Consider the following 53466-nt stretch of genomic DNA (forward strand, 5'->3'; position numbering starts at 1 on the left):
ATATCCATAAGTTGCTGTTTTTAAATATTTTTCGGGTGTTAGTGGGTGTGTGTGTTGGGGGGGGGGGGGGGCGCGGGGGCGCCGTGGCCCCGGCCCAACGCCGTTCTACCGGATGAACTGTGCTCGTGACGCTTTGAAAACAGCTTCCAACGGACATGGTTGCCTTGAAAAGGCGGAGTGATTCTACGGCAAAAATTAGCCGAAAGTAAGGCGGCGAAGAAGACTTTAACGGGTGACCCTGGTTAGACAAAGGGCTAACATGGGGCCGTGTTCCACCGCCAAGCCGTTGTTTTTTCATGTCCAACCAATCCATCAAGACGCCTTGCGTCGGCCTCTGCTCCACCGTGTATGGAGACCTGGTGTGCCGCGGCTGCAAGCGCTTCCACCACGAAGTGATCCACTGGAACGGCTACGACGACGAGCAGAAGCGCGCCGTGTGGCTGCGCCTGGAGCAACTGCTGGTGCAGGTGATGATGGCCAAGCTGGAAGTGTTCGACAAAGCGCGCTTGCGTGAGCAGCTCGAACAGCGTTCGATCCGCTATGTGGCACAGCAGTCGGAATATTGCTGGGCCTACCAGCTGATCGCCCGCGGGGCGCGGATGATTCGTGACCTGGAGGCCTACGGGATGGCCTTGCTGCCGGAGTTCCGCGACTGGGAGCTGCCACAGCTGCGCGACGCCATCGACCGGGAATTCTTTTTGCTTTCCGAGGCGCATTACCAGCGCTATATCGCCCCGAGCTTCTTGCGTGATGCTTTGGCGGCAGATCAGAAATAAGCGTTGCCCTCATCGCTGGCAAGCCAGCTCCCACAGGTTCCGCGCTGTCTTAAGAACGTGCGCAAGACCTGTGGGAGCTGGCTTGCCAGCGATAGGGCCCATGCAGATGCTCGATCAGTCGCCGGTGTACTCGCACCCGCTGGTGCAGGTCTCGTGGATGCGCACCTTCGACAGTTCCGGCAGCAGCGGCTTGACCTGATCCCAGATCCACTTGGCGATCACTTCGCTGGTGGGGTTTTCCAGCCCGGGAATATCGTTCAGGTAGTTATGGTCCAGTTGCTCGTAGATCGGCTTGAAGATCGCCTTGATCTCGGAGAAGTCGCGGATCCAGCCGGTGTGCGGATCGAGCGGGCCGGTCAGGTGCAGGGCGACCTTGAACGAATGGCCATGCAGGCGGCCGCACTTGTGCCCGGCCGGGACGTTGGGCAGGCGGTGAGCCGATTCGAAGGTAAATTCCTTAAAGATTTCCACGCTGGCATAACTCTGTGTGAATCAACGATGCGCGCAGTCTACCAGCATGCCCGCTACAAGGCTTGCAACTGATCCTGCAACCGCCCGGTGGCGATCAGCTCCAGCAGTTCGTCGCCCAGGCGCCGGCTTTCGGCGATGGCCTTGTACCAGTAGCGCTTGCGGCTCGGCGCATCGCCCATGAAACGCTTGAAGTCGTTGCGATCCGGCAGCTTGCCGTAGGGCAGGGCGGCGAGGTACTGCGGCGACGGGGTCATCAGCAACACATTCTGCAGGCGTGTGGCATTGCCCTTGCGCCAGGGCAGGGCCTTGTCGAACCAGCCGGGCACCACCTTGTCGGTGAAGTGCGGGTAGAGCACCAGGTCGTCGCCCCGGTAGGGCAGGTCCAGATGGTAGTCGAGCAAGCCGCCGTCGCGGTAGGTGCCGGCACCCGCGCCGGGGATGTCGCGCACACCCTCCATGACCATCGGGATCGAACCCGAGGCGAGCAGGGCGTGGCGCAGGTTGGCCAGGTCCAGCGGCAGGCTGCGCGAGGGGAAGTCGGTGAGCGCCTCCAGCGGCGGCGCGGCACGTTCATCGTGCAGGATCACCCGCTCGAAGTGCCGCGCCAGGCGCGAGCGGCCCAGCAGGTTGCTGGCGATCACCGAGCCCAGCCCCACCCCCAGGCGTGCGCGGTGGTCGTGGGCGAGTTGGCCGTGGCTCTTCACCACCAGGATGTTCAGGCGATAGTGCGGGTTGGCGAGGATCTGCCCATCGCGGCCCTGCAGCAGGTCGTCGAGCATGCGTTGGCAGCTCTGGCTGATTTCCCTGGGGGTCACGCCCTTGGCGAAATCCTGCTCGGTATACAGCTCGCCCAGGCGGCGGATGCCGGCCACCGGGTCGTCGAGGCAGGCACTGGCGAAACGCCAGGAGCCGATCGAGGCGCCGATCAATGCCCGTTGCCGTGGTGCCGTCGGCAGCCATTCACCGAACAGCGCCAGGTCCAGGCCCTGGATTCCCAAGGGCTTGGGGCCACCGGCGGCGCCCGGCAGCACGCCGACATCGGCGGCCAGCAGGCCGCGCTCGCGAATCTGCCGCAAGGCGCGCTGGCCGGCCTTGAAGGTCAGGGCGGGGTACTTGATGTGGATGGCGCTCATGGCGGGGTCTCGGGCAGGGCAGGCGGGCAGTATAGGGCTTTATCGCGAGGCGGCGATGCCATCACCGCCCCACGTGGCCGCGACAAGGTCGCAAGCTGCGCTATCATGCGGCCAGCTGTTTTCAGGTTGAGTTAAGGACCGGTGGTTAATCTTAACCCCGTAGACAAATTGCACATCTCGCAGGAGAGAACCTCATGAAAACTTTGACTGCCCTTGTTACTACCGCCGCCCTGATGCTTGGCGCGAGCGTTGCCTTGGCCGATGTGCCGGCTCACGAGATCAGCGGCCTGGAAAAGGCAGGTACCGTTCAGTCGTTGCAAAAAATCGCAGACATCGCCAAGGCCAAGCACCCCGGCTCCACCATCAAGGATTCCGAGCTGGAAAACACCTATGGCCGTTATGTGCTCAAGGTCGAGCTGCGTGATGCGCAGAACGCCGAATGGGACGTGGACGTTGATGCCAAGACTGGTGAAGTGCTGCGGGACGCTCGGGACAACTGATGAGCGATCTACCGCGAACGGCGCGCTATCTTGCCTTTGCGCTGTTGACCGTCTGTTCGCTGGCCGCCGCGCGCGACCTGGACCAGGATGAAGCCCTGGAGCTTCGGCAAAAGGGCATCATCCTGCCACTGGAGCAATTGCTCGAAGCCGCCCTGGGGCGTTACCCCGGGGCACGGCTGCTGGAGGCGGAACTGGAAGAGAAGCACGAGCGCTACGAGTACGAGGTCGAACTGCTGACCCCGGCAGGCGTGGTGCGCGAGATCAAGCTCGACGCCCGCACCGGCGCGCTGCTCAAAGACGAGGAAGACGACTGAATGCGCCTGCTGCTTGTCGAGGACAATGTCCCCCTGGCCGATGAACTGACCGCCACCCTGCAGCGCCAGGGTTATGCCGTGGACTGGCTGGCCGATGGCCGCGATGCGGTGTACCAGGGCCAAAGCGAACCCTACGACCTGATCATCCTCGATCTGGGCCTGCCTGGGCTGCCGGGGCTCGAAGTACTGGGGCAATGGCGCGCAAGCGGTCTGGCCACCCCGGTGCTGATCCTCACCGCCCGTGGCTCCTGGGCCGAGCGTATCGAGGGACTCAAGGCCGGGGCCGACGACTACCTGAGCAAGCCCTTCCACCCCGAGGAGCTGCAACTGCGCATCCAGGCCCTGTTGCGCCGGGCCAAGGGGCTGGCCAACCAGCCGAAACTGGAAGCGGCCGGCCTGCATCTGGACGAGTCGCGCCAGTGCGTGAGCCGTGAGGGTGCCGATGTCCAGCTCACCGCCGCCGAGTTCCGCCTGTTGCGCTATTTCATGCTGCATCCGGGGCAGGTGCTGTCCAAGAGCCACCTGGCCGAGCACCTTTACGACGGGGAAACCGAGCGTGATTCCAATGTGCTGGAAGTGCACGTCAACCACCTGCGGCGCAAACTGGGGCGCAGCGTGATCGAGACCCGCCGCGGCCAGGGCTACGTGTATGCCGGGGGCGCCGCGTGAAGTCGATCCAGGCGCGCCTGAGCCTGGGCCTGGTGGCGGTACTGGTAGTGGTTGGGCTGGCCCTGGCGCAGTTGACCCTGTGGCTGTTCGAGGCGGGCCTGCAGCGTTACCTGGAAGCTGGCCTGCGCAAGGAAAGCGAAAACCTGCTGGTGGCGCTGGTGCGTGGCCCGTCCGGCCTGCAGTTGGACGAGCGACGGCTGTCGGCAGCCTACCAGCAGCCGTTCTCGGGCTACTACTTCCGCATTGATTTCGACCAGGGTACCTGGCGCTCCCGATCGTTATGGGACATGGACATGCCCAAGCCTGGCAAGCCCGGCCTGGACGATGGCCACGAACTCGGTCCCGACGGCCAGCAACTGCTGGCCTATCGCGGGGACTACCGGCGGCTCGGCCAGGACATCTCAATCAGCGTGGCCCAGGACTACTCACCGGTGCGTGAGGGCTTTCGACGCATGCAACAGATCGGCCTGGGCCTGGGGCTGGTAGCGTTGATATTGGTACTGGTGCTGCAACGCCTCACCGTGACCCGCTCGTTGCGCCCGCTGGAGCGGGCGCGCCAGCAGATCGCCCAGTTGCAGCAGGGCCAGCGCTCGCAACTGGACGCCGAAGTGCCCAGCGAACTGCAACCGCTGGTGGACCAGATCAACCACCTGTTGACCCATACCGAAGACAGCCTGCGCCGTTCGCGCAATGCCCTGGGCAACCTCGGCCATGCCTTGAAGACGCCGCTGGCGGTACTTGTCAGCCTGGCTACCAGTGAACGCCTGCAGGCGTTGCCCGAGGTGCGCGCGCAAATGCGCGAGCAACTGGAGCAGATCCAGCAACGCCTGGCCCGCGAACTCAACCGCGCGCGCCTGGCCGGCGATGCCTTGCCTGGCGCGCAGTTCGATTGCGACGCTGAACTGCCCGGGCTGCTGGCGACGCTGGGGATGATCCATGGTGAAGGCTTGCTGCTCGAACGCGACGCGCCGCCCGGCCTGTTGCTGCCCTGGGACCGCGAGGATTTACTGGAGCTGCTCGGCAACCTGCTGGACAACGCCTGCAAATGGGCCGACAGCGAGGTGCGCCTGGGCATCGCGCCCACCACCGAGGGCTACCAGTTGATGGTCGATGACGATGGCCCGGGCATCCCTGAGGCGCAACGCCTGCAAGTGCTCGAGCGCGGCTCGCGGCTGGACGAGCAGGTCGATGGCCATGGCCTGGGGCTAGGCATCGTGCGCGACATCGTCGAGGCCTGGGGTGGGCGCATTGCGCTGCTGGAAAGCCCACTGGGCGGGTTGCGAGTGAGTATCGAGCTGCCCCGCAAGGTCCGCTGAATCAATCCGTTCCTGCCGAGGGACCGGATCAAGCCTGCAAAAAAATTGCAGTACAGCCGCAGTTTTTTGAATTGGCCCAGCGCCACCCGCGCCCGGCACAATGCCGGCCACGAAACCTTGCGGTTTCCATCTCTCCAAGGAAGGAGCCCCTTGCGCCACTGCATTGCGCAACACAGGGCCCAGGCCGGTCGCGCTGGGCTTTCTTTTTACAATCAGAAGAACACGATCAAAATCACCTCGATGTCTGCCTCGCGTCCCGAATCCCGCCTGCAGCGCCTGCTGCCGGCGCCCCTGAACATCCCTCCCCGAGAATGGTTGCGAGCAGGCCTAGGCGCGCTGCTTGGACTGTTTCTTGCGGGTTACCTGTGCAGCCTGGCCTATGGGCCATCGATCGCCCTGCATTTGCTGGGGCCGCTGGCAGCCTCGGCGGTGCTGGTGTTCGCCGTGCACTCGGGCCCGTTGGCCCAGCCCTGGCCCGTACTGGGCAGTTATGCGTTGGCGGCTGCCGTGGGCCTGGCCATGCGTCACGCATACGGCGATGGGTTGTGGGTCGCGGCCGCGGCGTTGGGCATCGCCATCCTGGCGATGTGCCTGCTGCGCTGCCTGCACCCGCCCGGTGGCGGCGTGGCGGCCAGCGCCGTGCTGGCCGACCCGGGGCTGGTGGCCATGGGTGACCACCTGCTCGAGCCGGTATTGCTCAATGCGCTGATCCTGGTCGGCGTGGCCGTGCTCTACAACCGCCTGACCGGCGTGCGCTACCCCAAGGGCGCGACCCCGCGCCGCGACCTGCACCACACCCACGACGCGCTGCCGGGCGATCGAGTCGGCATCTGCGCCGCAGACCTGGACCAGGCCCTGGAGGAGATCGGCGAGTTCGTCGATGTCACCCGTGACGAGCTGGAGCGGATCATCCTGGCCACCGAGCAACACGCCCTGCACCGTAGCCTGGGCGGCATCACCGCCAGTTCGGTGATGTCCCGCGACGTGCAGTGGGCAACGCCGCGCACCACCCTCGAACAGGCCTGGAAGCTGCTGTCCGGCCATCACCTCAAGACCCTGCCGGTACTGGAAGAGGGGCGCTTGGTGGGGATCGTCAGCCTCAGCGACCTGGTCGGCCCGGCCATGGCGCGTGGGCGTTTCAGCTGGCGTGGCCTGTTCCGGCGCAAGGTGGTGCGCTTGGAACAGGTGATGAGCCGTCGGGTGGTCAGCGTCGGCAGCCAGCATCCGCTGGAGCGCCTGTTGCCGTTACTCAGTGAGCAGGGGCTGCACTGCCTGCCGGTGCTCGACGATGAAAAGCTGGTGGGGGTGATCACCCAGACCGACCTGATCGCCGGCCTCAAGCGGCACCTGCTCACTGCCGCGGCGCAGGGCTCAGATCACCGGGTCCCAGCGCTGTGACCAGTCGCTTTCGCCAGCGGCCACCAGCCGGCGCAACACGCTGAAGGCCTGCTGCAACGCCTCGCTGTCGCGCTCGCGGGCATGCACCAGGAAGGTCGGGTAGGTGAACTCCGGCGCCTGGGGCACGCGCTCGAACACCCCGCTTTGCAGGTAGGCCTGGACCACCCGGGTGCGGAAATAGCCGCTGCCGCCGTGCTCGAGAATGAACTGCAGGGCCAGGGGCCCGAGGTTGAAGCTCAGGGCCGGGCGCGACAGCTCGGGCAGGGCGGCGTCGTGCTGGCGGCGGAAAGCTTCGCCCCAGTCGATGTAGATGTACGGATCGGGCGCATCGACCCGGCGCACACGGATCAGCTTCTCTTCCATCAATTGCTCGATTTGCAGGCCAGGACCATAGGTCGGTTGGTAGACCAGCGCGGCGTCGAGCAAGCCCATCTCCACCTTGCGCAGCAGTGCTTCGCCATCGCTGACCTCGCTGCGGATGGCATGGCTGGGCAGGCCCTGGTGCAAGGCGCTGACCCAGTCGAGCAGCATCGGATTGCCCAGGCTCACTTCGGCGCCCACATGCAGCACCAGCTGGCAGCCCTGGGGCAGCGGCAGGTCACGGCGCGCCGCCTCCCAGGTCTGCACCAGCTGGTTGGCATAGCTGACGAAGGCCTCGCCGTCAGCGGTCAGGCTGGCGCCGTTGCGGCTGCGCACCAACAGCTGGCAGCCCAGTTGCTGCTCCAGGCGCTGCACACGGGCGCTGATTGCCGTCTGCGAGACGAACAGCCGTTCAGCCGCGGCGACCAGACTGCCGCAGCGGACGATTTCCAGGAAGGTACGGGCCTGATCGATGTCCATGGTGCTGCTTCTGTGGCTGGAGAGGCGGCCTATTCTAGTGTGGTGTTTTGCAAATACGACCAATAAATCGCGAGCGACTTTTGCGCTCAGGCAAGGCGTCGCGACGAGTCGTAGCCCAGCTACGGCGAGGAGCGACAACGCTGCATGAGCGCAAAAAGCGCCGCGAGTTATGGTCGTTATTTGTGAAACACCACACTAGATCTATTGCACCTGTTTGGGGCGCTGGTTCAGCCACGTGCCAGCTCAGCCAGGTGTGCCGTGGCCTCTTCGCTCTTGAGTACCAGCACATCGCCTTCCAGCGCATCCAGGACCACTTCCGCCGTGTTGCCGATCAGCGCCCCGGAGATGCCGGTGCGGGCCACGGTGCCGAGGATGGTCACCACAGCGTCAAGTTTCTTCTCGGTATAGGGAATCAGTACGTCGGCCGGTCCTTCGGCGATATGCAGCCTGTCATCGGTAATATCGAATTCCGCCTGGAACGCCGTGCACGCCTCGCGATAGCGTTTCTCGATGGTCTCCGTGAGCTGATAGACCGGGTCGGAAGCCGACAGCATCGGCGATGGATGGGCGCTGATCACGTGCAGTTGGCCTTTGGCCAGGCTGGCGATGTCATAGCCGTGATCAATGATGCTGGCGTGCAACAGACGATGGGCCTCGTCCTGGTTGCCCACATCCACCGCCGCCAGGATCACGCCGCCGGTCCAGGGGCGTTCGCTCTTGACCATCAGCACCGCGCAGGGGCACGCGCGCAGCAGCTTCCAGTCACTGGGGGTCAGCAATGCCTTGCGCAAGGGGTTTTCCGGGCGGTGCTCCTTGATCACCAGTTCACAGCCTTCCGCTTGCTGCACATGGATGATCGACTGGTGCAGGCTGTCCTTCCACTTCTGTTCATGGGTGACATTGTCGTAGCCATCATCATGCAACTGGCTGCTTAGCAGGCTCAACAGCGCGCTGTGGTCCTGCTTCTTGTCGCACATCAGCAGGTGCAGGCGCGCACCGGTCACCCCGGCAATCAGTTTGGCCCGGGTCAGGGCCCGGCTATGGGCGTGCTCGGGGTCGAGGACGACGAGGATGCTGCGCACGGCTTGCATGGACGTGAACTCCTTTCGCGGATGGCGACCAATGCTTGACTATAGACGGCGCGGCGGCTGTTGCCGGTTGATCTGCATCAAGCATAGTCACTGGCGCTCGCCACCGCCGCCGGTATAATCGCCGGTCCCGCCGATGTCCCGTGTGATTGTGAGTACCATGTCCCTGATTCCTGAAATCGATGCCTTCCTGGGTTGCCGCACCCCTGACGCCTGGATCGAGGCGGCACTGGCCGACCAGGAAACCCTGCTGATCGATCACAAGAATTGCGAGTTCAAGGCCGCCAGCACGGCGCTGAGCCTGATCGCCAAGTACAACACCCATCTCGACCTGATCAACATGATGTCGCGCCTGGCCCGCGAGGAACTGGTGCACCACGAGCAAGTGCTGCGTCTGATGAAGCGCCGCGGCGTGCCGCTACGGCCGGTGTCGGCAGGGCGCTATGCCTCTGGGCTGCGGCGGCTGGTGCGGGCGCATGAACCGGTGAAGCTGGTGGACACCCTGGTAGTGGGGGCTTTCATCGAGGCGCGCAGCTGCGAACGCTTCGCCGCCCTGGTGCCGCACCTGGACGAGGAGTTGGGCACCTTCTATCACGGCCTGCTCAAGAGCGAGGCGCGACACTATCAAGGTTATCTGAAGCTGGCTCACCAGTATGGCGACGAAGCGGACATTGCCAGGGTTGTGGAGCAGGTGCGCGAAGCGGAGGTCGGGCTGATCACCTCGCCCGACCAGGAACTGCGTTTCCACAGCGGTATTCCCCAGGCGCAAGCCGCCTGAGTTATTGCCGGCGACCGAGCAGCAACCCGACCACCAGGCCGAAGCCTGCGGAAATCGCCACGGTCTGCCAGGGGTGACCTCCGATATACTCCTGTGTCGCCTCGACCACCGGCTGCGCCTTCTGGCCCAGGCGGCTGGTGGCATCGCGCGCCTGGCGCAACTTGAGCCCCAGTTGCGCGCGCATGCCTTCGGCTTCCTCGCCGACCAGCGACGCGCTGTCGCTGAGCAGCTTCTCGGATTCCTCGATCAATGCCTGCAGTTCGCTGAACACCTGATCCTTGATCTGGTCGTTGTTGCCTTGCGCAGCGGTTTTCCTGGCCATGTACACATCCTCGTGAAGGGTTGGGCGTTGAACAGTGGATGCCACGGTGACGGGAAAGTTGCAGTGGCGTACCGGTGGCGCGTCGACGCAGTGTAAGATAGCGCCCATTTTCCAGCGGCAGGTAATACCCGATGAGTTTCAATCTGGCCAACATGAGCTTCCAGGAACGGGCGCAGATCGAGGCAGAAAAGGCCCGCTTGTTCGACTACTGGCAGAACAACCTGGGCAAGGCCAAGGGCGAGGCGGCGCGACTGATCGCAGAGAAGCCGCGGCGCAAGGGCAAATGGGCGGAATGGGTACGTGCCGAACTCGACGTCATGTCGCCGCCGGAGTTCAACCAACTGGTGCGCAGCGAAGTGAACAAGATGATGGCCGCCGCCAGCGCCAACCGCTGAGCCAGGCGAACACCCCGAACGCCTGCGCTGGAGAATCCAACAGACCTTCCTGACTGGAGTTCCCTCGATGCCCAAGTCCATCGTCGCCGCCCTGCAGATCGGTTCCCTGCCTGGCGGCAAGGCCGCCACCCTGGCGCAGATCCTCGACTACGAGCAGGCTATCCATGATGCCGGCGCCAGCCTGGTGGTGATGCCCGAGGCCTTGCTCGGTGGCTACCCGAAAGGCGAAGGGTTCGGCACCCAGCTCGGCTATCGCCTGCCCGAGGGGCGTGAAGCCTTCGCCCGCTATTTCGCCAATGCCATTGATGTACCGGGGCCCGAGACCGACACCTTGGCCGGCTTGTCGGCGCGTACCGGAGCGAGCCTGGTGATCGGCGTGATCGAGCGCAGCGGCAATACCCTGTATTGCACGGTGCTGTTCTTCGAGCCGCACACCGGCCTGGTGGCCAAGCACCGCAAGCTGATGCCCACCGGTACCGAGCGGCTGATCTGGGGCAAGGGCGACGGCTCCACACTGCCGGTAATCGAAAGCCGTGCCGGGCGCATCGGCGCGGCAGTGTGCTGGGAGAACTACATGCCGCTGCTGCGCACTGCGATGTACGCCAAGGGTGTGCAACTGTGGTGCGCGCCGACAGTGGACGAGCGCGAGCTTTGGCAGGTGAGCATGCGCCATATCGCCGCCGAGGGGCGCTGCTTTGTCATCAGCGCCTGCCAGGTGCAGGATTCGCCCGCCGCACTGGGCCTGGAGGTGGCCAACTGGCCGGCCGAACGGCCATTGATCAACGGCGGCAGCGTGATCGTCGGCCCACTTGGGGAGGTGCTGGCCGGGCCGCTGGTGGGCGAGCGTGGCCTGCTTTGCGCCGAGGTCGATACCGATGAACTGGTGCGTGCACGCTACGACTTCGACGTGGTCGGCCACTATGCGCGGCCGGATGTGTTCGAGCTCAGCGTGGACGAGCGTCCGCGGCCCGGAGTACGTTTCGTCGGTTCATCCGGCGCAGGTGAGTGATCTGCCAGCCTGCCGGTAAAGCTGATTACCAGGCAGGGCCTGCGGTCGTTGGCAGGTCGAGCTTGCCTTTGTCGGTAAAGCGCACGGTACCCAGCGGCCCTCCCGCCAGCTTGCCGCGCAATACATAGGGCAGGCCCTGCAGCGAGTCCACCCGGCTCAGGCCGTAGGCCTGGCGCAGGAAGGCGAAGGCGGTGACGCTCACCGGCACCACCAGCACCGCTTCGTCGTAGCGGCCGATATGCCCGCGCTGGTCGCTCACCCCGGCCGCCAGGGGCTGGTCGTTGACCTCCAGGTTGAGGGCGATGCCGTTGAAATCCACCGGGGTTTCGTTGGGGTTCTGCACGCGGATCTTCACGGCCATGCGCAGCTCCAGGTCCTGGCCGGGCAGGGGGTCGATGCCGATCACGCTGATGTTCAGCGGGTCGCGACCCTGGAACAGGGCGCAGGCATTCAGGCCAAGGGTCAGCAGCAGGATCAGGCAGACGCGGGCATACATGGTGATCAAGGCCTCGTGGCGCGGGCGAGTCGGCAGTGTCGCAAATGCGCGGTGGTGATGAAAGCGGGGCCTGCCGACGTTCCGGGCCTAGCGCGAGCTGAATGTCATGCGCAGGTCTTCCATGAAGGCTTGCTGCGCCTCGCCGGGTGTTTGCCCGCGATGCCTGGCCAGGGTGAACGGCACCACGAAATCCAGCGCGGTATCCAACGCTCGCAACAGGCCTTGGGCTTCCCAGGGCGCGGCACAGTGGCACGGCAGAAAGCCGATGTGTCGTCCTGAAAGGATGAACGTCAAGGCGCTGTCGATCTGCTCTGCCACCGCCATGCTGTGGCGGCTCTGGAAGGGCTCGCCCTGTTTGAGAAAACGATAGGGGTGGCTCACTTGGTCGGCCTCGAGCAACTGCTCGCGGGTTACCTGGGCCTGGGTGAACAAGACGTGCCCCTTGCCGCAGTAAAGCCTCTGGCGCTCCTCGAACAGCGGCAGGTAGTCGAACGCCGCCTGGTTGCCGGAGAAGTAGCTGATGGCGCAGTCCAGGCGCTGCTCCAGCAGCAAGCGTTCGAGTTCGGCCGGTGGCGCGCTGGTCAGTTCCAGGCGCACGCTCTCGTCACGCTGGCGAAACCGCGCGATGGCCTGGGCCAGGCGCAGGCTGACGTCACGGTCCTGGTTCTCGGCCAGGCCGATGCGCACGCTGCCCAGCAAGCGCCCGGCCACGCCATTGGCCTGCTGGCGGAACTGCTCGATCTGCAGCAGCAGGCCGCGGGTGGCCTGCAACAGCAACTCGCCTTTCTCGGTCAGCCGGAAGCCGCCCTTGCCCCGGCTGCACAGGCGATAACCCAGGCGGGTCTCCAGTTTCGCCATCTGCTGGCTGATGCTGGGCTGGCTGAGCCCCAGCACACCCTGGGCGGCGCTGAAGCCGCCGGCCTCGACTACAGTGACGAACAGCCGCAGCAGGTGCAGGTCCGGGTCGTGCAATTGTCCGAGCATCACATTGCTCCTGGTGAATGTCAGCTTCGTAAAGTTGCCATTTTTGCAATGTAACCCGACAGGCATGCTGGCGGCATCCACCCCTATGCCGAGGTGTCCGCCATGCGTTCGACGTTGTGCCTGCTTTCATTGCTGATCGCCCTGCCGCTGCAGGCCGAAGAGAAGGTCGTCAACCTGTACAGCTGGGCCGACTATGTCGCCCCGCAGACCCTGGAGCGTTTCGAGAAGGAGACCGGCTACAAGGTCCGCTACGACACCTTCGACACCACCGAGGTGCTGGAGACCAAGCTGCTCACCGGTGGCAGCGGCTACGACGTGGTGGTGCCGTCGGCCACGGTGTTGGCCCGAGCCCTCAAGGCCGGCGCCCTGCAGCCGCTGGAGGCGCAGGCGATGCCCGGCTATGCCAACCTCGACCCGGACCTGCTGGCCAAGCTGGCCGAGGCCGACCCCGGCAACCGCCATGCCGTGCCTTACACCTGGGGCACGCTGGGGCTGGGGGTGAATGTCGAGGCCGTGCGCCAGCGCCTGGGCGATGTGCCCCTGGACAGCCTCGACCTGCTGTTCAAGCCTGAGTACGCCAGCCGCCTGAAGGACTGCGGCATCGCCATGCCGGACTCGCCACAGGAAGTGATCGGCGTGACCCTCAACTACCTGGGCAAGGACCCTTACAGCCAGGACAAGGCCGACCTGGACGCAGCCCAGGCGCTGTTGCAGCAACTGCAGCCGTCGATCAGCTACGTGGCCAACGGCCGCCAGATCAATGACCTGGCCAATGGCAGTGTGTGCCTGGCGCTCACCTACAACGGCGACGCCGCCATGGCCGCCGACCAGGCGCGCCGCGCCGGCAAGCCATTCGAGCTGATCTACCGCATCCCCCGTGAGGGCACACTGGTGTGGCAGGACAACCTGGTAATCCCCAAGGACGCACCGCATCCTGAGGCTGCACGCGCCTTCATCACCTTCATGCTGCGCCCCGACTCAGTGGCGGCGCTGACCAACACGCTGTTCTTCGCCAACGCCAACCAGGCCGCCACGCCGCTGGTGGACGAGGCGATCCGCGACGACCCGGACATCTATCCCCCGGCCGCGGTGCGCCAGCGCCTGTTCGCCGACCGCAGCATGGCGCTGGCCGACCTGCGCCAGCGCAACCGCCTGTGGACCGCCTTCCGCAGCCGGCAGTGAATGACAACAACAGGAGATATACCGTGGACCTCGCCCAAGACAACGACCAGGCCATCACCCGTGACAGCCTCTACGGCACTGCCGCCGAGAGCACCTACGCCGGCATCACCAGTTTCTCCCGGCGTCGCTACAGCCGCGATTTGCGGGGTGTCGACGTGGTGGTCAGCGGCGTGCCGTTCGACACCGCGACCAGCAATCGGCCCGGCGCGCGCTTCGGTCCGCGTGCGATCCGCGCCGCCTCGGTGCAACAGGCCTGGGCCCGGCACTGGCCATGGGCGTTCGATCCGTTCGACCACCTGGCGGTGATCGACTACGGCGACTGTGCGTTCGATAGCGGTACGCCGCGGTCGGTGCCGCAGAGCATCGAGGCGCATGCCGAGCACATTCTCGAGGCCGGCTGCGCCATGCTCACCTTGGGCGGAGACCATTTCATCAGCTATCCGCTGCTCAAGGCCCATGCCCGTCGGCATGGCCCGCTGGCGCTGGTGCACTTCGACGCGCACAGCGACACCTGGCCGGACGAGGAGGGCCAGCGCATCGACCATGGCACGATGTTCTGGCACGCGGCGCGGGAAGGGCTGGTGGACCCGGCGCGCTCGGTGCAGATCGGCCTGCGCACCACCAACGACGACAGCCAGGGCTTCGCCATTCTCGACGCCCGCCAGGTGCATCGCCAGGGCACCGAGGCGATCGTTGCTGCCATCCGCCAGCGGGTGGGCGACCGGCCGGTGTACCTGACCTTCGATATCGACTGCCTGGACCCGGCCTTCGCCCCCGGCACCGGCACGCCGGTATGCGGCGGCCTGAGCACGGTGCAGGCGCTGGAGATCCTCGGCGGGTTGCGCGGGATCAACCTGGTGGGGATGGACCTGGTGGAGGTGGCGCCGGCCTATGACCATGCCGATATCACCGCGCTGGCCGGCGCGACCCTGGCGATGGAGATGCTGTGCCTGTATGCGGCGCGGCACAAGGTTGATAGAGCCGGGTAACGCCAGGGCCGCGCTGCGGCAATTGCCGGCACGCCGACTACCACAGGAAGGCGCATGGCTCAAGGCTGGTGCGCACGGTGTGGGAGCCGACTTGCCGGCGATTGGGCTGCATGGCAGCCCCAGGGGGCGCATACTGAAACATCAGGACCCAAATTCATCCTTTTGCGTCGAACCCTGCGCGCCGTAGGCTATCCAACCTTCGAGCGCGCCTTTTCGTACCGGAGGTGAAGCATGAATCCCACACTGCCAATCCTGGGCCTCGGCCTGTTGCTGGCCTTGCCACTCCAGGCCGCTCCCTTGGCGTCGCCGCTGATTGCCGCCAACGACAGCAACAACCCGTACAACAGCCCGATCATGCGCGCCAATCCCAACAGCCGTCAGGGCAGCGTGCCGGCAATGCCGCCTGTGCGCGGCCCGTCCACGCAACCCAACCCGCGACCTCCCACACTCGATAATCGCGGCATCGGCAACGGCGAAAACCTGCGCCGCGAACAGCAGACCCCGAACCTGGAACCCACCCGCCCACCACGCGATTCACCGCGCGTGCCGTGAGCCCTTGCGAAGGAAGCGAGCATGACGCCACGCATCTGGTTGACCACCCTGGCCGCCGCCAGCCTGTTCCCCCTGCTGGCGCAGGCCGCCGCAGAACAGCAGTACCCCAGCGAGGAGGGCCGACTGACCGTCAGTACTGTCGCTGACGGCTTGCGCAATCCCTGGGCGCTGGCCTTCCTGCCCGGCGGCAAGGACATGCTGGTCACCGAACGCCCCGGCAACCTGCGCATCGTCAACGCTGAAGGCAAGGTCGGGCCGCCGCTGTCCGGCGTGCCCAAGGTCTGGGCCGAGGGCCAGGGTGGCCTGCTCGATGTGGTGCTCTCGCCTGAGTTCGCCAAGGATCGAACCGTTTACCTGTCCTATGCCGAGGAGGGCAACGATGGCAAGGCGGGTACCGCCGTCGGCCGTGGCCAGCTGACCCAGGACCGGTCGCGCCTGGAGAACTTCACGGTGATCTTCCGCCAGCAGCCCAAGCTGTCCGAAGGCAACCATTTCGGCTCGCGGCTGGTGTTCGACCGTGACGGCTACCTGTTCATCGCCCTGGGCGAGAACAACCAGCGCGCCACGTCGCAGGACCTGGACAAGCTACAGGGCAAGGTCGTGCGCATCCTGTCCGACGGCGAGGTGCCCAAGGACAACCCTTTCGTCGGGCGCGACAACGTACGCCCGGAGATCTGGTCGTTCGGCCACCGCAACCAGCAGGGCGCGGCGCTGAATCCCTGGACCGGCAAGCTCTGGACCCACGAGCATGGCCCGCGTGGCGGCGACGAGATCAACATCCCCAAGGCGGGCACGAACTATGGCTGGCCGATCGCTACCCACGGCATCAATTATTCGTTGCTGCCGATTCCCGAAGCCAAGGGCAAGCATGTCGCTGGCATGGCCGACCCGCATCATGTGTGGGAAAAGTCGCCGGGCATCAGCGGCATGGCGTTCTACGACAGCCCTACGTTCAAGGCCTGGGACCACAGCCTGTTCATCGGAGCGCTGGCGACACAGGAGTTGATCCGGCTGAAGCTCGATGGCGACAAGGTCGTGCATGAAGAAAGACTGTTGGGTGACCTGAAGGCGAGGATTCGCGATGTTCGGGTAGGGCCGGATGGCTATCTGTACGTGCTGACCGATGCCAAGGATGGCGCCTTGCTGAGGGTGGGGCTGACAGAGGGCTGATCGTCCTCGCCTGGAGCAAGGTTGTGGCAGCGGGCTTGCCCCTCGATGGCGTACCATGCGCGGCATGACCCCTGAATCCCTTTATCACAAGGCGCTGGCCGAGCGTGGCTACGTCGCCGATCCCGCCCAGGCAGCGGCTGTGGCTGCGTTGCAGGACTGCTTCGACGCCTTGCGTCAGGGCCAGCCGACGCAAGGCCTGTACCTTTGGGGCCCGGTCGGCCGTGGCAAGACCTGGTTGATGGACCTGTTCCATCGCAGCCTGCAATTGCCGGCCCGGCGTCAGCATTTCCACCATTTCATGGCATGGGTTCATCAGCGCCTGTTCCAGCTCAATGGCACCGCCGACCCGCTCGCGGCCCTGGCCCGGGCGTTGGCCGAGGAGATACGGGTGTTGTGTTTCGACGAACTGTTCGTCAGCGATATCGGCGATGCGATTATCCTTGGCCGTCTGTTCCAGGTGTTGTTCGATCACGGTGTGGTGATCGTCGCCACCTCCAACCAGCCGCCCGGCCAGTTGTACCGCGATGGCTTCAACCGCGAGCGGTTCCTGCCGGCCATCGCCGCCATCGAGCGGCACATGCGGGTGCTGGCGGTGGCGGGGGAGCAGGATCACCGCTTGCACCCCGGCCTGCAACAGCAGCGCTACTGGGTCGGCCAGCCGGGGCGGTCGAGCGCGCTCGAGGCGGTGTTCGGCCAGTTGAGCCCGGACGACCCAGGCAACGACAAGCCGCTGCAGCTTGGCTCCCGGCAGATCGGCGTGCTGCGCCGAAGCACGCAGGCCCTCTGGTGCCACTTCAGCGCTTTGTGCGAGCAGCCTCTGGCAGCCATGGACTTCATGGCCTTGTGCGACCGCTTTCCGGCGATCCTGGTCAGTGGCATTCCGGCCCTGGGCGGGGTCCAGCAGGCCGGGCGAATTGCCCGCGGTACCGAGGATGGGGCCACCCGCGTCGAGGCCGGGGACCGCCAGTTGCCGACACTGGCGCCGAAGGATGACAGCGTTCGGCGCTTCATCGCCCTGGTGGACGAATGCTACGACCGTCGGGTGTTGTTGTACCTGGAGGCCGAGGTCCCGCTGGAAGCGCTCTACACTCAAGGGTATCTGGCGTTCCCGTACCAACGGACCCTGAGCCGGCTACGGGAGATGCAACTGCAACGCTTCGCCTGAAGGAGCCGACCATGGAGCCGCTGTCGCATCATCTGCTGACCCAGGCCTACAACAATGGCTGGGCCAACCACCGCCTGTACAAGGCTTGTCTGCAATTGACCCAGGACGAGTTCGTCGCCCCGCGCTGCAGTTTCTTCCCGTCGATCAAGGCCACCCTCAACCACCTGTTGACGGTGGACTGGTTCTATCTGGATGCACTGGAGTGCGAGCAACGCGGCCAAATGCCGGATCCGGACGGCGAGCGCTTCTTCCAACCCGAGCAGCCCTTTGCCACCTGCACCGACCTGCAGGCCCAGCAGGCCCAGGCCGACCAGCGCCTGATCACCTATTGCCGGCAATTGCGCGACGACCAGTTGCGGCGCTATGTGAGCATCGTGCGACCGGACCGGGTGCAACAGGAGCAACGTTTGCGCTTGCTGTCACACCTGTTCGAGCACCAGATCCACCATCGCGGCCAGGTGCACGCAATGCTCAGCGATACGGCGATCAGGCCACCGCAGTTGGACGAATTCTTCTGTGAAGAGGAGGCCTCACTGCGATCCGAGGATTTTGCCGCGCTGGGTTGGAGCGAGGCGCAGGTCTGGGGGCAGCACTGAGCGGCGTTCAGGCTGTTTCGTCACCCACCAGATCGTGGGCGGCCTGCACCAGTTGCTCCAGCTGGTGATGCACCATGGCGCGGTCCAGCTGCGCCAGGGGCTGGCGATTCCACAGTATTTGCATGTCGGTGAGCGGATCGACACCGATCACAGGCTTGCAGGTGTCCTGGCAGAACAGGTTTTGTTCGCCCCAGCGTATGTTGTCGATTGCGGGAAGTTCGATGAACATCAGCAAGTGGTCCGCCGGGTGCTCGGTGACGTTGCACACATAAGGCCCTGCCCGCAGGCTGATCACCGGCTCGAAGGTCGTTGGGGGCTCCAGCTTCAGGGCAGCGTACAGCTGGGTCAATGCATAGTCATAGTTCGTGCCTGACATGGCGAGCTCTCGATCAAAGGGCTTGCCACGGTAGTCAGTGCATACCCTGCAAGATACTGGGTGTAGTCGCCATTTTTTAACTGCTGGGCTTCCTGCGGTTCGGCGAAGGCTTGCTTCGCATTGCCTTACAGAGTCGATAAATTTCCTACAAGTGATGGCGAATAGCCTCCCTCTCGGCAAGGACAATCCCTGCGTTTATTCGTGGGAAGGCGCCGTAGTCTGTGGTCCTGGCTGCATCGCGGGGGGCAAGGGCTGCAAGGTCATTCGAATCTTGCACGATCTGCTGCTCGATGGTGCGTAAAGGGTCCTACGGGAAGTATGGCCTCGCGTGGAAGGGATTTCTCCAGTTGAGGGCTGGTGTGTGCAAGGTCGGCAGTTGGATGTTGTCGGGGCGGGGTTCGCGTCCCAGGGGCAGGAAGGCTTCTACGCGGTGATGGTGGGGGAGCTGACGCTTCGCGAAAAGGACGACATCATTCACCTACAGGCAGGCGAGCTGCTGTTCGTCAAGCGCGGCACCTATCTGGTGGCGAGCCAATGGCAGGCATGCGAAGTGCTCTGGCTGCCGCTGGATGTGAATTTCGTGCAGGCGTTCGTGAAACGTCATGGCAATGACCTTGCCCACCTCGAACGCCGTGACGAGCCAGGTGTGGGTACCCTCCGGCTGCGACCCTGCACGATGGCGCAGGAATGCGTGACCCGCCTGGCGGCGCTCGGGGGCGAAGGTACCTCGTCGATGCTGGCGATGCTGCGCCTGGAGGAGCTGTTGCTGCTGCTCATTTTCGGAGCGCAGGGGCGGACCTTGCTGGCGGCACTGCGGCAACAGGGCAATCGCCATGTCGATCGCCTGCACGCATTCATGGAACAGCACTATCTGCGCGATTGGCGCCTGGACCAGTACGCCCAGGCCTTCGGCTTGGGCCTGACGGCGTTCAAGAGTTTGTTCAACACCTTCTACAACTGCTCGCCCCGGGCCTGGATCACCGAGCGCAGGATCGTCCATGCGCACCATCTGCTGCTTAACACGCGCATGAGCATTGTCGACATCGCCATGGAAAGCGGCTTTTCCAGCCAGTCGTATTTCAGCCAGAGCTACCGCCGACGGTTCGGCCGCACCCCCAGCGATGCTCGCCGTGGCTGACAAACTCTTCTGTTCCCTCCGTTGCATGGACGATGCCCGTATGAACACACTTTTGCAGCAAATGGCCCGACGGTTGGGCATGCCTCCCTGGTTGGCCAATGAGCGCGGTGGCTACCAGTTGTGCATCGAGGGACGTGCCCTTTCGCTCGAGCCGCAAGGCACGCAACTGGTTGTTCGCAGCTCGCTGTCGTCACTGGCGGGCCATGGCGCCAGCCTCGACCCGCAAGCCTTGCGCCGCTTGATGAGCATGCTGACAGTGTGGGCGCAGCACTGTCCGCAGCGACTGGCGCTGACACCTGCGGGAGAGCCGCTGCTTGAAGCGCAGGTAGACCTGGCCCAGGGCGATCTCGACATCGTGGATCACGTGCTGGGTGCTCAGGTCGACCTGCTCGCTCTCCTGTGCGAGCAACATGCCGATCCAGTGCCTGCGACCCACCGGGGAGCTCGCGTATGGCTGCCTTGAGGTCGCTTGCCGCCGGTTTGACGGCGCTGTTGGCCAGCCTTGCGGCCCAGGGCGAGTCACTGGATTGGCCCCAGGAGCCTTTCCACTACGTTGCCCAGGGCGAGAGCCTGCGTGACCTGCTGGGCAACTTCGCCGCCAACTACCAGGGGGCGGTGGTGGTCAGCGACAAGGTCAGGGACCAGGTGAGCGCCACGTTCGAGCAGCCGGACCCGGAGGCGTTTCTGGAGCAGGTCGCCGTACTGTTCAACCTGGCCTGGTACTACGACGGCGCAGTGCTGCATGTCGGCAAGTCCAGCGAACTACAGACCCGCCTTGTTCACCTGGACAAAGTGCGCGAGCCACAATTGCGCGCCGCCCTGCAGGAGGCTGGCGGCTGGACGTCGCGCTTCGCCTGGCGCGCCGCGGCGGGGGGGCAGTTGGTGTATGTCTCGGGCCCGCCGCGTTACCTTGACCGCGTCGAGCAGACCGCCAAGGCCCTGGAGCAGCAGGCGGTGTTGCAGGACGAACGCGGTGGCAGCCTGAGCGTCGAGGTGATCGCGCTCAGGCATGCGGTAGCCGAAGACCGTGAAATCGATTATCGCGACCAGAAGGTGGCGGTACCCGGGGTGGCCACGCTCCTCTCTCGGGTACTGACGAACGCCGATGTACGCGCGGTCGAAGGTCAGGCTGTGGCACAGGGGGCGCCCGTTCGCTCCAGTCAAGCCGTTGTCCAGGCCGAAGCGTCGCTCAATGCCATCATCGTGCGTGACCACCCAGACCGCATGCCCATGTACCGGCGTTTGGTGGCGGCGCTGGACCGTCCGGCGGCGCGCATCGAGGTGGGGCTGACGATCCTCGACATCAACGCCGAGCACCTGGCGGAGCTGGGGGTGGAGTGGCAGGTTGGCATAGGTACCGGCAAGCACCAGTTGATCGACATTCGCACCAGCGCAGGCCAGGCGCAGGGCACGCTTGCTGGCAGCCTGGTCGACAGCCGGGGCGTGGACCGGCTGCTGGCCAAGGTCACGTTGATGCAGGGCGAGGGGCGCGCCCAGGTGGTGTCGCGGCCGACCTTGCTGACCCAGGAAAACACCCTGGCGGTGATAGACCACAGCGAAACCTATTATGTGCGGGTGCTGGGTGAACGCGTCGCCGAGCTCAAGGCGATCACCTACGGCACCCTGTTGAAGATGACCCCACGTCTGATCCGCAGTGCGGACCGGCCGGAAATCAGCCTGAGCCTGCATATCGAGGACGGCAGCCAGAAACCCAACAGTACAGGGCCCGATGGTATACCCACCATCAGTCGCACGGTCATCGACACGCTGGCCCGGGTCGACCTGGGGCAGAGCCTGATGATTGGTGGCATCCACCGCGACGAGTCGAGCGAGAGCCTGCGCAAGGTCCCGCTGTTGGGGGACATTCCGTTCCTGGGCGCCTTGTTTCGTTATCAGTCCAGCAGCACGCGCCGATCGGTTCGGCTGTTCCTGATCGAGCCGAAGCTGATTGACCCGGGGCTCGCAAGTGTCGGCAATGGCTTGAAGTCAGGTCCTGTCCGTGATGAGCGCTCTTGAAATGACTTGGAAACTGCGGGTCTACAGTGGCCTGAATGCGGGGGCCGAAGTGTCCCTGGCACCTGGCCGGGTAGTCATCGGCGCCGACCCGGCGCAAGCCGATCTGGTGCTGGTGGACGCAGGGATCGCCGCTATCCACCTGGTGCTGATGGTCGGGCCTGGCGGGGTACGCCTGCTGGAGTGGGGCGCCAGCGAACCACCGACACAGGCCGGGGTGACGTTAGCGGCAGACGTCGAGTTGCAGGCACTTGCCATCCAGCGTTGTGGTCCGTTGTGCTGGGCATTCTGTACAGAGGGCGAAGTCTTTGCCGAGCGGCTTCCCGAGTCGATCCCCCGGCCCGGATTGCGGGCCGGCTGGTTCATGGTCCCCGGCGCCGGGGTGCTGCTGTTGCTGGCGTTGCTCACTCGATTGCTGAGTCCAGAGGCCGAAGCACAGGGTAAAGCGGACACAGCCGATCCCCAGGTCGTGCCACACAGCCTGCCCGTTCCACAGGCCCGGACGCGCCTGGCCCAACTGCTGCGCGAATGGCGCCTGGAAGATGCCCTGACCCTGGAGGACCGCGGTGACACCCTGGTGCTGCGTGGGGCACTGCATGACCGCCAGCATCAGGACTTTCTCAACCTGCAACGCCAGTTCCGCAAGGCATTCGCCGAGCATCCGCTGTTGAAGCTGGTCGATGAGGGCAGGGCCGCTGTGCCCGGGAAACTCGATTTCCCGGTGCGCGCGGTGTCGCTGGGGCGCGTGCCCTATGTGACGCTGACGGACAACCGCCGTTATCCGGTAGGTGCGCTGATGCCTTCCGGTATCCGCATCCTGGCGATCGATGGTCAGGCGATCACTTTGCGCAAGGGTGGGCAGGACTACTCGATCAATCTCAAGGAGCGCTCCATTAATGATGGATGAACTGTTGCAGGAAACACGTGACCCACAAACACGCGCCTGGATGTACGGGGTGCTGGAGCAAGCGCGGCAAGCCCGCGCCGAGCAGATGTCGCGCCCTTTGCCGCCCACGGCATTCCAGGCAGCGCACGACGAGCGAACGGCCCTTGAAGCGGCCTTGAACATCCTGAAAAAACTGAAGGAACATTGAAATGACAGGCATCAGCAGCGGATTCCACGATGGTACCAGCAACACCATGGACATGGTCCACGAAGGCATGGTCAAGCAGGCGCGAGAGGCCAACAAGGCCGTCCTCGAGTCGCTCAGTAAACTCAACGAGAAAAGCGACGACCCCGCGTTGCTGGCCGACATGCGCCACCGTTCGAACATCTGGTCCAACGTGTTCCAGGTCGATGCGACCTTGGGCCAGACCTTCAAGAACACCATCAGCAGCATCCTGCAGAAGTTCTGAGCATGGAGTACTCGGTGAACAATCTGATGGCGCGCCTGGGCTTGCTGGGTGTCGAGCACCATCACCATGACGAAGCGATGGCGATTGCGCGTTGGCTGGCCCGGCAGCCGGAAACCAGGGAAGCCGCCTGTGCGATACGTATCGCCGGCCTGATGGGGGCGGGACGCTGCGAGGAGGCCCTGGCAGAAGGCAATCAGGCCTCCTGGCCATCCCTCGGCCCGTGGCTGGCGCTGTGCGAGCGCCAGCTGGGCTACATGGCGGCGCTGGAAAGGCGCCTTGAGCGTATGGCGCAGAGCGAGGATTGCGATCTGATCCGGTTTGCCGAGGGTATGCGCGCCCAGGTGGTGGCATGAACGGGTTGACCACCTCATTGTTGACGAGTGAGCCAATAGCGCCGATCCCGCAGCCCGTCCATGTCGCTCGGGACGCTGCTGTATTCCAGGCATGCCTGGTCGAGCAGGGCGCAGGTGCTCTGGAGTTCGTGCAGGTGCCGGCACTGGCACAGCAACAGCGCTTGCAAGTGCTCGCCATGGCAATGGACCTGCTCAACGATTCCTTCAAGGTGGAGGGCGACTCATGAATGGCATTGCTGAAGTGACCCGAGTGGTCACCGATCTGCAGTCCCTGGCGGCACCGTCCGTCGATTCCCGCCAAGTGGCCGAGTTCGAGCAGGCGCTATCCAGCAGTGCCGGCAGCCCTGAGGAGGGGGTGTTGCACAAAGTCGCACAGCTCGGCCAGCAGCATGCCGAAGCCAGGCAGGGCGCGCATGCCAGCCTGGTCTCGGGGGTGGGTGATCCGGTGGCATTGATGGATGCCCATTGGGCACTGATACGCACCAACCTGCAGGTCGAGCTGATTGCCAAGGGCGTGGGACGCACCACGCAGAACATCGAAACCCTGATGAAAGCCCAGTAGGTGCACTGTGAAGAATCCATGGCAGTGCTTGCTGCTTGTGACGGTACTGCTGCTGGGCGGATGCAAGGTCGAGCTGTACCTGGGCCTCGGCCAGCGCGAAGCCAATGAAATGCTCGCGGTGCTGGATGCCGAGGGCATCGATGCGGTGAAGGCGCAGGACAAGGACGGCAAGGTGAAGATCCTGATCGATGAGGCTGACATCGGCCATGCGGTAGCCGCGCTCAAGCGCCAGGGCTACCCACGGGAGATGTTCTCCACGGTCAGTGATGTGTTCCCCCGGGATAGCCTGATTTCGTCGCCGCTGGAGGAGCACGCGCGGTTGGCCTATGTGAAGTCCCAGGAGTTGTCACGCACCCTGTCGGAAATCGATGGCGTGCTGGTGGCGCGGGTGCATGTGGTGTTGCCGGAGCCCCGCGACAGCCTGCGTGCAACGGCCCGTGCGGCTTCGGCGTCGATCTTCATCAAGCATGCGGCGGACGCGGCGCTGGACCTGTACATCGGGCAGATGAAGCAGCTGCTGAGCAACAGCATCGAAGGCCTCGACTACGACCGCATCAGTGTGGTGCTGGTGCCTTCCACGCAGGCTCGCCAGCTGTGGCCGGGGGAGCGTCATGCGACGCTGTTGTCGATTCATGTGATGGAGGGTTCGCGCCTGCGTCTTCTTGCGCTGATTGGGACATTGCTGGGGGTGCTGGTACTGAGCAATCTCGCGCAGTATCTGTGGTGGCGCCAGCGGGCATGAGCATGACCCCGTTTCAGCTTCGCTACTGCCCGGCGCGTTACCTGCACCAGGCTCATTGCCCGGAACCGTTGCGGCAGGTGGCCCAGGTCTTGCCACATTGGCGCCGGGACAGCTCGATCAATGGTTGGTTGCTGTCGGCGCTGGACCTGGCCGAACCCTTTGAAATACCGGAACGGCTGGGTGGGCTGGCCCTCTATCCGCAGCCAGCATTCGAACGTGTTCTGGCCACTGTTGGCGGCTTGTTGCATGGCCAGGCCATTGTGCGACTTCTCGACCGAGCCGGCCAGATGCGCTTGCGCCAGGTGCTCGACGATCAAGGCCAGCGCTATTGCCTGGAGAAATGGCGGCTGATCATCGGCCCATGGCCGCCAGGCTGGCAGCAGGCGCTGCCAAGCGGCGCCCTGGACGTGGAGCTGCCCGTGCAGGGTCTGGCGTTCTGGCTACAGGCCAGCGGGTGTACCGATCCCGGTTTTGCCCGGCGCCTGGCCCTGCGACTGCCTGGCACCGGGGCATTGCCGACCTGGCCGATGAGCGACGATCAGCGCGTCCTGGCGCGCACCCTTTGCCTGAAAGTGGCCCGAGACAGGAGCCCGGAATGTTGCCATTTATTGAACTGAATGATTGCCGGCCGATGGTCGAACCAGGCTGTACCGTGTTGCGCGGCGCCGACTACCAGCGCTTTCTCGAAGCCGGCGCATTGACCGAAAGCGCCCGCCAGCGGGCCAGCGACATCGATGCCCAGGCCGATGCAGTGCTTGAGGCACAGCAACGGCTTGGGCGGGAGGTCGGGCTGGAAATGGCCGCGGTCGAGCAGGCGGCGTTGATGCACACTGTGCGATTGCGCTGTGCCGAGTTCTATCGCCGGGCCGATCGACAGATGAGCGAGGTGGTGTACCAGGCGGTGGCCAAGGTGCTGGGGGCATACCCGGACATCGAGCTGACGCTCGCGGCCACACGTCAGGCGATGGCGCAGGTTCGCCCACGGGAGGAGTTGATCCTGCACGTGCGTCCCGACCAGGTGTCCGAGGTTCGCCTGCGTATCGATGAAATACTCGCGCAGTTTCCCGACACGGGCCCCCTGGAAATCTGCGGTGATGCTCGGCTTGCACGCGGTGGTTGCCGACTGGAAACCGAAGGTTGCGTCATCGACGCCAGCATCGAGGGGCAACTGAGCGCTTTGCAGCGGGCGTTGTTGCAAGGAGTTCCTGAAAATGAGGCTGCATACGCATGAACCCGCTCGAACATGGCAATGGGGCGGTGCTGGCCGCCGCTGCGCGGGCTATCCGCGATGACCAGGAGCGTGATGCGCTGCTTCAGGTATTCTGGGCGCAGCTTCGTCAGCCTGCTCGACCGTCTGTGCGGGAGGACATCTTGCCCGTGCGCCGGCCATTGCCGCAGCGTGGGATCTTGGTATAGCACCTGCCCCCAAAGCCTGCAGGAACGGGCAAATCCTGCTCAGACCGGCGGCGCCTGCTCTTGCGCCTGCAACCAGCGGATCACCTCGGCGACCGGCTGGATCAGCTCGCCGGGGATGTATTGCTCCTCCAGGCTGTCCGCGAACAGCGCCCGTGCCAGGGGGATGCGTTTCAGCACCGGCACGCCTTCTTCCTCGGCGATCCGGCGCACCCGCAGGGCCTGCTCGTCGGTGTACTTCAGGGTGACCAGCGGCAACGGGGTTTCCCCGGCCTTGTAGCGCAGGCCCACGGCGATGTGGGTCGGGTTGGTGACGATGACCGATGAACGCCTGACGTCCGCACGCAACGTCCCCTGCTGCAGTTCACGGTGGCGTTTGCGGCGCTCGCGCTTGAGCTCCGGCGCGCCTTCCATCTCCTTGTGCTCACGCTTGACCTCATCCTTGCTCATGCGCAACTGCCGGTGATGCTGCCTGCGCTCCAGGCCGTAGTCGGCCGCTGAAATCGCCATGAGGCCAATGGCACAGACGCCGATCAGTTGGCCCAGCAGGCTGCCCAGCACAGGCAGGATGCAGCCGATGCCGCACAGTGGGACCCTCAGCAACGCGTGCAGGTTGTCGCTGAGCAGGCCGAGCACCAGTGCGCCGAGCAACAGCACCTTGAGCAAAGACTTGAAAAAGTCGAGCAGGTTCCTGACCGAGAAGATTCGTTTCATCCCCTCCACCGGGCTGACCTTCTTGAGGTCGGGTGAGAGCGATTGCGTGCTGAACACCCAGCCGGTCTGCAGCAGATTGCCCGCGCTGGCGGCAATCAACGTGGTCAGCAGGAACGGCAGGGTGAGCCACAGCAGTTCGTGCAGCAACTGCTGCAGCATCAGCTCCAATGCCTGGCTAAAAGGCAGGTGGAGCAGGGGATCGGGTAGCAGCATCAGCGCTTGCAGGTGGCCGAGGAAGTAGTTGGGAAAGCCCAGGGGCAGCACGGCCAGGCTCAGGATCAGCATGCTGGATACCAGTTCCTTGCTCTTGACCACCTGGCCGTTATGCCGTGCATCGCGCAATTTGGCCCGAGTGGGATGTTCGGTCTTCTCCGTGCTCATGGCTGCTCCAGCAAGGGACCGAGCAGGCGCACCGCGTGCAGCGCGCTGAACAGCTGATCCTGGGCCTGCTCCATCAGCAGGTACAGGTAAGGCACCAGCAATGCGCTGCAGACCAGGCTCTTGATTGGCATGGACAGGATGAACACATTCAGCGACGGGGCGAAGCGGCTGACCAGCGCCAGGCCGAACTCGGCGAGGAACATGGCGATCAGCAAGGGGGCGGCGAATAGCATGCACAGGGTCATCAGGTAGCCGAACTGGGCCAGGAAGAACGCGTTCCACTGTCCGCTGATCTGTGGGTAATAGCTTGCCACCGGCCAGCTGGCGTAGCTGCCCAGCAATGCGCCGAGCAGTCCCAGGAAGGCGCCGCCAGTGAAGAACAGAGTGACCAGGGTCTGCAGCAGCAGTGCTCCGGTGGGGCTGGTCTGGCTGCCCAGCAACGGGTTGAGGGTGGACGCCAGGGTCGCGCCGCGCTGGTTGTCGATGAGAAAGCCGCAGGCCTCCAGCGCCCAGAACGGGATGCACACGATGAAACCGAGCAGTAAGCCGAGCAGCACTTCCTTGCCGATGAGAAGCCCCAGTTGCAGCCCATCCAGGCCTGGCGGCAGCGTGCCCGCCACGCTGGGGTAGATGAATAGTGCCAATGAGCATGCCACGCCATTGCGTACCAATGCGCCGCCCAGTACCTGCTTGCCGAGGATCGGCAGCACGATGAAGCAGCTGAACAGCCTGGGCAGGATCAGGCTGAAGTTCAGCAGGGCCTGTTCTAGGGCCTGGGCAGTCATCGCACCCACAGGATCCGCTCGAGCACAAGGTCGGTGTAGCGGTAGAGCTCGCTGCCCATCCAGTCGGCCGTGACGAACAGGGTAACGACCACCGCGACCAGCTTGGCGACGAAGCCCAGGGTCTGTTCCTGCACCTGGGTCAGCGCCTGGACCAGCGACACCAGGGTGCCCACCAGCGCGGCCATCAGCACTGTCGGCAGGGACAGGATCAATATCAGCCACAGCGCCTGGCTGGCGAAGTGCAGGACTTCGGTACTGCTCATCTCAGCCCCCGTAGCTCAGCACCAAGCCGTGGGAGAGGCGCCCCCAGCCATCGAGCAGGACGAACAGCAGCAGTTTGAACGGCAGCGAGATGGTCACTGGCGAGACCATCATCATGCCCATGGCCAGCAGGATGTTGGAAATGATCAGGTCGATGGCGATGAACGGCAGGTAGATCAGGAAGCCGATCTCGAAGGCCCGGGTCAATTCGCTGATGGTGAACGCGGGCAGCAGGACCAGCAGGCTGTTGCCATCGACCTGTTCGGCGTAGCGGCTGGGCCACAACTGGCGGGTGCTGTCGAGAAAGAAGGCGCGTTCGCGTTCATTGACATGCTTGTCGAGAAACGCGCGAAACGGTGCCAGGCCCTCGTCGAGAAAACGTTCGATCGAGGGTGCGTCACCGAGGGCCGTCTCATGGGCATTCAGGTAGTCGTAGGTGGCCATGCCTACCGGCGCCATGACGTAGATACTGAGGATGATCGCCAGGCCATACAAGGCCATGTTGGGTGGGATCTGCTGCACACCCAGGGCGTTGCGCAGTAGCGAGAAGACCACGGTCATCTTCAGGAACGAGGTAGCCATGACTGCGATGAAAGGGGCCAGCGACAGCAGCGCCAGGCCAAGGATCAGGCTCAGTTCGTCGGGCAGCTGGATCATGTCGGGTCGTTTTCCAGCAGCCGGGTCACACGCACCCCGAGACGACCGTCGATGCGCACCAGCAGGCCGCTGCCGATACAGCGCTGATTGGCAAGAATGCGCACCTCGGCCGCCAGCGGGCTGTGCAGCTCGATCAGGGCGCCTGGCCCCAGGGTCGACAGTGTGTGCAGGTCCAGGGTCTGGCGACCGACTTCGAAACTGACCGCAATGGGCAATTGCTCCAGTTCCCCCAGTGCGGTATCGGGCAGCGGTAACGAATCGTGCATGCGGACTAGCTCCAGATGTGTGTCGTCGAGCAGCAGTTCTGCCCAGGGGTGGCCGTCGAGCACGCCGAGCAACCGGGGTGATACTGGCGCGGCGGCGGGTAGCAGCAGGATGTCGCCGGTACCGAGGCCACGCAGCTCGTGCAGCGACAGTTCGAGGGGGCGCCATTGCAACGAGAGGTTCAGCGCGATGTTCAGACGTTCGCGCATTGGGCGTCTCGGCAAGGTGGCCAGCAGGCGCTCAGAATCGCCCTGCAGCCAGCAGGTCAGCGTGCTGGCGGCATGCTTCAGCGATACTTGCAGGCAGGGCGTGCCCCGGCAGACACCTGCCGGTTCTATACCCAGGCATTGCAGGCCAGGAAGCCAAGGGCTGTCCCGTTGCAGCAACGCCAGTTGCACTGGCGCCGGCAGGCTGGCGAAGTCGGCTTCCTGCAAATGCGGCGCCAGCCATTGCGCCAGATGCTGCCGCCGGCAAAGCAGGCGCACCGGCACGCCCTGCCAATCGACCAGCACGGCCAGGTCGGGGTCGCCCTCGCAAGCGGCGATGTTCAGCAAGGCCTGGCGCTCTGCGTCGCCATAGTTGCGTTGGCGATGGCTCAGCAGTCGCTGCAGGTGCAGCTCCTGTTGGGCAGCGGATGGGAAATTCGCAGGGTTCATGGTTCGGGCCACCACTCGTCGAGCACGTGGCGCCGGTTGCGTGAGCCCTGCTCACCGCCGCCATTGGCGGCAAAACCGAGGCTGACCTGCTGCGCAGGATCCAGCCGTTGCAGACGATCAAGCAGGTCCGCGCAGGCCACCTGCAACTGCCGCAGACTCGCTGGCGCGGCCTGGACCTCTACCTGCAAGCCTGAGCCGACATGGCGCATCTGCACCTCGACAGGGCCCAACTGCGGCAGCCGAGCACGCAGCAGGGTCAGTTCGCGGTTGTCGGCTTTGCAACCGAGCACTTGCAGCTGCAGACGATCCACCAGTGCCTGCAGATCTTGGGTGGGTGATACGCCTGGGCAGGACAGTACCCTCTCAACCACTGCACGTTCACAGGTCATGGCATGAACCGGGGCCGGCATGGCGCTTTCATGGGGTTGCAGACGACCCGGCAGGCTGTCGGTGTGCTCGCGAACATCTTGATGCCTGGCCTCGGGCAAACTTGGGCCGGTCGGCTGGTGCGTCTCGGTCTCCTCGGGCTTCGTCGAGGTGAACAGATGACTGACCGAGTCCTCGGTTAGTGCGGGTGGTTCGAGCACAGGTGGGTAGTGGTCTGCCCGGGCCAGGGCGGGCACCAATGGGTAGCCAAGGCCCAGATGGTCAGGCTCCCGAGGGATGCCCTGCCTGTCTGGCGGGGGTAGCAGCAGCTGTTCGAACAACAGCCGCTGGCTGTTCCGGGGAGGCGAGCGAGGCGTGTCAGTCGAGGGGGGGAGTAAGGCAGGCACAGGCAGGGTCTTCATGGTTGCAAGCCACCGTGTAAACAGTGCTCCTCCAACTCGAACTCCTGCCTGCGCTCCGCCAATCGAGTGGCACGCAGGTGTGCCTGGTCCCGCAGTTGGACGAAACTGTCCCTTTTTTTTCGGGTCTGGGCGAGCTGCGCTTGGGCCTGCTGATGTGCCGTGTACTGGCGCGCCAGTGCAGCCTTGCAGGCAACGACTTGCCCATGCAGGCTCGCTTCGCGCTCACCGAGCAGGCCGACCTGCCGGCGCCAGTGCTCCAAGGCACGACAGTCGGTCAACTGGCCGACATGCGCGGCGAACAGGCGTTGTTGTTCTTCGCGGGACCCGCGGCAAAACGCCAGGTGCGCAGCGACGGCCTGTGCCTCGGCTTGCTCTGTCGCCTGTAGAAGGGCCAGCTGGCTTCGCGCTTCACGCTCGGCCCGCTGAAGTCTGCGTTGCTTGATTTTCGCAAGGGCGGTCAGGGGCACCGGGTGATCTCCAGTAGTTGGTCGAGGCTCTGCCGCAGCGAGACGTTTTCGTTGGGGGGCTGGCACAGCCAGGCGCGGATGGCTTCGCGTTTGCCGATGGCCTGGTCCGCGAGTGGATCCTGGCCCTGCGTGTACTCACCGATCCTGAGCAGCAGTTCGACTTCCTCATACCGGGCCATCCATTCGCGCAGTAGTCCGGCGGCGGCACGGTGTTCCGGGCTGACGACCTGGTGCATGACCCGGCTGACCGAGCGCAGCACGTCGATGGCCGGGTAGTGGTTGGCGGCTGCCAGGGCCTGTGACAGGACGATATGGCCATCGAGGATCGAGCGGGTTTCCTCGGCGATCGGTTCGTTCAGGTCATCGCCTTCCACCAGCACCGTGTAGAGTGCGGTGATCGAGCCCTTGGCCGATTGCCCGGCGCGTTCCAGCAGGCGCGGCAACTGGGCGAACACCGAAGGCGGAAAGCCGCGCCGGGTCGGCGGTTCGCCCGCGGCCAGGCCGATCTCCCGCTGGGCCCGGGCGAAGCGGGTCAGGGAATCCATCAGCAACAGGACCTTGTTGCCCTGGTCGCGGAAATATTCGGCGACGCTGGTGGCGACGAAGGCCGCCCGGGCGCGCTCCATGGCCGGGCGGTCGGAGGTCGCGACCACCAGCACCGCACGCCGCAGGCCGTGCTCGCCGAGTTCGTGGTGAATGAATTCACGTACCTCGCGACCGCGCTCGCCGATCAGGGCGAGCACGATCACGTCTGCCTCGGCGTTGCGCAGCAGCGTGGCCAGCAGGGTGCTCTTGCCGCCACCAGCGGGGGCGAAGATGCCTGTGCGTTGCCCTTCGGCACAGGTGAGCAGGCCATCGATACAGCGCACACCCAGGCTCAACGGGGTATCGACCAGCTTGCGGCTCAGTGGCGATGGCGCGTCCCTATGCACGGGGTACCAGGCTTGTGGTGAAGCCGGCGGGCTGCCGTCGAGCGGGTTGCCCAGGCCATCCAGCACCGTCCCCAGCAAATGCTCGCCTACACCCACGCGGTGCATGCCGCCGGTGGGGCATACCTCGGTGCGCGTGCACAGCCCCTGCATGTCGCCCAGCGGAGCGAGCAGCGCCTGGTCCTGCTGCAGGCCGATGACTTCGGCCAACAGTTCAGGCAGGCCGCCCGGCCTGCGCAGCCGGCACAGTTCGCCGACCTGCACGCCGGGCGCCAGTGCACGGATCAAGGTGCCGGTGACCTGGGTGACCTTGCCGTTGGCTTGCACCAGTGTGGCGTTGTTCACGGCGGCCAGCAGGGCCTGGGGAGTCTGGAGCAGCGATGGCGGCATGGGAAAGGTTGCAGCGCGAATGATGGGCGCCATTCTAGGTAGCCTGCCGCGCAGCGGATTTCACTGTGAGGCGCATGTTTTTAGTTTTCGGTCGGACGCTGTCGCGCCTGGCGAAAGGCTAAAAAGAAGCGGCCAGTGGCAACAGAGGGGCACAGGGCTTACCTCTAGCATGGCGCTCATTCTTTGATGCGACGACGAGGTGGGGATGAGCGAAGGCGTCGGCTTTTTACGCAGTGAACCGGGACTGGCCATGCTGCCCGGTTGGGAGGCGCAGGGGCAGTCGGTCCTGCAAGCGCGGCAGGTGGCGCCGATGGCGCAGCAGGCCAGCATGGCGGAGGAGGTGTCCATGGCGTTCTCGTCACTGGCCAACGCGCGGCTCAGTACCCGCAGCCGCGTCACCGATGCGCGCCAGCTGGGTTTGCGCGCGGGCCAGGAGGCCGAGGCCATGCTGGCCAAGGTGCCGGATGTGCAGCGTCGATCACTGGATGAGCTGGTGGCCTGGTTGCGCCAGCACCCTCAGCTGACTCCGGGTGAGCTGCAGGCCCGCCTGGATGGATTTTCTGCTGAGGCCTGTCATCGCTACCTGGCGTTGGCCTATGCCCGCGACGCGTTGGGCACGACGGTCGATGCGCATGGCTTGGCCGGCCAGCTGGACCAGGCCATGGCAGCCTTGACGCAGACCCATGGCCAGGCGATCGAGCTGGGCATCGAGATCGGTCCGCTGGCCCAGGCAACGCAGGCGCAGGGGGTGGCCGAAGTGGTGGCGTTGCGCGGCGTGTACTGCGATTTCCTGTGCGACTATCGCGGGCTCAGGCATGCCTGGGATGAGCTGCGTGCGCGCTTTGGCGATGCCGCCATCGACGACATCGCGCAGTTCATGCTCAACGGCCTGGCCAGCCATATCAATGGGCCGTCCTCGAGCCTGGACAGTAACCGGCTGCAACAGGTCATCAGCGACATGAAGCTGGTGCAGGCGCTCAAGAAACTGGAAGGCGACACTGTCGCGCTGTTCCGCCAGCTTGCCGGAGAGCCCAGTGGCGTACGGACCTTCTGACCTGGTCAGCGACTTGCTGGCGTTGATCGACAAACGCTGGGCAACGGTGCAGGACATCCAGCGCCTGCTCGCGGCGTTGCCGCTTGGCCCGCAGGTGCAACGTATCCAGTGCCTGCGGGAGTTACAGCGGATCTTCCGTCTGCTGCCCGTGCAAGTATTCAGTGACGAGGCGCAACGCGAGCATCTGTTGGCAGTCTGGCAGTTGGCCATGGACCAGGCCGTCGACGATGAGGAGGCGATGCTGTGCGGCGCGCGGGAGGCATGAGCATGGGCTTTTGCACGGCAGCCGTGGCCCAGTTCTGTCGCGACTTGGGTGTGGCGCCAGCGCAACCGCAGGAACCTTTGCTGCGCCTGGAGTTGCCAGGTGCAGGCGTTTTGCAGCTCGAACGGCTAGCAGGGCAGTTGACGCTGTGGCTGGATTTTTCCGTGCACGGGGCGATGTTCGAGCGCGCCATGCGGTGTGCGCTCAGGCAGGTGTACGAACACCAGGCCTGTGGTTGCCTGCTGCGCTGTGGTCTGCTTGCCAACGATCGTCTGGTGCTGCTGGCAGGCCTCGACGAACACGGTTTGACCGAGCAGGCCTTGCATCGGGCCTATCGCTTGCTGACGCGGGTACGCACCGAGGTGTTGGCAGCATGAGCGTTATCGAGCTGGCCGGGCAGGCCCATGATTTCTCGCTGCCGTGGGCGCCAGCCGACGCGGTGCTTGCCCAGCCAGAATGCGACGCTCTGCCTATGCCGGGGCAGCCGGTGCAGGCGCACTTGCGTGAGCTGTACCCGCAGCATCAGGCGGCACGCCTGCGTCTGGCGTACGCCAGGCCCGAACATGAACTGCGCAGCCTTTACAACCCACAGCATTTCACCCGAGCACTGGGCTCGCTGGTGGAACAGCTGCTTGCCTCGCAGGCCCCCGGGTGCCCAGAGGCGGCGGCACTGGTGCAAGCGCTACTGGCCGACCGCCGTACGCTGGAGTGCTGCGTTAACGTCCTGCTCAAGGTGTGAATACATGAAATTGTCGAACGAACAGCAGGATGTCTTGCAGTTGTTGGCCTGGTTGCATCTGCAATGCGGTTGGCCCGAACGGGCGCGGGTGTTGCTGGAGGTGCTGTTGCGCGCCGATCCCCAGCATCGCGCCGGGTGTCGAGCCGCAGTGGTGGTGGCGCTGGAGCTGGGCGATTGGGCGGGGGCCGAACGTCAGTGCCTGGCGCTGCGTGACGCGGGCGAGCTGCAGCCGCCCTTGTGGCTGTGCCTGAGCCAGGCACAGCAAATGGCCGGCCGATTGGAGCAGGCCCAGGCCACCTATGCCGAGTACCAGCGGCGCAAGGCATGCCCATGAATCAGCTGCCCCGAATACTTGGCCAGATCGGCGCCCGCAAGGACCTGATGCTGGCCGTGATGTTGCTGGCGGTGGTGTTCATGATGATCCTGCCGCTGCCGCCCCTGCTGCTGGACTTGCTGATCGCCCTGAACATCACCATCGCCGTAGTGCTGCTGATGATGTCGGTGTACGTGGTCTCGCCGCTGCATTTCTCGGTGTTCCCCTCGGTGCTGCTGGTCACCACGCTGTTCCGCCTGGCGCTGTCGATCAGTACCACGCGGATGATCCTGCTGGAGGCCGATGCCGGGCAGATCGTGCAGACCTTCGGCGACTTCGTGGTGGGCGGCAACCTGGTGGTGGGCTGCATCCTGTTCCTGATCATCACCATCGTGCAGTTCCTGGTCATCACCAAGGGCGCCGAGCGGGTGGCGGAAGTCAGCGCGCGGTTTTCCCTCGACGCCATGCCGGGCAAGCAGATGAGCATCGACGGCGACCTGCGCGCCGGCGTCATCGACGTCAACGAAGCCCGTGAGCGCCGCGGCGAGGTGGAGAAGGCCAGCCAGATGTTCGGTGCCATGGATGGCGCGATGAAGTTCGTCAAGGGCGACGCTATCGCCGGGTTGCTGATCATCATCGTCAACCTGCTGGCAGGGCTGGCCATCGGCGTGATGCAGAAGGGCATGAGCGCGGGTGACGCGCTGCAGCTCTACGCGGTACTCACCGTCGGTGACGGTATGGTCAGCCAGGTGCCGGCGTTGTTGATCGCCATCACGGCGGGAATCATCGTCACCCGTGACGGTCAAGGCGCCCATGACCTGGGGGCGAATATCGGCAGCCAGGTCATGGCGCAGCCCAAGGCGCTGCTGATCGGTGGCGCCTTGCTGGGGTTGTTCGGTCTCATCCCGGGCTTCCCGACAGTCACGTTCTTCATTCTCGCGTTGATGGTCGGGGGCGGTGGCTGGTGGGCGCTCCGCCAGCGGCGTGTCGAAGAGGCTGACCAGCAGCACAGTGGCGGTCTGCCGGCGTTGCTGGCCAATGGTGCCGGCGCGCCAGCGCTGAAACCCGCAGGCAAGGCGAAGATGGGCGCCGACCCGCAGGCCTTTGCCCTGACGGTGCCCTTGCTCATCGATGTGGACAGCGAGTTGCAAGCCGCCCTGGAGGCCGCCTCGTTGAACGATGAACTGGCACGGGTCCGCCAGGCGCTCTACCTGGACCATGGCGTGCCGTTCCCTGGTATCCGCCTGCGTTTCAACAGCGCGCTTGGCCCTGGGGAGTACCGCATCCTGTTGCAGGAAGTGCCGGTGGCGCGAGGCAAGCTGATGCCTGGGTGTCTTCTGGTTCAGGAGAAGCTCAGCCAGCTGGAGCTTGTAGGCATGCCCTACGTGGAAGGCGAAGCGCTCTTGCCTGGGCGCACGAGCCTTTGGGTGGAGCAGGACCTGCGTGATCGCCTGGAGCGTGCCGGCTGTGCCTTCCTGGCGGTCGACCAGGTGCTTGCCTGGCACCTGACCCATGTGCTGTGCGAGTACGCCGGGGATTTCGTCGGCATCCAGGAGACCCGCTACCTGCTGGAGCAGATGGAGCAGGGCTACGCCGAGCTGGTCAAGGAGGTACAGCGGATCCTGCCATTGCAACGAATCACCGAGGTCTTTCAGCGGCTGGTGAGCGAGGGCATCTCGATCCGCAACATGCGTTCGATCCTCGAGGCCCTGGTCGAATGGGGGCAGAAGGAAAAGGACGTGGTGCAGTTGGCCGAATATGTGCGCAGCAGCCTCAAGCGCTACATCTGCTACAAGTACGCCAGTGGCCACAACCTGCTGCCGGCCTACCTGCTCGACCCGGCGGTCGAGGAGATGATCCGCAATGGCATCCGCCAGACCAGCGCCGGCAGCTACCTGGCCCTGGAACCTGCGCAGAGCGATGCCTTTCTCGCCCAGGTCAAAGCTGCGGTGGGCAACCTGCATGAAGCCCAGGCAAGGCCCGTGCTCGTGGTGTCCATGGACATCCGGCGCTATGTGCGCAAGTTGGTCGAAGGCGTTTATTCCGACTTGCCTGTGCTGTCCTTTCAGGAACTCACCACGCAGATCAACATCCAGCCACTGGGGCGCATTGGCTGACGCCATTCTGGCGTCAGAAACCGTACCCCTGAACTACAAAATCGCGGCCGGGCCTGACGGAACGACCGCCACCGCCTCATTAGACTGCATCTGTCGGTACCTCGACCTGGTCATGGCCAGGCTCGCCTCGAGACGGGGTAACCAGCCAATCGGAAGCAGATGATGAGCAGTTCTATCGATGTATTGAATCGCCCTGCGCCCTTGCCGCCTGTCGATCGCGTGGCCCCCCCGCCGATCTGGGTGGACATTCAGAGGGTGGAGCGGTTTCTCGACCAAAACACGATCACGGCAGCGGATGGTCAAGGCCTGCCTTTGAGCCGCGAGTACCGGCGCCAGGTCATAGAGACCTTGCTGGGCCCCGAGGGGCAGGCGCGATTGGCGCAGAGCCGACCCTACTTCGACAGCCTGCTGCCGCATCCGCTGCCCGACCAGCCTGTCGATGCGCTGATCCAGTTGCTGGAAGCCTATGCGGCGTGGTTGCCGGGCGCACCCGTGCAGCTGGTGAACCTGGGCGAACGGCTACGCATGGACGAGCTGGTAATGGCGGCGATGGGTTTGCGCATGCGCAAGCAGAAAGCCGAGCGTACCGAGCTCAGCGAGCAACTGAAGAGCCTCACCGCGGAGCTGAAGATCTTCAGCGTGATCCAGTCCAAGGTCAACGTGGTCATGGCAGCCAAGGGCACCTTCGATCTTCAGGACCCGGGCTTCAACCTCTTCGACCCGAAGTTGTACGACCTGGATGCGGCTGCCTGGGAAACCAGCCCTGAACGCCGATTGCTTGCGTCGTACGGCAATGCAGCCGTGACGGTGCGGCAGTTCCTGGCAGACACGCCCACTGGCATTTCGCCCAACGGCAGTGATCGTCGTCCACACAGGGTCAGCGGACCGATGGATGGCCTGGAATCGCAATATAGCTGGCACAAGGACAACAACCCGCTGGCCAACTTCTCCCAGGCCTTGAGCGATCGCACCCGCATCGTCAACGACAAGGTGACCGAGCAGACCACGCTGCTCAATGACGTGGGGTCGCGGTACACCACCTCCACCGAGGTGATGATGAAGTTCGTCGAGACGTGGTTCTCGATGCTGTCGAAGATTATGCAGAACTGAGGTGATTGATGACTGCAGCACAACAGACAGGCGCCGATGCCATCGAGGCCGAGGCGATCGAAGGTTTCTTCGCTGAGGGCGGCACGTTCGCCATGTTGCGCGGGATTGGCGCGGCACAGCTTGAAACGCTCTATGCCCAGGCATTCGGCTTCTACCAGGCGGGGCGGTTGGAGGATGCCTTGACGATGTTCAAGGGGCTGGCGGCGCTCGACCACTACGACGCCCGGGCATTTCTCGGGGTGGCAGCCTGCTACCAGGCGTTGCAGCGTTATCAGGAGGCGTTACCGGCCTACGCCTACGGCGCAATGCTTGCACCGCACGACCCACGTTTCTGCTTGCATGCCGCTGAATGCCAACAGCATCTGGGTGACCTGGTTTCGGCCCGCAGCGGCTACGAACACGCGCAGGCGCTGGCAGAGAACGGTGAACACGGTGGTTTGGCGAGCAGGGCACAGGGGCTACTTGAGGCATTGCGACAGAAGGAGGCTGCGAGCCATGCGAACTGAACACTTCGTCACTGAAGCGCGGGTGATCGCGGCTGCAAGCGAGATTGAAACGCCAATGACGGGCACGGCCGTCCGCTTGCCAGGCGATACCGGTATGGCCTCGGTAGCCACGCCATCCCGGCCTGATCGTAATGTCAGGTTGGACCCTCCGGTGATTCAGGAATCCCTGGCAACCGGACGCGACCTTCACGGCCTGCTCGATAAAAGTGTCGACCCCGGGCGCTTCATGCAGCCGGCATTGGCCACGCTACCCGATGTCGGAGCGTTGATACTCGGGCAGCTCGCCGGAGAGATTTCCGATGCCGAGCTGGATATCCGCCTCACTGAACTGCTGAGCCGGTTGGGCGCCCGCCAGACCGAACTCAACCTGCAGCAAGTTCGGCAGATGACCGAGCAGAACCGCCAGCAGATGGCGCTCAACGCGCAGAAAATGGCAGAGGTGAGGCAGCGCCATCAGGACGCCGGCACGGCGAGTGTTTTTGCCAAGGTCTTCGGCTGGGCAGCGGCCATCGTGTCCATCGTGGTCGGCACGGTGATGGTTGCGACGGGCCTGGGCGCCGTGGCGGGCGCCCTGATGATCGCCGGTGGCGTCATGGGGGTTGTGTCCATGTCGTTGAACCAGGCAGCCGAGGACGGGCATATCTCCAAAGAAGTGATGAAGTACCTCGGGCCTGCGCTGATGGCGGTGGAAGTCGCCCTGGCCCTTGCCTCGGTGGTGCTCACCTGTGGCGGCAGCCTTGCAGTGGTCGCGGCCAAAGTGGCCGGCAGGGTGAGTGGCAAGGCTGCGCAGGTTGCCCTGTCGCTGGGCCAGAAAATCCAGAGTGTGGCCTCCAGCGGGGGCTCCTCGGTTGCCAGCGCGGGCACCCAGGCCAAGCTGCAGATGACCTTGACCGGTACCGGCATGGCGACCGCCACGCTGTCGGGCGCCGGTGAGGCGGCCAGTTCGGTGATGCAAGGGCTGGCGCTGCGCAGCGAGGCCCAACTGGCCGAAATGCGCCTGGTGCTGGAGCAGGGCCATGGCTATCTCGAGCAACTGGCCAAGGAACTTGAACAACTACTCGCAAAGAAGCAGCAACGCTTCGAGCAACTGCTGGAAATGTTGAGCGCACGCCACAAAGCCTGCGCGGACATCGCCTGTCGAAACGTCATCGCTTGATCAAGGAGCAATCATGAATCTGTCTATTACCAACATCGATCATATGCCCGCCCTGGATTCCCCATCACCGCTGAGCGAGGGACACAATGCCGCGCAGCCGTTGTGGGCGATGCTGGCAATGCCGTGTCCGGCAGCGAGAGCGAAGATCTGCGCACGGCCAGGGCAAGTCGACCTGGATGCGCCACAGGCGATGCCTTGCAGCCAGGATCTTCAGAGCCTGCTGGCCATTCTCCGCGCTGCCATGCAGGTGCGCGACGGTAACGCGCAAGGGCGCAGGACCCAGGCTGAGGTCAGCGTGCAGGCCAGCAAGGAACAGATCGGCTGGATGAGAACCGCCAGCAACGCGCTGTTCGCCTCGGCGGCTGTCAGTGGTGCGTTGAGTGTTTTCACGTTGGCCAGTGGCACCATCGGCATGAGCCGAAACCTGGATGATGCGCGCATGATCAAAAGCCTGGAACAAGCCAACCATACCGCCAGATATGGTCAGTCTGGCGAGGTGACAATGGCCTCGAAAAAACAGATCGACTCGAATCGTATCGAGGTCAAGCATCTGCAGAACGGCATCGATACCCGCAACACCACCCTGCACACGTTCAATGGTGTGGCACAAAGCGGGGCTGCATTCGGCACCGGCATCGCCCTCGCCATCAAGTCGCTGCAGGATGTGTGGGCCAAGGAGCAGGAGCTTGAAGCAACGGTTGCCGACAACCAGAAGGAACTGTTCCAGCGCGGCACCGATGACCTGGCGAAAGTGATCGACCAGCTTCGCCAGCTCACCCAGGAGATCCTGCGTAACGACAACCAAGGATTCAGGGCCGCGGGCGTGATGGTATGAGCGCGTCGCGCAGCATGAACATCGACAGAGGCCGCGGTCTTTTCTTCCGGTATTTTGATAGAGGTTTGCAGAATGATTGAATCGGTTTCCACGGCTTGGGTATTTGGTGCCAGCCTGAATCCAGTCAATGAGCGCAGTGACTGCGCACAGGTCAAGACCAGCGAGTCCGCGCAGCGCTTGGCCCGTCACGAGGAGCCGCAGAAACATGGCATCCTGATGCGGCTGTTCATTACGATTGCCGCGTTCTTCGGCTTTCGCACCGGTGGCCTGGCGGGTGGGACGCAGGCCACGGCCTCGGCGCCGGACGTGATGCGCTCACTCAACGAACAGATGGCCAAGGGACTCCCGGATGTCATCAGGTCGCAGGCAAGCGGAATACTGGCCAAGCAGGAAAACCTGCCAACCGAGCAGTTCATGGCCAGCTATACGGAGCAGCTCACGGGCAGCAACATCATGCGTAACGCCAACTGCCTGTTGTCGAATGTCGTCAAGTTGGGCGAGCTTGTACCTGCGCTGAAGGTTGCGACGAGCATCAACGAGGTCGATATCGTCGGCGGATATTCTTTGAAGGAAGCCCAGTTCCCGGACAATATCGCACTGATGCAGAGCGACCCGAAGGCTGCCGCCAGGGTGCTCGATGCGGTAATGTTCCTGGCCTCGCGATTTGCCGAGTTTCCGGACCCCGAGCAGGTGGGACCTGAAGCGATGGTGGCGTTCGTCAAAGAGGTTGATGCCGAGTTCATTGAGTTGTTCGCCCAGAAGCCTGGGATGCAGGTACCAGCCGTCGTGGTGGATGCACGCGAAGATGACTCTTCGGTGAGGGCCGACACTTTGGGCGGAGCGAGCGATGCTCAGCGTGTGAAACCTGAAGAAGTTTACGACACGACGACTGTCAGTCAGCCTGATCCGGTAACGTCGTTGAAGGCCATCAAGCTCGGCTTTGTCAAGATTGACGACGAGGTCGCTTTGCCAACGCGCAATGACTTCTACGCGACCATGAATTCGCTGCAGCGGCCGACCAGTCCGCTCTCCGAGTCGTTTGAGCATCTGGAGCATCTTGCCGAACATGGCAGTGCTGCCGAGAAGGCAATCGCTTCAATGGTCCTGGACCACCAGGCAATAGGGCAGTCCCACTCCTACGGCGATCTCTTCGGGCAGCGCAAGCTGGAGCCCAATCTGCTGCAGGCCCACTCCGCGCACTCGTTCGTGGACACGCTGCAGAAGAAGCTGGACATGGCAGCACGCCTGCTAGGTGACCTGCAAGCCGCCCACGCGGCTTGAGTGCAACGCTGGCTGGGGGCTTCGGGCTTCAGCCAGCTCTTCGAATTCCCGCCCGCTCACCCCGTGTGAAACCAACCCAGGGTGATCATCGTCACCACGAGATAGCGCCCGCCCTTGGCCACGGTGACCAGCAGCACGAAGCGCCAGAAAGGCTCGCGCATGATCCCAGCGATCAAGGTCAGTGGGTCGCCGATCACCGGCATCCAGCTCAGCAGCAACGACCATTGCCCCCAGCGTTGGTAACGCTGCTGGGCGCGCTCCAGCTGGCGGGTGCCGAACGGGAACCAGCGCTTGTCGCGCAGGTGCTCGATGGCCCGGCCCAGCAGCCAGTTGACGATGGACCCCAGCACATTGCCGAGCGTGGCGACCAGCAGCAGGGTGGCCCAGGCTTGCGGGTCGCGCAGCAGCAGGCCGACCAGCACCGCCTCCGATTGCAGTGGCAGCAGGGTGGCGGCGCCGAAGGCGCTGAGGAACAGCGCCCAGAGGCTGAGCATCAGTAGTTGGCGACCACGGTGTCGCGGTCGTCCAAGGTCACGCCGATGACCTGGTAGGCGTCCTTGTGGTCACCCATCTCCATGCCCGGCGAGCCCATGGGCATGCCGGGCACGGCCAGGCCCTTGAGGTCGGCGCGGCTGGCCAGCAGGCGCACCTGCTCGGCCGGCACATGGCCTTCGACGAACTTGCCGTTGATCACGCCGGTGTGGCACGACGCCAGGCGTGGCGCCACGCCCAGGCGCTGCTTGACCGCGCTCATGTTCGGCTCGACATGGTCGTTGACGGTGAAGCCGCTGTCGCCCAGGTGCTTGATCCACGCCTTGCAGCAGCCGCAGTTGGGGTCGCGGTAGACGTCGATGGTCTCGGCGGCCTGGGCCAGGCCGGTGATGGCCAGCAGGCCAAGGGTGAGCAGGTGTTTGCGCAGCATGGTGAAGCTCCTGTGAAACTAAACATATCTGGTTGATCAGCGCCGCTCCTGCAGGGACACTGGCAGCTCATAAAGGACCGGCGTCAAATTTCAGAAACGCAGGCGGACCCCGGCCACCAACCGGGTCTGGCCGATGTCCTCATCATTTTCTCGGGCCTGGTCGGCGCGGTTGCCGTGCAGGCGGTTGAAGCTGACCCCGACGTAGGGCGCGAACGCGCGCGTGATCTCGTAGCGCAGGCGCAGGCCCACCTCGCTTTCGGCCAGCCCCGCACCTTGTTCGCGCCCGCCGTCGTTGCGCCCGAAGAAGTTGGCTTCGACGGTCGGTTCGAGGATCCAGCGATTGGTCAGCAGCATAGCGTAACCGGCCTCCAGGCGCAGCGCGGTCTGCTGCCGCTCGCCAGCATAGGCGGTGGCTTCCAGCTCCAGTCCGTAGAGCGGCGTGCCCTGGATGCCGAAGGCTGCCCAGCTTTGGCCGCTGGCGGGCTTGAAGTCCTGGCGCACACCGCCGACCAGTTCCCACCAGGGGCTGATGGCATGGCCCCAGAGCGCCTGCAGCTCAGCTTTGTGGGTCTTGCCCTGTTCACGCTCACCTTCGCTGCGCAGCCACAGGCGGTCGATATCGCCGCCGACCCAGGCGGTAGCGTTCCAGTTCAGGGCGCCACTGTTTTCGAAGTTCTGGTACTCCAGCTGGTCGACGATCACTGCCCAGTTGGTTGCCCGGTCGTGCACCTGATGCCCTGGCAGGAGCGGGAAGGCGGCGCGGCGGTCGGCGTCGGTGACTACCGGCAAGGGTGTGCGTGGTTGGTCGGGGGGCGTCGCCGCGTGGTTCATCAGGCTGTGGTCCATGGGCATGCTGCCATGGTTCATCTGGCCGTGGTCCATTGGCATGGCGCCGTGGTTCTTATGGTCCATGCCCGCAGCCAGGGCCCGTTCGCTGGCCAGCAAGGCCATCAGTGCGACACCGGTGACGATACGGCGGTTGCAGTTCTCATTCATCGACCCGTACCTCGCGGAACATGCCGGTCTCCATGTGGTAGAGCAGGTGGCAGTGGTAGGCCCAGCGGCCCAGGGCGTCGGCGGTCACACGGTAGCTGCGCCGGCTGCCGGGAGGGATGTCGAGGGTGTGCTTGCGTACCAGGAAGCGCCCTTGTTCATCTTCCAGGTCGCTCCACATGCCATGCAGGTGGATGGGGTGGGTCATCATGGTGTCGTTGACCAGGGTGATGCGCACCCGCTCGCCATACTTCAGACGCAGCGGCTCGGCATCGCTGAACTTGATGCCGTCGAACGACCAGGCGAAGCGTTCCATGTGTCCGGTCAGGTGCAGTTCGATGTCCCGTGACGGTTCGCGCCCGTCCGGGTCGGGATAGGGACTGCGCAGGTCGGCGTAGGTCAATACCCGGCGGCTATTGCCGCGCAGGCCGATGCCGGGGTCGGCGAGGTTGGCGCGGGGGGCCATGGTCTGCATGTCCACCAGCGGGTTGTCGGTCTCGCTGGTGGGGTGGCTTTGCATCATGGGCATGCCGGCCATGGCCGAGTGGTCCATGCCCGCCATGCTGCCGTGGTCCATCGCCGGCATGTTCGAATGGTCCATCTGGCCCATGCCGCCATGCCCCATGTCGTCCATGCTCAGCACCGGGCGTGGATCCGGCTCGGGTACTGGAGCCTGCAATCCAGCGGCGCGGGCCAGGGTGCCACGGGCGAAGCCGGTACGGTCCATGCTCTGGGCGAACAAGGTGTAGGCGGGCAGGTCGCCCACGGTGACCAGCACGTCATAGGTTTCGGCCACGGCGATGCGTAGTTCGTCCACGGTAACCGGGGTCACCGGCAGGCCGTCGGCGGCGATCACCGTGAGCTTCAGGCCGGGGATGCGAAAGTCGAAATAGGTCATCGCCGAAGCGTTGATAAGGCGCAGGCGCACGGTTTCGCCGGGCTGGAACAGGCAGGTGAAGTTGCCGTCCGGTGGCTGGCCGTTGAGCAGGTAGGTGTAGCCGGCAGCGCTGATGTCGGCGAGGTCGGTGGGGCTCATGCGCATCTTCGCCCAGGCCCAGCGGTTGTCGAGGGTGTTGCGCCAGCCGCTTTCGGCGACATCGTTTATGAAGTCACCCACCGTGCGCTTGTGGTAGTTGAAGGCGTCGGACTGTTTCTTTAGCGTAGCCATCAGCGCTTCCGGCGCCTGGTCCGACCAGTCGCTGAACAGCAGTACATGGTCGCGCTGGTACCTGTGCGGCTCAGGCTCGCGGGGTTCGATGACGATGGCGCCGTACACGCCGGCCTGCTCCTGCAAGCCGGAGTGGCTGTGGTACCAGTAGGTGCCGCTCTGGCGCAGGGTGAACTGGTAGAGGTAGTCGCCGCCCGGTTCGATGCCGGCGAAGCTCAGCCCCGGCACGCCGTCCATGTTGGCCGGCAGGATGATGCCGTGCCAGTGGATCGAGGTGGGCTGGTCCAGGCGGTTGCGCACGCGCAGGGTCACGGTGTCGCCTTCGCGCCAGCGCAGCTGCGGGCCGGGCAGGCTGGCGTTGATGGTCTGCGCGGTGCGTGGGCGGCCGGTGATATTGACCGGGGTCTGGCCGATGAACAGTTCGAACTGCTGGCCACTCAGGTCGTGCAGCGGCAAGCGCCCCTCTGCTGCCTGGGCCAGCGGGCGCCACAGGCCGAGGCCGGCCAGGGCGGTGGCGGCGCCCAGGCCCTTGACGAAGGTGCGGCGGGTTGGAGTCGGTGGCATGGCGTGCTCTCGCTACGAAACTGCCACCATCCTCGCTGCCAGTGCCTGTCAGCTGGCTGAGGCGCGGATTACAGATTTGTCAGGCAGCCGTCTCGGCGCTTTCCAGGTCGCGCATCAGCAAGCCGAACTCCAGGGATACCTGCTCGGGGATCGGCAGGTAGACCACATGGCCATCGCCCGGCGCCACTTCGATGGCCTGCTGCTGACGGTTGCGCAGGCGGTGCAGGTCGAAATGGTAGTTGCCACGCGGAGTCATCAGTTCCAAGTGATCGCCCACGGCGAAACGGTTCTTCACCTTGACCTCGGCCAGGCCATCGACCCGCGCCCCGGTCAGCTCGCCGACGAACTGCTGGCGCTCGGACACCGAGTTGCCGCGCTGGTAGTTCTGGTACTCGTCGTGCACATGGCGGCGCAGGAAGCCTTCGGTGTAACCGCGCTGGGCGAGGGATTCGAGGCTGGCCATCAAGCCGCGGTCGAACGGCCGTCCGGCCACGGCGTCATCGATGGCCTGGCGGTAGGACTGCACGGCGCGGGCGCAGTAGAAGTGCGATTTGGTACGGCCCTCGATCTTCAACGAATGCACGCCCATATGTGCCAGGCGCTCGACGTGCTGGATGGCGCGCAGGTCCTTGGCGTTCATGATGTAGGTGCCGTGCTCGTCCTCGAACGCCGGCATTTCTTCGCCCGGGCGGTTGGACTCCTGCAACAGGAACACCTGGTCAGTGGGGGCGCCTATGCCCAGCGTGGGTTCGAATTCGCGGACGATGTCGCCGGTAGCGTTCTCGGTGGCCGGGGTCGCCTCATACTTCCAGCGGCAGGCATTGGTGCAGGTGCCCTGGTTGGCATCGCGCTTGTTGAGGTAGCCTGACAGCAGGCAACGCCCGGAGTAGGCCATGCACAGCGCGCCATGCACGAACACCTCCAGTTCCATCTCTGGCACCTGCTGGCGGATCTCCTCGATCTCTTCCAGCGACAGCTCCCGCGACAGGATCACCCGGGTCAGGCCCATGCCCTGCCAGAACTTCACGCTGGCCCAGTTCACCGTGTTGGCTTGCACCGAGAGGTGGATGGGCATCTGCGGGAAATGCTGGCGCACCAGCAGGATCAGCCCAGGGTCGGACATGATCAGCGCATCCGGGCCCATCTCGATCACCGGCGCCAGGTCCTTGAGGAAGGTCTTGAGCTTGGCATTGTGCGGGGCGATGTTGACCACCACGTAGAAGCGCTTGCCCAGGGCCTGCGCCTCCTGGATGCCGAGGGCCAGGTTGGCATGGTCGAATTCGTTGTTGCGCACCCGCAGGCTGTAGCGCGGCTGGCCGGCGTAGACCGCGTCGGCGCCGTAGGCGAAGGCATAGCGCATGGTCTTGAGAGTACCGGCGGGGGCGAGCAGTTCGGGCTTGGCGGGAGAGGTCATGGTGCGCACCGGGGCAAAAGGCGCGGATGCTAAGGCGGCGGCGCCTTGCAAGTATTGATCTGGGTCAACGGCACTTTTACCGATGCGCAGCGCACTAAATGGTTGAGCCCTCGAGGAACGCCGATGAACGAAACCGTACTGCAGAACAAAGCCCTGACCGTGTTGTTGGCCCTGGTGACCATCGCCTTCATCTGGATCATGTTGCCGTATTCCGGCGCGATCTTCTGGGCGGTGATCCTCGGCATCCTCTTCGCACCGCTGCAACGCCACCTGTTGCTGCGCTGTGGCGGGCGACGCAACCTGGCGACGGCGGTGGCCCTGGCCACCTGCTTGCTGGTGGCGGTGCTGCCGGTGATCATCATCAGCGCCCTGCTGGTGCAGGAGGGGGCAGCGTTGTACCAGCGCATCGAGAGTGGCCAGCTGGATATCGCCGGCTATATCGAACGGGGCAAGGACATGTTGCCGGCCTATGCCCAGCATTTCCTCGACCGCATGGGCATGGGCAACCTCGATGGCCTGCGCGACAAGATCACCAAGTGGGCGACCCAGGGCAGCCAGTTCCTCGCCGGCCAGGCGTTCAGCTTCGGCCAGGGCACCTTCGAGTTCCTGGTGAGCTTCGGCATCATGCTCTACCTGCTGTTCTTCTTCCTGCGCGAGGGGGCGGAGCTGGCGCGCAAGGTGCGCCAGGCGGTGCCACTGCCCGAGCAGCAGAAACGCCGTCTGCAGCTGAAGTTCAAGCGCGTGGTGCGGGCCACGGTCAAGGGCAACCTGCTGGTGGCGATCACCCAGGGTGCGCTGGGCGGGCTGATCTTCTGGATACTGGGCATTCCCAGCGTGCTGGTGTGGGCGGTGCTGATGGCGTTCCTGTCGTTGCTGCCGGCGGTGGGCGCGGGGATCGTCTGGGCGCCGGTGGCGGTGTACTTCCTGCTGGTCGGGGCGCTGTGGAAGGGGATAGTGCTGACGGCGTTCGGGGTGCTGGTGATCGGCCTGGTGGACAACCTGTTGCGGCCGATCCTGGTGGGCAAGGACACGCGCATGCCGGACTACCTGGTATTGGTTTCGACCTTGGGCGGGTTGGCGGTGTTCGGGCTCAACGGGTTTGTGATCGGGCCGTTGATCGCGGCGCTGTTCATTTCCAGCTGGGCGATCTTCGCCTCGACCAAGCCGCAGGTGCAGTTGCCGTAGTGACAAGTACCGCGCAGGTACAGCTTGCCGAAGGAGCGCTTGGACTGGTCACCTCATTTGTCCGGCCCGTTACGTGGGCAGTCGCTGACGCCTGGTTCCCTGAATACGCCCTGGTTGCCACCTTCCTGCATTTGCCACAAGCGTAACCGCGCGCGTACCACTGCGGCACCGTGGTCGACCACGACCAAGCCGTAGCAAGGTTGAAGATCCTCCACTGACAATTGTTTGAGTGCCTGAGCGGGTGAAATTGACTTGTCCTTGGCAATCTTCACGAAGCCGGCATCATCGACGAGGCGCTGGAAAGCTCCCGTGTTCACTACCGTGATGTTCCTGACCTCGCCGGCGACATTGGTCACCTTCCAGGGATACTCCCACAAGTGCGTGTGACCGTACACGAAGATGTCGAAGCCCCCCAGCTCTCGTTGGCGGTTGGCCAGATGCGAACGGAAGATCGACATTTGGGGGACCAGGGCATTGGTAAGCAAAGCCCCTAGTGAATCGGTGCACGGATTAGCGTTTGACTGGCGGGCTGCCGTGCGGCACAACGTATTGAGATCATCGTCGGAAAGCTGGGTAACCAGTGTGTCGAGTTGATTGCGCATGGCTACCTGCTGTTCATCCACGCCTTCGATCAGCTCTCGCAGTGGGTCTTTAGCGGGAAGCGATAGTAAAAACAGCTGGTGCCCGGCGCGTTCTGCCGCCTTGCGGCTGAAGTTGTCCTGGCCAGGGTCTTGTTTGCCCAGCCCATCGGCTTTCTGGGTCAGCGATGTTTCGAAAATGTTGAAGGCGATGAACCTGGCTGTGTCGGCCAAGGTTCCAAGCCAGCCTCGTTCATGCATGCGGTAACGAGCACCTGCTGTCTCCGGGCTGAGATTATCGATTACCGGGTAGGCGCGTTCTTCGGTGTTGAACAGTTGCTGAACGAACCGTTCTCCCCATGGCCTTACCATGAAGCGTATTCCATCATTGCCTCTGGTGGTTACGGACGGCCATTTCGCGAACGAGTTCACATCGCTGCCGATTTGATGCCCATGTTCGGCAACCACGTGTTTGTCCGCTGATTGCCAGATGCCGCTGGTGACTAGTTGCGCCCGGCCCCGGGTATCGCCGAACGCTGGATAGACCTGCTGCCAAACCTGAGGCACAAGCAATGCGGCGTCATGGTTGCCCGGAATAACATACAGATGGTTGTCTCCCCTGCGTGCGAAATCGCCGAGCAGCGACAGCTCATGGACATGTGCCTTGCTGATCCGGGCTGCCAGGCGCGTCATCTCACCTACTGTGCAGCCTGCGTCGGCCGAACCGCTGCTGCAAGGAATGTCGGCGGGTGTTTGCCACAACTCCAGGAAGTCCCCGACGATGACCAGATCGATGTTGTCACCGTATTCGCTGGAAAGCGCTTGCAGGAAACCTTCCAGAGCATTCGGCCAGCGGAAGTCTTCATAGGGATGCCACCGACCATTGGATTCTTTGCCCAGACCGAAATGCAGGTCACTGATCAAGACGCTCACCCGTGCCGCGGCCATGGCCGAGCCGTTGGGTAGCAGAAACATCAAAACGGTGAGCAATGAAGCCCTAACTGCGCCACGCATGGCATTCCCTCTCCCTAGTGTTTTGCTACGGTGGGGCTGCAAAGTTTCACATCGTGATTGCCGATGATCTGTAATTCCAAGGCCATGTCGCTGTAGCCGGGTTGGTCGTGATAGGCCTGCATCGTGTCATCCACTGCACGGTTGAACAGGTCGATCAGTCTGGCCGGCTCACCTTTGTCCTGAGCGTTCTTGACAGTGTTGGCGAAGCTGACGGCGAAGCGAGTGCCGAATGCCGTGTCGACTTGAAACGGAGAGGTGATAACAGCTTCCATACCGTTGTCCAGCAAATGGTTCATGAAGTTGCGGCTCTCCCGGGATGCACCGCTTGTGGCGCAGGCTGCCAGCACTGCGAAGCTGCCTGTTCCGAATGCTCTGCGTACTTCCGCATTGATGACACGATCAGGTTTTTCATCCCACGCGTAGGTAATGCCGCCTTTATCGTGGTGTGCAAGCAGCAGCAAGCCGGTGCGAGGAGGGTGATCGTCACCTCGTGATCTGAGGAAGTCGAACAATTGAGGATTGTCACGGTACCAACGGTCCCCGGCAGCCGTCGGACGCCAGTCCGACTTTGCAAGCAGCTCGGCTGCTTCGGCCCGGGCACCCTCAAGGCGGTCGGGAATGGCCAGGTCCCAGTTATCGACGCAACTGTCCTTGGGCAGTGACTTGGGTTCAGCTACCGGTTGAACGATCGTCAATCTTCTCGACAGGACCCGCTCCTGGGCATCGGCTGCCAGTAATGCGAGTGGCAGATATTGAATCGATCCATCGTTATCGAAGTAGCGGGTGAGCAATGTGGCAGGGGTGGGCTGCGCGGCAAGCTGCCTCAGCGCGTTTTTCGCGTGCTCGGTCACGGCGTCTTCGCTGCGTTCACGGGCGTTGAAAATGGACGCGGAAAGCTGCCGTACGACGCTGTCGTAGGGGCGTTGCTGGTTGATTTCATCATGAGCCTTGGCAATCGAGTGTTGCAGATTATCGGGTTGTTGAAGAAAACGGGACAGTTCTTCCTTGAGCGTCCAGGCATAGACGGGAGGCGGGTGGCCACTGTCCACAGCGCTTTGCAACTCGGCGCGGCTGACGAAAACGGCTACGGTCTTGGCGTCGCCTTCACGCTTGCTGCCAGTGTCAAAGAACTGCAGGGCAGCATCGGCTTGCGATGGGGTATCGTGTGCATCCAGTGACAGCAGGCTGTCGATGCCGCCGTCAATGGTTGCTTTGCAGTCAGGTGCGGGGTTGCCGGCATCCGCCACCACCGGGACATTGACCACGATCTGGTCGAGAGGCCGCAATCCACTGAAGTTCCAGATGGAGAAGGCAATCTGTGCACAGCCCGTTCGATTGGCCACGACAATGGGCCAGGTGAGCGGCTCACTGACGGAAAGAACCTTGGAAAGCGTCTGTGGTGGTATGCCGTGACTTGCGGCTTGCTCGACCAATTGTACATCGCTGGTCTGCGCAATCAGCCTGCTCCGCTTTATCTTGAGTACCTTCGCGGTCAGTGGTTGGTCCGGGCGTGCGGTCAGGAGATCACTGGTAATGACAGGGCGAATCAACAGGGATATGTCGGCGCCTTCCGGAGTTCGTTGGATTTCTCTGAAAATCCATTTCTCTGCTGCGGTCGCAAGGGCGCCGGGATAGGAGGTGCGGCCTAAATCGAGCGTCAGATCGTACTCGCGGTCTGGATAAAGTTGCTGGCTGAACGTTTTGCTGCCCGACTGATACCAGGTGTTCCAGCGCAGATCGCTGCCTGGCTCGCCTGTATGACTCACCGGATGAAAAACCAGAGGCTCCTGCAGCGCAGCCAACAGCGCTTTATCGACTCGCGCGATCGATTCCCATTGTGTTTTTTCGACCAGGTGGCGCCATTCGTTACGGATATTAACGTCCACATCCAGTTCATTCTCGGCAAAGGATGGCCTTGGCCGGTACATGGCGTTGCGGGTTGTTCTGAATGCGGAGTCAATTCGCTCGCGCAACTCGGCGGAAAGCTGCGCATACTTGGCCTTGTTATAGATGACGGCCAAGGCAGAGAAACGATGAGCGGTCATGGCTATGTAAGGGGTATCGAATGAATGCCCCAACTCCCTCATGGGCAGTTCGGCGGCATCAATCTTTCCACGCTCCAAGGCTCTGGCAATCTGTCGATTGTCCTGCATCAGCACCAGGTGCGCACCAGCAGCCTCAAGGGGGGCGCGCATCGGGCTGTCCTGCAACAGCGCCACCTTGCTGCCGCGGTAGTCGCCGGGCGACCTGGCCGGTGTCTGACTAGCGAGTACGTACGTGTCGACATACAGCGCAACACCAATCTGGCCGAGATCCGAACTCTTCAGGCTGGAGAGCAGATAAGGAGTGGTGTCCTGACCGAAAGCACCGGAAAAGAGTTTATCTTCCGCGCCTTTGCTTACGCTGAACGGTAAGTCGAATACTGCGAAGTTCGGCGCATAGCGACTGATATCACTGGTCGGTACAAGCGCAATGTCGATTTTCCCTTGATGTACCTGTTCGACAACGTCCGAGGCCTCGGACGCCAGCCTCACTTCAACGTTGACCTGTTTGGGCAGGTTCGACTTCAATGTTCCGAGGTCGAAGCCGGTGTCCGGTGGCAACGCCACTTGAACAAGTATGCTCTGAGTTGGCGCAGTTGCAGAGGCCAGGTTGAGCTGGCCGAAGAATATGACAGTGGCAATCAAACCGGCTTTCATCATGCTCGGCTCCTGCTTTGCCCTGCATCGAACCGATGCTTGAGCAATGCACACGGGTGTGGTCCGTGTATCCAAATGCCATCATTCAATCTAGCTGACAAAAGCCATCGGTCAATGGTCGATGGTGGTGTTTTGCTATCGAGGTTGCTGCGCCGACTTCGCCGTGTGCTGCTACATTTTTCCAGGCGTGCATGTAACGGGAGAAGCCAATGGCTGGCAAAACCTCAAGTGTGTGCCGATGGGGGCTGGTCGTCCTCATTCCCTGGGCTCTGGCAGGTTTGTCCGGCTGTAAACCCGAGATGCTGGCATCCCCTATCCCCAGCTCCTTCACTGTCGCCTCGCTACCTATCGGTGCGGCGGGCATAGGTGATGATCGGCAGCTGTTTGCCAACCATTTTGCGGCGGAGTTGGCCCGATCTCCGTTAGGGCGTGCAAGCCATGTCCAGGCGTGGATCCATTGGCCAGACAGGGCAATTGCCCGTCCGACGTCCGAAGCTTCGTTACGGGGCGTTTCCGTGCTAGTGATCCCAGGAATCTTTGGTGACTGTGTAGCCGATCAGTCGCTTCCGTTCAGTGATGGCGTTACCAGAACTCCGGCGCGCAATCTCACAGAAGGTTATACCTACTTGGCATCCCTTGGGCTTCGACGAGTACGTGCCGTGGCGGTGGGGGGAAGAGTCTCGTCCATGACCAATGGCATGGCGATAGCTGATGCGATCCGTCAGGAGGCGACGGACCCGACAGTATCCCGGGTTATCGTCGTCGGGTACTCGAAAGGCGTGGCGGACACCCTGGTAGCCCTTGCGCGACTGGAGGACAGCGGATCGCCCCGAGCGCCATTGTCGTTCGTGTCGCTGTCTGGCGTTGTGATGGGTACCCCGCTGGCCGATTCCCATGACGACCTTTACCAGAAGCTTGCCTCTCGATTCGAAGCATTGCAGTGTACCCGCTCGGACGGACATGAGGTCACGAGCCTTACCCGACGTGAGCGCGTCCGTTGGCTGGCGAGCCATCCCCGGCTACCTGGGGTAAACAGCTATACGGTGCTTGCTTACACTGTTGCCGGAGATGTTTCTCCAGGTTTACGTCCTTTCTACGAACGCCTTGCCAGAATCGATCCTCGCAATGATGGCCAGATGCTTGCCGCCGATGCCGTGTTGCCGGGCTC

General features: G+C 63.8%; 63 protein-coding genes (1 of these 63 only partly in view). 40 read left to right on the top strand and 23 right to left on the bottom strand.

Going from position 1 to position 53466, the window contains the following annotated elements; genetic code table 11:
- Window positions 1-296: 296 nt before the first annotated feature.
- The gene (locus ACVWY1_RS03355; protein WP_046854916.1) at window positions 297-776 is read left to right on the top strand and encodes a DUF1289 domain-containing protein; all 480 of its coding nucleotides are present in this window, start codon (window positions 297-299) and stop codon (window positions 774-776) included.
- A 114-nt stretch (window positions 777-890) separates the two neighbouring features.
- On the opposite strand, the gene queD is transcribed toward ACVWY1_RS03355, so the two are convergent.
- Both queD and ACVWY1_RS03365 read right to left on the bottom strand, forming a co-directional pair.
- Window positions 891-1247, bottom strand: coding sequence for a 6-carboxytetrahydropterin synthase QueD (queD, locus tag ACVWY1_RS03360; protein WP_023630589.1), 357 nt, complete (start codon window positions 1245-1247; stop codon window positions 891-893).
- A 53-nt stretch (window positions 1248-1300) separates the two neighbouring features.
- Entirely contained in the window at window positions 1301-2380 is a 1080-nt protein-coding gene (locus tag ACVWY1_RS03365) for a patatin-like phospholipase domain-containing protein (RefSeq protein ID WP_139669939.1), read from the bottom strand.
- 194 nt (window positions 2381-2574) lie between these two features.
- Here ACVWY1_RS03365 and ACVWY1_RS03370 point away from each other — a divergent pair, with 194 nt between their 5' ends.
- The 5 genes from ACVWY1_RS03370 to ACVWY1_RS03390 all read left to right on the top strand — a co-directional run bounded on the left by ACVWY1_RS03370 (window position 2575) and on the right by ACVWY1_RS03390 (window position 6577).
- Window positions 2575-2880 (top strand): PepSY domain-containing protein, encoded by a 306-nt coding sequence (locus tag ACVWY1_RS03370; RefSeq protein WP_102683272.1) that lies wholly within the window; start codon window positions 2575-2577, stop codon window positions 2878-2880.
- Window positions 2880-3194: a PepSY domain-containing protein gene (locus tag ACVWY1_RS03375; RefSeq protein ID WP_102683273.1), complete on the top strand. Its 315-nt coding sequence runs from the start codon at window positions 2880-2882 to the stop codon at window positions 3192-3194. The genes ACVWY1_RS03370 and ACVWY1_RS03375 overlap by 1 nt, the downstream gene beginning before the upstream one ends.
- Window positions 3195-3863, top strand: coding sequence for a response regulator transcription factor (locus ACVWY1_RS03380; RefSeq protein WP_457377782.1), 669 nt, complete (start codon window positions 3195-3197; stop codon window positions 3861-3863).
- A complete protein-coding gene (locus tag ACVWY1_RS03385) occupies window positions 3860-5179 on the top strand; it encodes a sensor histidine kinase (RefSeq protein WP_277504966.1) in 1320 nt (439 codons plus the stop codon). Before ACVWY1_RS03380 ends, ACVWY1_RS03385 begins: the two co-directional genes overlap by 4 nt.
- 240 nt (window positions 5180-5419) lie before the next feature.
- Window positions 5420-6577, top strand: coding sequence for an HPP family protein (locus tag ACVWY1_RS03390; RefSeq protein ID WP_139669944.1), 1158 nt, complete (start codon window positions 5420-5422; stop codon window positions 6575-6577).
- Here ACVWY1_RS03390 and ACVWY1_RS03395 read toward each other — a convergent pair.
- Complete coding sequence (locus tag ACVWY1_RS03395; RefSeq protein WP_457377783.1) at window positions 6551-7417, bottom strand: LysR family transcriptional regulator; 867 nt, start codon at window positions 7415-7417, stop codon at window positions 6551-6553. The two genes, ACVWY1_RS03390 and ACVWY1_RS03395, sit on opposite strands and share 27 nt — an antisense overlap.
- Before the next feature lie 227 nt (window positions 7418-7644).
- Window positions 7645-8508 carry a universal stress protein gene (locus ACVWY1_RS03400; protein ID WP_277504965.1) on the bottom strand — a complete coding sequence of 288 codons (864 nt, stop codon included), beginning with the start codon at window positions 8506-8508 and terminating at the stop codon, window positions 7645-7647.
- Between the two features lie 157 nt (window positions 8509-8665).
- On the opposite strand from ACVWY1_RS03400, the gene miaE reads away from it, so the two are divergent.
- On the top strand, window positions 8666-9283 hold the full coding sequence (gene miaE / locus ACVWY1_RS03405) for a tRNA-(ms[2]io[6]A)-hydroxylase (protein WP_046854995.1): 618 nt from the start codon (window positions 8666-8668) through the stop codon (window positions 9281-9283).
- Between the two features lies 1 nt (window position 9284).
- Here the strand turns inward: miaE and ACVWY1_RS03410 are convergent, their stop codons facing one another.
- Entirely contained in the window at window positions 9285-9605 is a 321-nt protein-coding gene (locus tag ACVWY1_RS03410; RefSeq protein ID WP_031315252.1) for a DUF883 family protein, read from the bottom strand.
- A gap of 131 nt (window positions 9606-9736) precedes the next feature.
- Here ACVWY1_RS03410 and ACVWY1_RS03415 point away from each other — a divergent pair, with 131 nt between their 5' ends.
- Window positions 9737-10000: a hypothetical protein gene (locus ACVWY1_RS03415; RefSeq protein ID WP_277504962.1), complete on the top strand. Its 264-nt coding sequence runs from the start codon at window positions 9737-9739 to the stop codon at window positions 9998-10000.
- Window positions 10001-10067: 67 nt separating this feature from the next.
- Window positions 10068-11009 (top strand): carbon-nitrogen hydrolase family protein, encoded by a 942-nt coding sequence (locus ACVWY1_RS03420; protein ID WP_110700896.1) that lies wholly within the window; start codon window positions 10068-10070, stop codon window positions 11007-11009.
- A 25-nt stretch (window positions 11010-11034) separates the two neighbouring features.
- On the opposite strand, the gene ACVWY1_RS03425 is transcribed toward ACVWY1_RS03420, so the two are convergent.
- Window positions 11035-11505 carry an LEA type 2 family protein gene (locus ACVWY1_RS03425; RefSeq protein ID WP_277504959.1) on the bottom strand — a complete coding sequence of 157 codons (471 nt, stop codon included), beginning with the start codon at window positions 11503-11505 and terminating at the stop codon, window positions 11035-11037.
- Between the two features lie 87 nt (window positions 11506-11592).
- A complete protein-coding gene (locus ACVWY1_RS03430; RefSeq protein WP_277504958.1) occupies window positions 11593-12489 on the bottom strand; it encodes a LysR family transcriptional regulator in 897 nt (298 codons plus the stop codon).
- 102 nt (window positions 12490-12591) lie between these two features.
- Between ACVWY1_RS03430 and ACVWY1_RS03435 the strand changes: the two genes are divergently transcribed.
- The 6 genes from ACVWY1_RS03435 to ACVWY1_RS03460 all read left to right on the top strand — a co-directional run bounded on the left by ACVWY1_RS03435 (window position 12592) and on the right by ACVWY1_RS03460 (window position 18143).
- A complete protein-coding gene (locus ACVWY1_RS03435; protein WP_102683281.1) occupies window positions 12592-13671 on the top strand; it encodes an extracellular solute-binding protein in 1080 nt (359 codons plus the stop codon).
- Between the two features lie 23 nt (window positions 13672-13694).
- Entirely contained in the window at window positions 13695-14660 is a 966-nt protein-coding gene (gene speB / locus ACVWY1_RS03440) for an agmatinase (RefSeq protein ID WP_277504957.1), read from the top strand.
- Window positions 14661-14891: 231 nt separating this feature from the next.
- Window positions 14892-15212 carry a hypothetical protein gene (locus tag ACVWY1_RS03445; RefSeq protein WP_457377784.1) on the top strand — a complete coding sequence of 107 codons (321 nt, stop codon included), beginning with the start codon at window positions 14892-14894 and terminating at the stop codon, window positions 15210-15212.
- Between the two features lie 21 nt (window positions 15213-15233).
- Window positions 15234-16382, top strand: a complete 1149-nt coding sequence (locus tag ACVWY1_RS03450; RefSeq protein ID WP_457377785.1) for a PQQ-dependent sugar dehydrogenase — start codon at window positions 15234-15236, stop codon at window positions 16380-16382.
- A 64-nt stretch (window positions 16383-16446) separates the two neighbouring features.
- Window positions 16447-17547 (top strand): cell division protein ZapE, encoded by a 1101-nt coding sequence (gene zapE / locus ACVWY1_RS03455; RefSeq protein ID WP_457377786.1) that lies wholly within the window; start codon window positions 16447-16449, stop codon window positions 17545-17547.
- A gap of 11 nt (window positions 17548-17558) precedes the next feature.
- Entirely contained in the window at window positions 17559-18143 is a 585-nt protein-coding gene (locus tag ACVWY1_RS03460; RefSeq protein ID WP_102684865.1) for a DinB family protein, read from the top strand.
- 7 nt (window positions 18144-18150) lie between these two features.
- Here ACVWY1_RS03460 and ACVWY1_RS03465 read toward each other — a convergent pair whose 3' ends face one another.
- Window positions 18151-18519 carry a CesT family type III secretion system chaperone gene (locus tag ACVWY1_RS03465; protein WP_102684866.1) on the bottom strand — a complete coding sequence of 123 codons (369 nt, stop codon included), beginning with the start codon at window positions 18517-18519 and terminating at the stop codon, window positions 18151-18153.
- Window positions 18520-18895: 376 nt separating this feature from the next.
- On the opposite strand from ACVWY1_RS03465, the gene ACVWY1_RS03470 reads away from it, so the two are divergent.
- From ACVWY1_RS03470 to ACVWY1_RS03525, 12 genes are read left to right on the top strand one after another with little or no spacing between them, the layout of a single operon-like run.
- Window positions 18896-19657, top strand: a complete 762-nt coding sequence (locus tag ACVWY1_RS03470; RefSeq protein ID WP_146022595.1) for a helix-turn-helix transcriptional regulator — start codon at window positions 18896-18898, stop codon at window positions 19655-19657.
- Window positions 19658-19697: 40 nt separating this feature from the next.
- Entirely contained in the window at window positions 19698-20120 is a 423-nt protein-coding gene (locus tag ACVWY1_RS03475; protein ID WP_198753939.1) for a CesT family type III secretion system chaperone, read from the top strand.
- Window positions 20108-21673, top strand: a complete 1566-nt coding sequence (gene sctC / locus ACVWY1_RS03480; RefSeq protein WP_277504950.1) for a type III secretion system outer membrane ring subunit SctC — start codon at window positions 20108-20110, stop codon at window positions 21671-21673. Before ACVWY1_RS03475 ends, sctC begins: the two co-directional genes overlap by 13 nt.
- Window position 21674: 1 nt before the next feature.
- Window positions 21675-22577 (top strand): FHA domain-containing protein, encoded by a 903-nt coding sequence (locus ACVWY1_RS03485; protein ID WP_277504949.1) that lies wholly within the window; start codon window positions 21675-21677, stop codon window positions 22575-22577.
- Complete coding sequence (locus ACVWY1_RS03490) at window positions 22567-22764, top strand: EscE/YscE/SsaE family type III secretion system needle protein co-chaperone (RefSeq protein WP_277504948.1); 198 nt, start codon at window positions 22567-22569, stop codon at window positions 22762-22764. The genes ACVWY1_RS03485 and ACVWY1_RS03490 overlap by 11 nt, the downstream gene beginning before the upstream one ends.
- A gap of 1 nt (window position 22765) precedes the next feature.
- Entirely contained in the window at window positions 22766-23026 is a 261-nt protein-coding gene (locus ACVWY1_RS03495) for an EscF/YscF/HrpA family type III secretion system needle major subunit (RefSeq protein WP_046855008.1), read from the top strand.
- Window positions 23027-23040: 14 nt separating this feature from the next.
- Window positions 23041-23379, top strand: coding sequence for a YscG family type III secretion system chaperone (locus ACVWY1_RS03500; RefSeq protein ID WP_256659264.1), 339 nt, complete (start codon window positions 23041-23043; stop codon window positions 23377-23379).
- Window positions 23376-23606 (top strand): hypothetical protein, encoded by a 231-nt coding sequence (locus tag ACVWY1_RS03505; protein ID WP_177486005.1) that lies wholly within the window; start codon window positions 23376-23378, stop codon window positions 23604-23606. The genes ACVWY1_RS03500 and ACVWY1_RS03505 overlap by 4 nt, the downstream gene beginning before the upstream one ends.
- Window positions 23603-23941: a type III secretion system inner rod subunit SctI gene (gene sctI / locus ACVWY1_RS03510; RefSeq protein WP_177486006.1), complete on the top strand. Its 339-nt coding sequence runs from the start codon at window positions 23603-23605 to the stop codon at window positions 23939-23941. The genes ACVWY1_RS03505 and sctI overlap by 4 nt, the downstream gene beginning before the upstream one ends.
- Window positions 23942-23948: 7 nt before the next feature.
- Entirely contained in the window at window positions 23949-24683 is a 735-nt protein-coding gene (sctJ, locus tag ACVWY1_RS03515; protein WP_102684876.1) for a type III secretion system inner membrane ring lipoprotein SctJ, read from the top strand.
- Window positions 24684-24685: 2 nt separating this feature from the next.
- Complete coding sequence (locus ACVWY1_RS03520; protein WP_232967879.1) at window positions 24686-25300, top strand: SctK family type III secretion system sorting platform protein; 615 nt, start codon at window positions 24686-24688, stop codon at window positions 25298-25300.
- A complete protein-coding gene (locus tag ACVWY1_RS03525) occupies window positions 25279-25914 on the top strand; it encodes an HrpE/YscL family type III secretion apparatus protein (RefSeq protein WP_277504944.1) in 636 nt (211 codons plus the stop codon). The genes ACVWY1_RS03520 and ACVWY1_RS03525 overlap by 22 nt, the downstream gene beginning before the upstream one ends.
- Window positions 25915-26138: 224 nt before the next feature.
- On the opposite strand, the gene sctU is transcribed toward ACVWY1_RS03525, so the two are convergent.
- From sctU to sctN, 8 genes are all read right to left on the bottom strand, one after another.
- A complete protein-coding gene (sctU, locus tag ACVWY1_RS03530; protein WP_457377787.1) occupies window positions 26139-27191 on the bottom strand; it encodes a type III secretion system export apparatus subunit SctU in 1053 nt (350 codons plus the stop codon).
- Window positions 27188-27976, bottom strand: a complete 789-nt coding sequence (sctT, locus tag ACVWY1_RS03535; protein WP_139669981.1) for a type III secretion system export apparatus subunit SctT — start codon at window positions 27974-27976, stop codon at window positions 27188-27190. Before sctT ends, sctU begins: the two co-directional genes overlap by 4 nt.
- Window positions 27973-28239 (bottom strand): type III secretion system export apparatus subunit SctS, encoded by a 267-nt coding sequence (sctS, locus tag ACVWY1_RS03540; protein WP_102684882.1) that lies wholly within the window; start codon window positions 28237-28239, stop codon window positions 27973-27975. The genes sctT and sctS overlap by 4 nt, the downstream gene beginning before the upstream one ends.
- A 1-nt stretch (window position 28240) precedes the next feature.
- The gene (sctR, locus tag ACVWY1_RS03545; RefSeq protein WP_277504940.1) at window positions 28241-28894 is read right to left on the bottom strand and encodes a type III secretion system export apparatus subunit SctR; all 654 of its coding nucleotides are present in this window, start codon (window positions 28892-28894) and stop codon (window positions 28241-28243) included.
- Entirely contained in the window at window positions 28891-29814 is a 924-nt protein-coding gene (sctQ, locus tag ACVWY1_RS03550) for a type III secretion system cytoplasmic ring protein SctQ (protein ID WP_277504939.1), read from the bottom strand. Before sctQ ends, sctR begins: the two co-directional genes overlap by 4 nt.
- Window positions 29811-30521 (bottom strand): type III secretion system needle length determinant, encoded by a 711-nt coding sequence (locus ACVWY1_RS03555; RefSeq protein WP_277504937.1) that lies wholly within the window; start codon window positions 30519-30521, stop codon window positions 29811-29813. Before ACVWY1_RS03555 ends, sctQ begins: the two co-directional genes overlap by 4 nt.
- Before the next feature lie 77 nt (window positions 30522-30598).
- The gene (gene sctO / locus ACVWY1_RS03560) at window positions 30599-31069 is read right to left on the bottom strand and encodes a type III secretion system stalk subunit SctO (protein WP_198753948.1); all 471 of its coding nucleotides are present in this window, start codon (window positions 31067-31069) and stop codon (window positions 30599-30601) included.
- Window positions 31060-32388: a type III secretion system ATPase SctN gene (gene sctN / locus ACVWY1_RS03565; RefSeq protein WP_277504934.1), complete on the bottom strand. Its 1329-nt coding sequence runs from the start codon at window positions 32386-32388 to the stop codon at window positions 31060-31062. The genes sctO and sctN overlap by 10 nt, the downstream gene beginning before the upstream one ends.
- A gap of 205 nt (window positions 32389-32593) precedes the next feature.
- Here sctN and sctW point away from each other — a divergent pair, with 205 nt between their 5' ends.
- The 11 genes from sctW to ACVWY1_RS03620 all read left to right on the top strand — a co-directional run bounded on the left by sctW (window position 32594) and on the right by ACVWY1_RS03620 (window position 41761).
- Window positions 32594-33442 (top strand): type III secretion system gatekeeper subunit SctW, encoded by an 849-nt coding sequence (gene sctW / locus ACVWY1_RS03570; protein WP_198753950.1) that lies wholly within the window; start codon window positions 32594-32596, stop codon window positions 33440-33442.
- On the top strand, window positions 33423-33707 hold the full coding sequence (locus tag ACVWY1_RS03575) for a TyeA family type III secretion system gatekeeper subunit (protein WP_102684889.1): 285 nt from the start codon (window positions 33423-33425) through the stop codon (window positions 33705-33707). The genes sctW and ACVWY1_RS03575 overlap by 20 nt, the downstream gene beginning before the upstream one ends.
- A 2-nt stretch (window positions 33708-33709) precedes the next feature.
- Complete coding sequence (locus ACVWY1_RS03580; protein ID WP_158247518.1) at window positions 33710-34081, top strand: type III secretion system chaperone family protein; 372 nt, start codon at window positions 33710-33712, stop codon at window positions 34079-34081.
- Window positions 34078-34443, top strand: a complete 366-nt coding sequence (gene sctX, locus ACVWY1_RS03585; protein WP_457377788.1) for a type III secretion apparatus assembly protein SctX — start codon at window positions 34078-34080, stop codon at window positions 34441-34443. Before ACVWY1_RS03580 ends, sctX begins: the two co-directional genes overlap by 4 nt.
- A 4-nt stretch (window positions 34444-34447) precedes the next feature.
- Window positions 34448-34777, top strand: a complete 330-nt coding sequence (gene sctY / locus ACVWY1_RS03590; protein ID WP_102684891.1) for a type III secretion apparatus assembly chaperone SctY — start codon at window positions 34448-34450, stop codon at window positions 34775-34777.
- The gene (gene sctV, locus ACVWY1_RS03595; RefSeq protein ID WP_457377789.1) at window positions 34774-36873 is read left to right on the top strand and encodes a type III secretion system export apparatus subunit SctV; all 2100 of its coding nucleotides are present in this window, start codon (window positions 34774-34776) and stop codon (window positions 36871-36873) included. Before sctY ends, sctV begins: the two co-directional genes overlap by 4 nt.
- A 312-nt stretch (window positions 36874-37185) precedes the next feature.
- On the top strand, window positions 37186-37983 hold the full coding sequence (locus tag ACVWY1_RS03600; protein ID WP_457377790.1) for a virulence-associated V antigen: 798 nt from the start codon (window positions 37186-37188) through the stop codon (window positions 37981-37983).
- Window positions 37984-37991: 8 nt separating this feature from the next.
- A complete protein-coding gene (locus tag ACVWY1_RS03605) occupies window positions 37992-38489 on the top strand; it encodes a SycD/LcrH family type III secretion system chaperone (protein WP_277504925.1) in 498 nt (165 codons plus the stop codon).
- Window positions 38490-38640: 151 nt separating this feature from the next.
- On the top strand, window positions 38641-39645 hold the full coding sequence (sctE, locus tag ACVWY1_RS03610; RefSeq protein ID WP_457377791.1) for a type III secretion system translocon subunit SctE: 1005 nt from the start codon (window positions 38641-38643) through the stop codon (window positions 39643-39645).
- Window positions 39646-39658: 13 nt separating this feature from the next.
- Window positions 39659-40480, top strand: coding sequence for a hypothetical protein (locus ACVWY1_RS03615; RefSeq protein ID WP_457377792.1), 822 nt, complete (start codon window positions 39659-39661; stop codon window positions 40478-40480).
- A 72-nt stretch (window positions 40481-40552) separates the two neighbouring features.
- Entirely contained in the window at window positions 40553-41761 is a 1209-nt protein-coding gene (locus ACVWY1_RS03620; RefSeq protein ID WP_277504922.1) for a hypothetical protein, read from the top strand.
- 56 nt (window positions 41762-41817) lie between these two features.
- Here ACVWY1_RS03620 and ACVWY1_RS03625 read toward each other — a convergent pair whose 3' ends face one another.
- The 5 genes from ACVWY1_RS03625 to trhP form a co-directional block, all read right to left on the bottom strand.
- Complete coding sequence (locus ACVWY1_RS03625; RefSeq protein WP_277504920.1) at window positions 41818-42255, bottom strand: YqaA family protein; 438 nt, start codon at window positions 42253-42255, stop codon at window positions 41818-41820.
- Window positions 42255-42683 carry a DUF411 domain-containing protein gene (locus ACVWY1_RS03630; RefSeq protein WP_139670011.1) on the bottom strand — a complete coding sequence of 143 codons (429 nt, stop codon included), beginning with the start codon at window positions 42681-42683 and terminating at the stop codon, window positions 42255-42257. Before ACVWY1_RS03630 ends, ACVWY1_RS03625 begins: the two co-directional genes overlap by 1 nt.
- Window positions 42684-42773: 90 nt before the next feature.
- Complete coding sequence (locus ACVWY1_RS03635) at window positions 42774-43679, bottom strand: copper resistance protein B (RefSeq protein WP_198753959.1); 906 nt, start codon at window positions 43677-43679, stop codon at window positions 42774-42776.
- Window positions 43672-45408 carry a copper resistance system multicopper oxidase gene (locus ACVWY1_RS03640; protein WP_277504919.1) on the bottom strand — a complete coding sequence of 579 codons (1737 nt, stop codon included), beginning with the start codon at window positions 45406-45408 and terminating at the stop codon, window positions 43672-43674. Before ACVWY1_RS03640 ends, ACVWY1_RS03635 begins: the two co-directional genes overlap by 8 nt.
- A gap of 79 nt (window positions 45409-45487) precedes the next feature.
- Entirely contained in the window at window positions 45488-46822 is a 1335-nt protein-coding gene (gene trhP, locus ACVWY1_RS03645) for a prephenate-dependent tRNA uridine(34) hydroxylase TrhP (protein WP_139670018.1), read from the bottom strand.
- A 123-nt stretch (window positions 46823-46945) separates the two neighbouring features.
- On the opposite strand from trhP, the gene ACVWY1_RS03650 reads away from it, so the two are divergent.
- Window positions 46946-48007, top strand: coding sequence for an AI-2E family transporter (locus ACVWY1_RS03650; protein WP_277504918.1), 1062 nt, complete (start codon window positions 46946-46948; stop codon window positions 48005-48007).
- Between the two features lie 53 nt (window positions 48008-48060).
- On the opposite strand, the gene ACVWY1_RS03655 is transcribed toward ACVWY1_RS03650, so the two are convergent.
- Window positions 48061-49599, bottom strand: a complete 1539-nt coding sequence (locus ACVWY1_RS03655) for a metallophosphoesterase family protein (RefSeq protein ID WP_277504916.1) — start codon at window positions 49597-49599, stop codon at window positions 48061-48063.
- Between the two features lie 14 nt (window positions 49600-49613).
- Window positions 49614-52301, bottom strand: a complete 2688-nt coding sequence (locus tag ACVWY1_RS03660) for a TRAP transporter substrate-binding protein (RefSeq protein WP_457377793.1) — start codon at window positions 52299-52301, stop codon at window positions 49614-49616.
- Window positions 52302-52984: 683 nt separating this feature from the next.
- Between ACVWY1_RS03660 and ACVWY1_RS03665 the strand changes: the two genes are divergently transcribed.
- Window positions 52985-53466, top strand: partial view of a hypothetical protein gene (locus ACVWY1_RS03665; protein WP_277504910.1) — the 5' portion only. 205 nt of this gene lie beyond the right edge of the window; 482 of the gene's 687 nt are visible here — the first part of the coding sequence; it begins with the start codon at window positions 52985-52987; its stop codon lies off the right edge, out of view.

It is taken from the genome of Pseudomonas sp. TE6288 (assembly GCF_054062095.1).

Bases quoted from the DNA above. Each gene is read 5' to 3' on its own strand.
- ACVWY1_RS03355 (WP_046854916.1), top strand. From the start codon at position 297: ATGTCCAACCAATCCATCAAGACGCCTTGCGTCGGCCTCTGCTCCACC.
- ACVWY1_RS03380 (WP_457377782.1), top strand. From the start codon at position 3,195: ATGCGCCTGCTGCTTGTCGAGGACAATGTCCCCCTGGCCGATGAACTG.
- ACVWY1_RS03445 (WP_457377784.1), top strand. From the start codon at position 14,892: ATGAATCCCACACTGCCAATCCTGGGCCTCGGCCTGTTGCTGGCCTTG.
- ACVWY1_RS03605 (WP_277504925.1), top strand. From the start codon at position 37,992: ATGACTGCAGCACAACAGACAGGCGCCGATGCCATCGAGGCCGAGGCG.
- ACVWY1_RS03465 (WP_102684866.1), bottom strand. From the start codon at position 18,519: ATGTCAGGCACGAACTATGACTATGCATTGACCCAGCTGTACGCTGCC.
- ACVWY1_RS03430 (WP_277504958.1), bottom strand. From the start codon at position 12,489: ATGCTCGGACAATTGCACGACCCGGACCTGCACCTGCTGCGGCTGTTC.
- ACVWY1_RS03580 (WP_158247518.1), top strand. From the start codon at position 33,710: ATGGGCTTTTGCACGGCAGCCGTGGCCCAGTTCTGTCGCGACTTGGGT.
- sctS (WP_102684882.1), bottom strand. From the start codon at position 28,239: ATGAGCAGTACCGAAGTCCTGCACTTCGCCAGCCAGGCGCTGTGGCTG.
- ACVWY1_RS03630 (WP_139670011.1), bottom strand. From the start codon at position 42,683: ATGCTGCGCAAACACCTGCTCACCCTTGGCCTGCTGGCCATCACCGGC.
- sctR (WP_277504940.1), bottom strand. From the start codon at position 28,894: ATGATCCAGCTGCCCGACGAACTGAGCCTGATCCTTGGCCTGGCGCTG.
- ACVWY1_RS03640 (WP_277504919.1), bottom strand. From the start codon at position 45,408: ATGCCACCGACTCCAACCCGCCGCACCTTCGTCAAGGGCCTGGGCGCC.
- sctU (WP_457377787.1), bottom strand. From the start codon at position 27,191: ATGAGCACGGAGAAGACCGAACATCCCACTCGGGCCAAATTGCGCGAT.
- ACVWY1_RS03660 (WP_457377793.1), bottom strand. From the start codon at position 52,301: ATGATGAAAGCCGGTTTGATTGCCACTGTCATATTCTTCGGCCAGCTC.
- ACVWY1_RS03650 (WP_277504918.1), top strand. From the start codon at position 46,946: ATGAACGAAACCGTACTGCAGAACAAAGCCCTGACCGTGTTGTTGGCC.
- ACVWY1_RS03400 (WP_277504965.1), bottom strand. From the start codon at position 8,508: ATGCAAGCCGTGCGCAGCATCCTCGTCGTCCTCGACCCCGAGCACGCC.
- sctN (WP_277504934.1), bottom strand. From the start codon at position 32,388: ATGCCGCCATCGCTGCTCCAGACTCCCCAGGCCCTGCTGGCCGCCGTG.
- ACVWY1_RS03450 (WP_457377785.1), top strand. From the start codon at position 15,234: ATGACGCCACGCATCTGGTTGACCACCCTGGCCGCCGCCAGCCTGTTC.
- ACVWY1_RS03485 (WP_277504949.1), top strand. From the start codon at position 21,675: ATGACTTGGAAACTGCGGGTCTACAGTGGCCTGAATGCGGGGGCCGAA.
- ACVWY1_RS03415 (WP_277504962.1), top strand. From the start codon at position 9,737: ATGAGTTTCAATCTGGCCAACATGAGCTTCCAGGAACGGGCGCAGATC.
- ACVWY1_RS03375 (WP_102683273.1), top strand. From the start codon at position 2,880: ATGAGCGATCTACCGCGAACGGCGCGCTATCTTGCCTTTGCGCTGTTG.
- sctI (WP_177486006.1), top strand. From the start codon at position 23,603: ATGAATGGCATTGCTGAAGTGACCCGAGTGGTCACCGATCTGCAGTCC.
- sctT (WP_139669981.1), bottom strand. From the start codon at position 27,976: ATGACTGCCCAGGCCCTAGAACAGGCCCTGCTGAACTTCAGCCTGATC.
- miaE (WP_046854995.1), top strand. From the start codon at position 8,666: ATGTCCCTGATTCCTGAAATCGATGCCTTCCTGGGTTGCCGCACCCCT.
- ACVWY1_RS03460 (WP_102684865.1), top strand. From the start codon at position 17,559: ATGGAGCCGCTGTCGCATCATCTGCTGACCCAGGCCTACAACAATGGC.
- ACVWY1_RS03390 (WP_139669944.1), top strand. From the start codon at position 5,420: ATGTCTGCCTCGCGTCCCGAATCCCGCCTGCAGCGCCTGCTGCCGGCG.
- ACVWY1_RS03495 (WP_046855008.1), top strand. From the start codon at position 22,766: ATGACAGGCATCAGCAGCGGATTCCACGATGGTACCAGCAACACCATG.
- ACVWY1_RS03520 (WP_232967879.1), top strand. From the start codon at position 24,686: ATGACCCCGTTTCAGCTTCGCTACTGCCCGGCGCGTTACCTGCACCAG.
- ACVWY1_RS03395 (WP_457377783.1), bottom strand. From the start codon at position 7,417: ATGGACATCGATCAGGCCCGTACCTTCCTGGAAATCGTCCGCTGCGGC.
- sctY (WP_102684891.1), top strand. From the start codon at position 34,448: ATGAAATTGTCGAACGAACAGCAGGATGTCTTGCAGTTGTTGGCCTGG.
- sctX (WP_457377788.1), top strand. From the start codon at position 34,078: ATGAGCGTTATCGAGCTGGCCGGGCAGGCCCATGATTTCTCGCTGCCG.
- ACVWY1_RS03505 (WP_177486005.1), top strand. From the start codon at position 23,376: ATGAACGGGTTGACCACCTCATTGTTGACGAGTGAGCCAATAGCGCCG.
- ACVWY1_RS03625 (WP_277504920.1), bottom strand. From the start codon at position 42,255: ATGCTCAGCCTCTGGGCGCTGTTCCTCAGCGCCTTCGGCGCCGCCACC.
- sctW (WP_198753950.1), top strand. From the start codon at position 32,594: ATGAGCGAAGGCGTCGGCTTTTTACGCAGTGAACCGGGACTGGCCATG.
- ACVWY1_RS03365 (WP_139669939.1), bottom strand. From the start codon at position 2,380: ATGAGCGCCATCCACATCAAGTACCCCGCCCTGACCTTCAAGGCCGGC.
- ACVWY1_RS03620 (WP_277504922.1), top strand. From the start codon at position 40,553: ATGATTGAATCGGTTTCCACGGCTTGGGTATTTGGTGCCAGCCTGAAT.
- ACVWY1_RS03490 (WP_277504948.1), top strand. From the start codon at position 22,567: ATGATGGATGAACTGTTGCAGGAAACACGTGACCCACAAACACGCGCC.
- ACVWY1_RS03370 (WP_102683272.1), top strand. From the start codon at position 2,575: ATGAAAACTTTGACTGCCCTTGTTACTACCGCCGCCCTGATGCTTGGC.
- ACVWY1_RS03635 (WP_198753959.1), bottom strand. From the start codon at position 43,679: ATGAATGAGAACTGCAACCGCCGTATCGTCACCGGTGTCGCACTGATG.
- sctC (WP_277504950.1), top strand. From the start codon at position 20,108: ATGGCTGCCTTGAGGTCGCTTGCCGCCGGTTTGACGGCGCTGTTGGCC.
- sctV (WP_457377789.1), top strand. From the start codon at position 34,774: ATGAATCAGCTGCCCCGAATACTTGGCCAGATCGGCGCCCGCAAGGAC.
- ACVWY1_RS03420 (WP_110700896.1), top strand. From the start codon at position 10,068: ATGCCCAAGTCCATCGTCGCCGCCCTGCAGATCGGTTCCCTGCCTGGC.
- ACVWY1_RS03655 (WP_277504916.1), bottom strand. From the start codon at position 49,599: ATGCGTGGCGCAGTTAGGGCTTCATTGCTCACCGTTTTGATGTTTCTG.
- ACVWY1_RS03435 (WP_102683281.1), top strand. From the start codon at position 12,592: ATGCGTTCGACGTTGTGCCTGCTTTCATTGCTGATCGCCCTGCCGCTG.
- trhP (WP_139670018.1), bottom strand. From the start codon at position 46,822: ATGACCTCTCCCGCCAAGCCCGAACTGCTCGCCCCCGCCGGTACTCTC.
- ACVWY1_RS03615 (WP_457377792.1), top strand. From the start codon at position 39,659: ATGAATCTGTCTATTACCAACATCGATCATATGCCCGCCCTGGATTCC.
- ACVWY1_RS03410 (WP_031315252.1), bottom strand. From the start codon at position 9,605: ATGGCCAGGAAAACCGCTGCGCAAGGCAACAACGACCAGATCAAGGAT.
- ACVWY1_RS03475 (WP_198753939.1), top strand. From the start codon at position 19,698: ATGAACACACTTTTGCAGCAAATGGCCCGACGGTTGGGCATGCCTCCC.
- sctQ (WP_277504939.1), bottom strand. From the start codon at position 29,814: ATGAACCCTGCGAATTTCCCATCCGCTGCCCAACAGGAGCTGCACCTG.
- ACVWY1_RS03525 (WP_277504944.1), top strand. From the start codon at position 25,279: ATGTTGCCATTTATTGAACTGAATGATTGCCGGCCGATGGTCGAACCA.
- ACVWY1_RS03425 (WP_277504959.1), bottom strand. From the start codon at position 11,505: ATGTATGCCCGCGTCTGCCTGATCCTGCTGCTGACCCTTGGCCTGAAT.
- zapE (WP_457377786.1), top strand. From the start codon at position 16,447: ATGACCCCTGAATCCCTTTATCACAAGGCGCTGGCCGAGCGTGGCTAC.